At 41.7% G+C, this 42,586-nt stretch carries 46 protein-coding genes (1 of these 46 only partly in view); 6 read left to right on the plus strand and 40 right to left on the minus strand.

The features are described from left to right. The 6 genes from ACG3M1_RS22605 to ACG3M1_RS22630 form a co-directional block, all read right to left on the minus strand. On the minus strand, nucleotides 1–609 hold the 5' portion of the coding sequence (locus tag ACG3M1_RS22605) for an HAD family hydrolase (protein WP_021421026.1). The gene continues 39 nt to the left of window position 1, outside the view; the window shows 609 of its 648 coding nt (coding positions 1–609); it begins with the start codon at nucleotides 607–609; the stop codon falls past the left edge of the window. 45 nt (nucleotides 610–654) lie between these two features. Then, nucleotides 655–969: an FtsB family cell division protein gene (locus ACG3M1_RS22610; protein WP_002606636.1), complete on the minus strand. Its 315-nt coding sequence runs from the start codon at nucleotides 967–969 to the stop codon at nucleotides 655–657. Between the two features lie 338 nt (nucleotides 970–1,307). Continuing rightward, nucleotides 1,308–1,901: a KpsF/GutQ family sugar-phosphate isomerase gene (locus ACG3M1_RS22615; RefSeq protein WP_009270051.1), complete on the minus strand. Its 594-nt coding sequence runs from the start codon at nucleotides 1,899–1,901 to the stop codon at nucleotides 1,308–1,310. Next, nucleotides 1,898–3,073: a MalY/PatB family protein gene (locus ACG3M1_RS22620; RefSeq protein WP_002606638.1), complete on the minus strand. Its 1,176-nt coding sequence runs from the start codon at nucleotides 3,071–3,073 to the stop codon at nucleotides 1,898–1,900. Before ACG3M1_RS22620 ends, ACG3M1_RS22615 begins: the two co-directional genes overlap by 4 nt. Further along, nucleotides 3,070–4,644: a PTS transporter subunit EIIC gene (locus ACG3M1_RS22625; RefSeq protein WP_008816085.1), complete on the minus strand. Its 1,575-nt coding sequence runs from the start codon at nucleotides 4,642–4,644 to the stop codon at nucleotides 3,070–3,072. The genes ACG3M1_RS22620 and ACG3M1_RS22625 overlap by 4 nt, the downstream gene beginning before the upstream one ends. Before the next feature lie 157 nt (nucleotides 4,645–4,801). Further along, on the minus strand, nucleotides 4,802–5,635 hold the full coding sequence (locus ACG3M1_RS22630) for a PRD domain-containing protein (RefSeq protein WP_002606640.1): 834 nt from the start codon (nucleotides 5,633–5,635) through the stop codon (nucleotides 4,802–4,804). Between the two features lie 501 nt (nucleotides 5,636–6,136). On the opposite strand from ACG3M1_RS22630, the gene ACG3M1_RS22635 reads away from it, so the two are divergent. After that, nucleotides 6,137–6,607 carry a PTS sugar transporter subunit IIA gene (locus ACG3M1_RS22635; RefSeq protein ID WP_008816084.1) on the plus strand — a complete coding sequence of 157 codons (471 nt, stop codon included), beginning with the start codon at nucleotides 6,137–6,139 and terminating at the stop codon, nucleotides 6,605–6,607. 79 nt (nucleotides 6,608–6,686) lie between these two features. On the opposite strand, the gene ACG3M1_RS22640 is transcribed toward ACG3M1_RS22635, so the two are convergent. From ACG3M1_RS22640 to ACG3M1_RS22660, 5 genes are all read right to left on the minus strand, one after another. Beyond that, nucleotides 6,687–7,028, minus strand: coding sequence for an FtsB family cell division protein (locus tag ACG3M1_RS22640; protein ID WP_009270055.1), 342 nt, complete (start codon nucleotides 7,026–7,028; stop codon nucleotides 6,687–6,689). Next, nucleotides 6,958–7,422 carry a spore cortex biosynthesis protein YabQ gene (gene yabQ, locus ACG3M1_RS22645; protein WP_002606643.1) on the minus strand — a complete coding sequence of 155 codons (465 nt, stop codon included), beginning with the start codon at nucleotides 7,420–7,422 and terminating at the stop codon, nucleotides 6,958–6,960. Before yabQ ends, ACG3M1_RS22640 begins: the two co-directional genes overlap by 71 nt. Beyond that, the gene (gene yabP, locus ACG3M1_RS22650) at nucleotides 7,422–7,724 is read right to left on the minus strand and encodes a sporulation protein YabP (protein ID WP_008816082.1); all 303 of its coding nucleotides are present in this window, start codon (nucleotides 7,722–7,724) and stop codon (nucleotides 7,422–7,424) included. Before yabP ends, yabQ begins: the two co-directional genes overlap by 1 nt. 89 nt (nucleotides 7,725–7,813) lie before the next feature. Further along, entirely contained in the window at nucleotides 7,814–8,104 is a 291-nt protein-coding gene (locus ACG3M1_RS22655) for an RNA-binding S4 domain-containing protein (protein ID WP_002606645.1), read from the minus strand. Between the two features lie 29 nt (nucleotides 8,105–8,133). After that, nucleotides 8,134–8,628, minus strand: coding sequence for an AbrB/MazE/SpoVT family DNA-binding domain-containing protein (locus ACG3M1_RS22660; protein WP_002606646.1), 495 nt, complete (start codon nucleotides 8,626–8,628; stop codon nucleotides 8,134–8,136). Between the two features lie 252 nt (nucleotides 8,629–8,880). On the opposite strand from ACG3M1_RS22660, the gene ACG3M1_RS22665 reads away from it, so the two are divergent. Beyond that, nucleotides 8,881–9,123 (plus strand): helix-turn-helix domain-containing protein, encoded by a 243-nt coding sequence (locus tag ACG3M1_RS22665; RefSeq protein ID WP_002606647.1) that lies wholly within the window; start codon nucleotides 8,881–8,883, stop codon nucleotides 9,121–9,123. Between the two features lie 78 nt (nucleotides 9,124–9,201). Here the strand turns inward: ACG3M1_RS22665 and metK are convergent, their stop codons facing one another. The 18 genes from metK to ACG3M1_RS22755 form a co-directional block, all read right to left on the minus strand. Then, nucleotides 9,202–10,377 (minus strand): methionine adenosyltransferase, encoded by a 1,176-nt coding sequence (metK, locus tag ACG3M1_RS22670; RefSeq protein ID WP_009270056.1) that lies wholly within the window; start codon nucleotides 10,375–10,377, stop codon nucleotides 9,202–9,204. Between the two features lie 288 nt (nucleotides 10,378–10,665). After that, nucleotides 10,666–11,034: a hypothetical protein gene (locus ACG3M1_RS22675; RefSeq protein ID WP_009270057.1), complete on the minus strand. Its 369-nt coding sequence runs from the start codon at nucleotides 11,032–11,034 to the stop codon at nucleotides 10,666–10,668. An 8-nt stretch (nucleotides 11,035–11,042) separates the two neighbouring features. Then, entirely contained in the window at nucleotides 11,043–11,366 is a 324-nt protein-coding gene (locus tag ACG3M1_RS22680) for a hypothetical protein (protein ID WP_009270058.1), read from the minus strand. Between the two features lie 14 nt (nucleotides 11,367–11,380). Then, a complete protein-coding gene (gene mfd, locus ACG3M1_RS22685; RefSeq protein ID WP_009270059.1) occupies nucleotides 11,381–14,836 on the minus strand; it encodes a transcription-repair coupling factor in 3,456 nt (1,151 codons plus the stop codon). A 10-nt stretch (nucleotides 14,837–14,846) separates the two neighbouring features. Continuing rightward, nucleotides 14,847–15,407 carry an aminoacyl-tRNA hydrolase gene (gene pth / locus ACG3M1_RS22690; protein WP_009270060.1) on the minus strand — a complete coding sequence of 187 codons (561 nt, stop codon included), beginning with the start codon at nucleotides 15,405–15,407 and terminating at the stop codon, nucleotides 14,847–14,849. A gap of 195 nt (nucleotides 15,408–15,602) precedes the next feature. Then, complete coding sequence (locus ACG3M1_RS22695; protein WP_009270061.1) at nucleotides 15,603–15,767, minus strand: hypothetical protein; 165 nt, start codon at nucleotides 15,765–15,767, stop codon at nucleotides 15,603–15,605. 40 nt (nucleotides 15,768–15,807) lie between these two features. Next, nucleotides 15,808–17,163, minus strand: a complete 1,356-nt coding sequence (locus ACG3M1_RS22700; RefSeq protein ID WP_009270062.1) for a hypothetical protein — start codon at nucleotides 17,161–17,163, stop codon at nucleotides 15,808–15,810. Nucleotides 17,164–17,590: 427 nt separating this feature from the next. Beyond that, nucleotides 17,591–18,397 (minus strand): HAD-IIA family hydrolase, encoded by an 807-nt coding sequence (locus ACG3M1_RS22705; protein ID WP_002606654.1) that lies wholly within the window; start codon nucleotides 18,395–18,397, stop codon nucleotides 17,591–17,593. A gap of 16 nt (nucleotides 18,398–18,413) precedes the next feature. After that, complete coding sequence (locus ACG3M1_RS22710; RefSeq protein ID WP_009270063.1) at nucleotides 18,414–19,775, minus strand: sn-glycerol-1-phosphate dehydrogenase; 1,362 nt, start codon at nucleotides 19,773–19,775, stop codon at nucleotides 18,414–18,416. A gap of 9 nt (nucleotides 19,776–19,784) precedes the next feature. Further along, a complete protein-coding gene (locus tag ACG3M1_RS22715) occupies nucleotides 19,785–20,639 on the minus strand; it encodes a class II fructose-bisphosphate aldolase (RefSeq protein ID WP_009270064.1) in 855 nt (284 codons plus the stop codon). 102 nt (nucleotides 20,640–20,741) lie between these two features. Then, nucleotides 20,742–21,785: a zinc-dependent alcohol dehydrogenase gene (locus tag ACG3M1_RS22720; protein ID WP_395814651.1), complete on the minus strand. Its 1,044-nt coding sequence runs from the start codon at nucleotides 21,783–21,785 to the stop codon at nucleotides 20,742–20,744. Between the two features lie 127 nt (nucleotides 21,786–21,912). Then, entirely contained in the window at nucleotides 21,913–22,752 is an 840-nt protein-coding gene (locus ACG3M1_RS22725; protein ID WP_002606658.1) for a PTS system mannose/fructose/sorbose family transporter subunit IID, read from the minus strand. Nucleotide 22,753: 1 nt separating this feature from the next. Next, nucleotides 22,754–23,539 carry a PTS mannose/fructose/sorbose/N-acetylgalactosamine transporter subunit IIC gene (locus ACG3M1_RS22730; RefSeq protein ID WP_002606659.1) on the minus strand — a complete coding sequence of 262 codons (786 nt, stop codon included), beginning with the start codon at nucleotides 23,537–23,539 and terminating at the stop codon, nucleotides 22,754–22,756. Between the two features lie 46 nt (nucleotides 23,540–23,585). Beyond that, nucleotides 23,586–24,065 carry a PTS system mannose/fructose/N-acetylgalactosamine-transporter subunit IIB gene (locus ACG3M1_RS22735; protein WP_395814654.1) on the minus strand — a complete coding sequence of 160 codons (480 nt, stop codon included), beginning with the start codon at nucleotides 24,063–24,065 and terminating at the stop codon, nucleotides 23,586–23,588. Further along, a complete protein-coding gene (locus ACG3M1_RS22740) occupies nucleotides 24,047–24,487 on the minus strand; it encodes a PTS sugar transporter subunit IIA (RefSeq protein WP_002606661.1) in 441 nt (146 codons plus the stop codon). Before ACG3M1_RS22740 ends, ACG3M1_RS22735 begins: the two co-directional genes overlap by 19 nt. Nucleotides 24,488–24,668: 181 nt before the next feature. Beyond that, nucleotides 24,669–26,126: a xylulokinase gene (locus ACG3M1_RS22745; RefSeq protein ID WP_257374863.1), complete on the minus strand. Its 1,458-nt coding sequence runs from the start codon at nucleotides 26,124–26,126 to the stop codon at nucleotides 24,669–24,671. Between the two features lie 15 nt (nucleotides 26,127–26,141). Continuing rightward, nucleotides 26,142–26,987, minus strand: a complete 846-nt coding sequence (locus tag ACG3M1_RS22750; protein WP_009270068.1) for a class II aldolase — start codon at nucleotides 26,985–26,987, stop codon at nucleotides 26,142–26,144. A 13-nt stretch (nucleotides 26,988–27,000) separates the two neighbouring features. Beyond that, nucleotides 27,001–28,044, minus strand: a complete 1,044-nt coding sequence (locus ACG3M1_RS22755) for a zinc-dependent alcohol dehydrogenase (protein ID WP_009270069.1) — start codon at nucleotides 28,042–28,044, stop codon at nucleotides 27,001–27,003. 300 nt (nucleotides 28,045–28,344) lie between these two features. Between ACG3M1_RS22755 and ACG3M1_RS22760 the strand changes: the two genes are divergently transcribed. Genes ACG3M1_RS22760 through ACG3M1_RS22775 form a run of 4 tightly spaced genes read left to right on the plus strand, consistent with a single transcriptional unit; the run spans nucleotide 28,345 to nucleotide 32,106 of the window. Further along, on the plus strand, nucleotides 28,345–30,261 hold the full coding sequence (locus tag ACG3M1_RS22760; protein WP_002606665.1) for a BglG family transcription antiterminator: 1,917 nt from the start codon (nucleotides 28,345–28,347) through the stop codon (nucleotides 30,259–30,261). 12 nt (nucleotides 30,262–30,273) lie between these two features. Then, nucleotides 30,274–30,942, plus strand: coding sequence for a hypothetical protein (locus ACG3M1_RS22765; RefSeq protein WP_009270070.1), 669 nt, complete (start codon nucleotides 30,274–30,276; stop codon nucleotides 30,940–30,942). Between the two features lie 2 nt (nucleotides 30,943–30,944). Next, on the plus strand, nucleotides 30,945–31,658 hold the full coding sequence (locus tag ACG3M1_RS22770) for a ribulose-phosphate 3-epimerase (RefSeq protein ID WP_224727362.1): 714 nt from the start codon (nucleotides 30,945–30,947) through the stop codon (nucleotides 31,656–31,658). Then, nucleotides 31,639–32,106, plus strand: coding sequence for a hypothetical protein (locus tag ACG3M1_RS22775; RefSeq protein WP_009270072.1), 468 nt, complete (start codon nucleotides 31,639–31,641; stop codon nucleotides 32,104–32,106). The genes ACG3M1_RS22770 and ACG3M1_RS22775 overlap by 20 nt, the downstream gene beginning before the upstream one ends. A gap of 461 nt (nucleotides 32,107–32,567) precedes the next feature. On the opposite strand, the gene hydF is transcribed toward ACG3M1_RS22775, so the two are convergent. The 11 genes from hydF to ACG3M1_RS22830 form a co-directional block, all read right to left on the minus strand. Continuing rightward, complete coding sequence (gene hydF, locus ACG3M1_RS22780; protein WP_040014075.1) at nucleotides 32,568–33,758, minus strand: [FeFe] hydrogenase H-cluster maturation GTPase HydF; 1,191 nt, start codon at nucleotides 33,756–33,758, stop codon at nucleotides 32,568–32,570. Nucleotide 33,759: 1 nt separating this feature from the next. Then, nucleotides 33,760–35,178 carry a [FeFe] hydrogenase H-cluster radical SAM maturase HydG gene (gene hydG, locus ACG3M1_RS22785; RefSeq protein ID WP_009270074.1) on the minus strand — a complete coding sequence of 473 codons (1,419 nt, stop codon included), beginning with the start codon at nucleotides 35,176–35,178 and terminating at the stop codon, nucleotides 33,760–33,762. Next, nucleotides 35,157–36,245 carry a [FeFe] hydrogenase H-cluster radical SAM maturase HydE gene (gene hydE, locus ACG3M1_RS22790; protein ID WP_009270075.1) on the minus strand — a complete coding sequence of 363 codons (1,089 nt, stop codon included), beginning with the start codon at nucleotides 36,243–36,245 and terminating at the stop codon, nucleotides 35,157–35,159. The genes hydG and hydE overlap by 22 nt, the downstream gene beginning before the upstream one ends. Beyond that, complete coding sequence (locus ACG3M1_RS22795) at nucleotides 36,238–36,501, minus strand: TM1266 family iron-only hydrogenase system putative regulator (protein ID WP_002606672.1); 264 nt, start codon at nucleotides 36,499–36,501, stop codon at nucleotides 36,238–36,240. The genes hydE and ACG3M1_RS22795 overlap by 8 nt, the downstream gene beginning before the upstream one ends. A 388-nt stretch (nucleotides 36,502–36,889) precedes the next feature. After that, the gene (locus ACG3M1_RS22800) at nucleotides 36,890–38,353 is read right to left on the minus strand and encodes a diguanylate cyclase domain-containing protein (protein ID WP_009270076.1); all 1,464 of its coding nucleotides are present in this window, start codon (nucleotides 38,351–38,353) and stop codon (nucleotides 36,890–36,892) included. Between the two features lie 14 nt (nucleotides 38,354–38,367). Further along, nucleotides 38,368–38,991: a hypothetical protein gene (locus tag ACG3M1_RS22805; RefSeq protein ID WP_009270077.1), complete on the minus strand. Its 624-nt coding sequence runs from the start codon at nucleotides 38,989–38,991 to the stop codon at nucleotides 38,368–38,370. Between the two features lie 93 nt (nucleotides 38,992–39,084). Then, the gene (locus ACG3M1_RS22810) at nucleotides 39,085–39,699 is read right to left on the minus strand and encodes a protein jag (protein WP_002606674.1); all 615 of its coding nucleotides are present in this window, start codon (nucleotides 39,697–39,699) and stop codon (nucleotides 39,085–39,087) included. A 12-nt stretch (nucleotides 39,700–39,711) separates the two neighbouring features. Next, on the minus strand, nucleotides 39,712–40,707 hold the full coding sequence (locus ACG3M1_RS22815; protein WP_002606675.1) for a YidC/Oxa1 family membrane protein insertase: 996 nt from the start codon (nucleotides 40,705–40,707) through the stop codon (nucleotides 39,712–39,714). Nucleotides 40,708–40,738: 31 nt separating this feature from the next. Next, complete coding sequence (gene rnpA / locus ACG3M1_RS22820) at nucleotides 40,739–41,065, minus strand: ribonuclease P protein component (RefSeq protein ID WP_002606676.1); 327 nt, start codon at nucleotides 41,063–41,065, stop codon at nucleotides 40,739–40,741. Nucleotides 41,066–41,253: 188 nt separating this feature from the next. Then, a complete protein-coding gene (gene rpmH, locus ACG3M1_RS22825) occupies nucleotides 41,254–41,388 on the minus strand; it encodes a 50S ribosomal protein L34 (protein WP_009274359.1) in 135 nt (44 codons plus the stop codon). Nucleotides 41,389–41,502: 114 nt separating this feature from the next. Next, nucleotides 41,503–41,886, minus strand: a complete 384-nt coding sequence (locus ACG3M1_RS22830) for a hypothetical protein (RefSeq protein ID WP_002606677.1) — start codon at nucleotides 41,884–41,886, stop codon at nucleotides 41,503–41,505. Nucleotides 41,887–42,586 lie beyond the last annotated feature (700 nt).

The following is a 42,586-nucleotide window of genomic DNA, read 5'->3' on the forward strand; positions in this document are numbered from 1 at the left end:
ATAATTGCACATTGCCTTTATTTCCTTAGTAGGCTGTACTTTATCCGGAATCATAACCACTGTGGTACCTGCACCAAACGCTGCCCGAACACCGTTTAGGCTGTCCTCCACTACAAGGCATTCCTGCGGTGAAAGATTCAGCTGCTGTGCAGTCTTTAGATATACATCAGGAGCCGGTTTTCCGTGTGTAATCATTTCATCACTGATGATAGCTTCAAAATAATGCTGAATACCCGCATTGTTCAAATTAAATTCCACATCCTCCGCTGAAGCACTGGTTGCCATTGCAATCGTATACCCTTTTGCCTTCACGGTATCCAGAAGTCCCTTTACATCCCCCATGAGTGGTACACCATTTTTCAGCTTCTCTTCTTTTTTGAACTGTGTATGAAGACTACATGCTTCTTCCTGCGGCCAGTCCTTGGGCATATAGGAATCAAATACAACCTGCTGATCCTTTCTCGTTCTTCCAATTAGAGATAAAATAAATTCATCGCTTGTAGGAAGCTGAAGGGTTTCTCCCACCCTTTTCCATGCCTTCATGGAAATGGTTTCTGTATCAAAGAGTGTACCATCCATATCAAAAATTATCGCTTTCCAGTTTCTCATAGCTTTTCCTCCACATCAAAAAGCCCTATAGCTGTCTATAGGGACTTAATCATCATCGTCATTATTTTTAGCCGGCAGCTTGAACACCTGTTCTCCAGGCTTGCTGACCATGTACTTACCTCTGGCAAACCGCTTCACATATTCAGGATTTTCCAGATTCTGCTTTTCCTTGGAAAGATCATCCTTTTGATTTTCCAGAGAGTTGATCATCTCTTCAGAAGAAGTGATTTCATCCTTCAGCTTCATTGTCATCATCAAATCAGAGCTTGCGGCATAAATCAGGAAGCATGCAATGAAGATAGCAGCAAGACTCAAAAACGTCTTAAGCTTATTTCTTTTTTTCTTTTTATCCTTTGCCATGCACATCCTCCTTATTCGCTGTAACCATATTATAAGCAGAGAACAGTATTTTGACAAGGCTTTTTTCCTGCTTTATAATCTGGGTTTAAATAGTTTTATATAAAGTTTCATAAAGACTGCATTTAGAGATATACTATCTGCAGCAGATGGCTTTCATACCTTATTCAGCATGATTTTTTGCATAAGCTTTAGATGAGCAGAAATTTACCCCTTTCATAACGTTTTATATACTCCGGGTCCTTCAGCTTTCCTTTTTTCGACAGCTCTTTTTCCGATGCTGCTCGTCTTGATTTACCATTGCTTATCGGGGTATCCTGATGGAAATCCATATGTATAGTTTATATGCAAGATTTGTCATCAAGCCGTTTTCCAAGACTTCCGCCGGGATGAAATTTATGGAAATCCGATGGATTGAATCCGCGTTTTTTGGAAATGGCACAGGCAATTGCATCACCAAGTACCAAAACCAGAGTTGTGGATGAAGTTGGTGCAAGATTGTATGCATCTGCCTCCGTCACCTTTGGATAAATCAGAGTAAGGTCACATGCTTTTGCCAGTATAGAATCCCTATTCGCACAGCAGGCCACTGTCATACAGCCTATGCTGTGCAGCGGAGTTAAAACCTGTATGACCTCCTGTGTAGTTCCACTGTTGGATATGAGAATTACGATATCCTTTTCCTCTATCATTCCAAGATCCCCATGAACACTCTCTGTAGCATGAACAAAGAATGAAGGTATACCAAGCGAAGCAAATGTTGCGGCAAGTTTTGCCCCTATATGCGCTGATTTTCCAACACCGCAGAATACCACCTTTCCCTTACATTCCTCTATTGCGGCCATTACTCTTTCACATTCCTGCAGAGACATAGCTGATAATGCATCCAGTGCTGTTTTTTCCCTTTCTATTGCTTCTATAAGATATTTTTTCATTTTAACCTCTCAATAGCGTCATATGTCTTTTTCAAACGACACAGACCATCCTCTACCTTGCTTCTCGAACAACCTACATGAAATCGAAGATGCTGTTTAGCTCCGTAGACAGTCCCGGACATGATAGCGACTTTCCCTTCATGAATGAGAAACTGCTGCATTTGAGCATCCGAAATACCAAGTTCATGAAAATCAATCCATGCGAAATAGCAGCCTTCGGGTATCTGAAATTTCAGCTTCGGCATATGCTTCTGTATATAGCTCTCTGTGTACTTAAGATTATCATATAAATAAGAGCATAAATCATCTACCCATTCCGCACAGTGTCGATATGCTTCTATGGTAGAAAGCACCCCCAGTATAGCTGGGGAATTAACAAACTCCGTATACCTCGTCATTGTTTCAAATGCCTCATAAATTTTGAAATCCGGAAGTATCACATAGGAACCTTGCAGGGAAGGTATATTGAATGTCTTGGATGGAGAGGAACAAATGAAACAACGACAGTCAGAAGCAAGCTTCAGTACAGGAATCCCTTTTTCCTTATACGTGATATCCATATGAATATCATCGCTGATTACTGTAATATCATATTTCTCGCAAAGCTGTAAAAGCTTTTGCAGTTCCTGTTTTTTCCATACTCTGCCTACAGGATTATGCGGGTTGCAAAGCAACAGAATGCGTGCTTCCTTGCATTTTTCTTCCACATCCTCAAAATCAATTTGATAATACCCTGCATTCTCCAGCAGTTCACTGCTAATCAGTCTGCGCTGATTATTTTCAATAACCTTATAGAAGGAATCATAGGCCGGTGTGAATACTAAAACACCGTCCCGAGGCTCACTGCATAGCTGTAGCAGCTTTGCTATGGAATACATAACGCTGGGACTGTAACAAATCCAATCTTTGCTAATCATACAGTCATAGCGGCTCGCATACCAGTGAACAATTGCGGATAGATAGTCCTCATTTTTCCAGCGGCTGTAGCCGTATATCGGGTGCTCAATCCGCTTTTTCAACGTATATACAAGGCTCTTTGGACATGCAATATCCATATCCGATATGGTGAACGGGAGAAGATTGTCTGTTCCGAAACGATCTTCGATATAATCCCATTGTGTACAAAAGGTTCCTCTTCGATCTATGACCGTATCAAATTCTGAGCCGCTCATGCCTGCTGCATCTCCATCGCTTTGTTTATTTGCTTACGTAAAGCATAAACCTGTGTACCCACAATCACCTGAATTGTATGCTCATCCAAATGCACAACAGCAATACCGCCTGCATTCTTAATTGCATCTTCATCAATCAGATTAACATCGTTTAATTCCAGACGCAGTCTTGTAACACAGTTATCAATGGAAACAATATTGTCCTTTCCACCCAGTGCTTTCAGCATCTGAATACCTTTATAGGATGAAAGTGCCGCAAAGTCATCCATATCCTCTGTATCCTCTTCACTGATAGCCATAACCTCTTCTCTCCCGGGTGTTTTGATATCGAATCGCTGGATAGACCATTTGAATATAAAGTAATACAGTGCAAAATAGAATGCCGCAAACGCAATAGCAATCGGCCAGCCAGTTCTGGTACCACGCAAGACACCAAATGTAATGAACTGAATCAAATCACCGGTATAACCCATGAGCACGCCAAGATACGGCAGAACCATATTGGCAATACCATTTAATACAGTATGAACAAAAAATAGCGGAGGACATGCGAACAGGAATAAGAATTCAATAGGCTCAGAGATACCGCCAATCACGACAGTTAAAGCGCCGGTTATCAGCAGACCTTTGATTTTCTTTCTATTCTGCGGCTTTGCGCAGCGATACATTGCCAACGCCGCACCACACAGTCCGTATTGAATCATCAGCTTGCCTTGTTCCATTTTGCCTGCCAAATCTAATGGAATATCCATATTATTAGCTACATAAGCAAGAAACATATTAACCGTTCCCATATATTCCTGACCATTGATAATAGCAGTTCCGCCAATTGGTGTAAAGCGGAAGGTACTCGTTACCAGATGATTCAAACCAAACGGAATTGTTACACGTTCAGCTACCGCATAGGAGAAATAACCAATCGGTCCGGAGGTGGATATCCATTCCCCAATCATCTTAAAGAAATTGTAAAATGGCTGCCAGAATAAAGGTACCGCTACCATGCCGAAAATTCCCATGATCACCAACATGGCAATCGGTGCCAGACGTGGCCCGCTGTAAAAACCTAGCGCCTCCGGTATTTTTACCTTTGATATTTTCGGATATAGCCAGAATACCATAAGTCCAGCAATAATACCGCCAAGAACGCTTGTATTATACGTCTGAATTCCCAGAATCATCCCCTGCCCTGCTTCTGTCATTTTATCTGCAGCAGCCAGTTGATCCGTAATTGTCAGATAGAAGTTTGTACCGATATGCATAGCCATAAAACTAACTAGACCGGTAAATGCACCAAACTCTTTTTCCTCCTTCAGTAGTCCTAAAGGAATCGCCATCGCAAACAATACCCCCAGATTATTAAAGGCAAACAAGCCCAGTGTTGTCATAAAGCTGAAAATTTTCTGCAGCACAGGATTACCCAGCAATGGAACCGCCTCTATCAGACTTGAATTTGTGAATGCCGATCCGATTCCCAGCAGCATACCGCACACACTCAGTAAAGCAATTGGAAACATAAAGGTTTTTCCCAGCATTTGAAAGAACTGCCAAAGACTTTTTTTCTTATTTTCCATACATTTTCTCCTTTTTATACATAACTATTTTTCTAATTCATGCAGCTGATTCGCCTATATCATAAGTAGGACTTTATTCTTCCTGCTTACTGCACGAAAAAAAGACCCATATCTGCACCCTCGTCCAGATGATCAGGTCTTGCCTTTCGTAACAATCCTAATTTAATATTTTCAGTATATGTACCATGATGTAGAACAGCTCCTGTCTGCCCAGCTCATAGTCATAATTATGCTTCACAAAACTTTTTATTCTTTCTAAACATGATTTCATTTCAGGATTCATTTCCAGCATCATACGATACATTTTATCATTGAAATCCTGTTTTATATGCGTGCGGTCAACTGTAAAAATCCGCTGTCCCAGATACTTCAGATGCATTGCAAGACGTGTTTGATCGAAGTCCTTCTCCTTCCAGTCAATATGCATCGTAACCTCAATAATATGTAGAATCTGTTTACTGAAGGTCAATATTTCTTCCGCACTGTTTTTGTGATCCTGACTTCTGGAATTGATGATATGCATGGCGATGAAGCCTGCTTCATCGAGAGGAAGGTGAACCCCTGTCTTCAAGGCGATATATTTCAATGCCCACACACCGATCTGATACTCCTTATGATACAGTGTTTTGATTTCCGGCAACAACAGATTAGGAAGATGTATCCCTTGTTTTTCACGTTCAATAGCAAATGCTATATGATCCGTCAATAACAGCACCATCTGATTGTTTAAACCACCCTTGAATTCCTTAGATGCTTTTTTGAAGATGATTTCAGAAAATTCGAAGTATTCAACCGGTATATTTTCCAGCATCTGATAAAATCTTGTTCTTTGTGTATTCTCAATCAGATACCTTTTTTCGATTTTTCTTTCATCAATCTGATCTCCAACCGCCTTGTGAAATCCGATACCCGGACCGGTTACTATCATTTCAGTTTTATCCTGGGAAATCGTGGCCACGGTGTTGTTATTAAAAATTTTTGCAATTTTCATACTACTCTCCCTTTCGATAAAAAAAGGCCATCCCTGTCAGTCCCCCGACATCAATGGTCTTGCCTTTGCAGTAACAATCCTGTATCTGTCTTCATTATAAAGCGTTTTCAATATTTGTCAATACGTATTTTTTATTTCCATATTTTTCTATATACTCGATTATATGAATAAGCGGTTTGCTATTGCAACGCAGAAAGCATAGGAAAACAAGCTTAATTTATAAAGTGTTACTTCGTGTATTACAGTATAATTTTAGTATCATGATGACTATATGTGCTTACAGAAGAATAAGAAGTTTTTACATAGCAAGCATAAGGTTACTTATCCCTTGATTAAACAAGTGCCACATATACTATTTAAGATACCTTTTTCAAAAGATAGTTGACAAAAGGGCTGCTTGCTTTTATCATGAATATGTATTATTTAACATGTGACTGTTAAATCAGGCATGGGTCTCTGCGTGAGCTCATGTCTTTTTTTAGCAGCAGGAGGTAAATGAAAATGTTCACATTTAGAAGAAAAAAACAAAGGGAGCTTTACGCTCCTGTAAATGGATGCGGTATTGCTCTGGATGATGTCAGGGATGAAGTGTTTTCAAAAAGACTTATGGGGGATGGCTGTGCATTCCTTCCAGAGACAACGAGCGTATGTTCACCGATAGACGGTGATTTAATTCTTGTCGCAGATACGCTTCATGCTTTTGGTGTGAGAAGCAGAGAAGGAATTGAACTGCTGATTCATATCGGTCTGGATACCGTGAAGCTTCAGGGAAAAGGATTTCAGGCATTACAGTCTGTCGGTACAAGCATAAAGGCAGGTACACCGGTGATATCATTTGATTCTTCCTATCTGCATGATGCTACCCTCGATATGACAACGATGCTGATAGTTACGGATTGTGCAAATCTGAAAATCAAAGAGATTACAAAGGGGTATGTCAATACAACTGATCCCGTAATCATTATGGAATGATAATCATATATCGTTTTACCGATTCTTTTCTACTGGCATAAAAAAACTCTGCTTGTTCTTCAGAAAGAATTAAGCAGAGTTATTCGCCATTTGTATCTTCGCTGCTGCCACCGGGAAGTTTAAAAACCTGTTCACCCTTTTTTATGACAAGAAATTTACCCCTTGCATAACGTTTTACATACTCCGGGTCCTTCAGCTTTTCCTTCTGTGCAGACAGCTCTTTTTTCTGTGAAGACAGCTTATTGATTTCACTGTTGTTTGCCGAGATTTCCTGCTTCAGATTCAGCATGACAATAACATCCGTGCTTGCTGCATAAATCAGATAACATGAAACCCCTATTGCGAGAAGACTAATCAGGATTTTCATCGGATGCTTTTTTCTTTTTCTTTTTTTTACGGCTGCTTTTTTTTCGTTTTGCATTCGCTTTCCTCCTCTTCCTGATTTTGCCTGGTAATCTAATTATAGCAATAATTTTCGATTTGGCAACGAGAAGTTTCACTTTAAACGGATGCAGCAGCCTGCGGATGGCTGTGAAAAGCTGCAGAAACACGCTGAGATACCATGTAAAATAGATAAAAGCACCTAGAATAAAAAAACAGATGAGATAGATATTCGTTATACCGCCATTGATCTTATACAATCCAATAAACATAAGGGATGTAAACAGAATATGATACAGGATCTCTACGATTCCTTTTAAAATCGGAAAACGGAGATACTTTACAAAGCTGATTAAAAAACTGAAGCCGAAAGCATATACCCATCCCATCAGAAAATGATAGAGTATTGCCTGAATCTGTGTAGGCAGCAGCATTATTTAAAGATTTTTGAAATCACTGATTCCTTTCCGTTTCCCTTTTTATTGGATACATAGGATAGAGCTTCAATGACACCGCGTATTACAACATCCCCGCGTTCTGTATCCAGCTTGCCCAAGGTCAGATCCTTTCCCTGAATCACCATCCATCCCTGTGCGGTCTCCAGCAAAAACTCACTGGAATCAAAGCTGTCAATCTGTTTGACGCCGGTCAGCTCCATCACCTTGCGGTCCTTAATAATTACGTTATGATATGGGTTCGTTTCAAAACGAAGCGGATTGCTAATGTTATCTTCCATACAAACTCCTCCTTATTTCTAGTTCATTACAATCTATGTCTGGAGAGCGGGGAATAGAACAGCAGCACAAAACAAAAAATATCCCGGCCTCAGTCTTCTGCCAGAATATCTTTTACTTCTTCTTTCTTAATCAGCTTTTCTTCCACAACCTCAAACATCAGGGAAGCATCATTTTTATTTGCCTGCTTCTGTATCATGGTTACATTAACAGTCAGCTCACGGTATCCGAAAATAACCTTGATGGTATCTCCCACTTTTACATCTGTAGAAGGCTTTGCAATTTTTCCGTTTACATAGACACGTTCCTGATCCGCCAGCTCCTTTGATACGGTACGACGTTTCAGAATACGCGCTGTTTTCAGATATTTATCAAGACGCATATACTCACCTCTACAAATAAGTTTATCATTTATTGCTGCTGTTGGCGAGATAAAAGTTGTACAAATGCCTCGACTGCATAAAGCTCGGACTTTTCCAGCTCCTTCTTATCAAATACGATAATAAAGGAACCATACCAGTCTCCAAATGCGGTGACCGGATAAATCAGACCCTTATAACGCTGTGCACTGTCCTCATAGATACGCTCATTATCAAAATCCTTCAAACGATGTGTTTGTGCAATCATAAGAAAATGATCATGTATCTTATGATCTGTTTTCACCATACATTCATCCTTCACAAAAAATACAGTATTCTGATATATGGCACGCAGGGTATCGCACATAATCATGATTTCTTCCATATGCTTGGACATGACATCAAATTTCTGAATTACAATTCTGTCATTATCGATAAAGAATTCAATGGAATCTCCTTCTTTCATGCGGTACTGCTTTCTAATTTCTTTTGGTATAACCAGTCTTCCAAGGTCGTCAAGACGTCTTACAATTCCTGTTGCTTTCATTTATAGACACTCCTTTTCTTTCAATAGTATGGACATATGACAATCGCTTTATACCTGACGGCAAAGAGGAAAGACATTTCCTCTGATTGAAATTTCATTCAAATTCAGACATAAATTGCATATAAATTATCATAAATGAAGGTATTTTTTTACAAAACTAATTGTTATAACAAATATAACTATATTAAATTAACCTTTTATACATAAAAACATTTAGAATGTAGTTGTCAATAGAAATAGGAGTGATCTGACATGACAATGGGACAAGTATGTTGTGAGCGGATTCATGATCTGTGCGACGAGAGAAAAATTTCTCTGAACAAACTCAGTATCATGTGCGGAATGACGCAGTCAACGCTGAGCAACATCACATCAGGCAGAAGCAAGAATCCAACCGTTTCCACGATCAAAAAAATCTGTGACGGTCTGGATATCACGCTTGTGGAATTTTTTGATACAGACGTATTCAAAAACCTGGATCAGGAAATTAAATAAGCTGTTTGTCAGCCTGAAAAAAAACTGTTATGGGAACTATTCATGCAATCCCATAACAGCTTTTTTATTTACCTGTTTTTATTTTACATATGCCTTCAGGCGTTCAGCCGGTTCAGTGCTTTCCCACTTCACCTGCAGATCATCACGGCCAAAGTGACCATAGGCTGCCAGATTTCTGTAAATCGGCTTACGAAGCTCCAGTGTCCTGATAATTGCAGTAGGACGCAGATCGAATTCCTTCCTTACGATTTCTGCGATTTCTTCATCCGGAAGAACTCCGGTTCCAAAGGTATCCGCAAGGACGCTGACAGGCTGTGCCACACCGATGGCATAGGCAAGCTGTATTTCACATTTGCGAGCAAGACCTGCCGCAACAATATTCTTGGCAACATAGCGTGCCGCATATGCCGCACTGCGGTCAACCTTGGTAGGATCCTTTCCGGAGAAAGCTCCTCCGCCATGACGGGCCATACCGCCGTATGTATCGACAATTATCTTTCTTCCTGTCAGACCGCTGTCTCCCTGCGGCCCGCCGATTACAAAGCGTCCTGTCGGATTTATGTATACTTTTGTTTCAGCATCCATCATATCCGCATCTACAATCACATCAATGACATGCTTCTTTAAATCCTCGCGAATCGTGTCCAGAGAAACCGTATCGGAATGCTGTGTGGAGATAACAATCGTATCGACACGCTTTGGACGGTCATTCTCATATTCAACGGTTACCTGTGTCTTCCCATCCGGACGAAGATAGTCCAGTGTGCCGTCTTTTCTTACCTCTGTCAAACGGCGTGCAAGACGGTGTGCAAGGGATATTGGCATCGGCATATATTCCGGTGTTTCATCACAGGCGTAGCCAAACATCATTCCCTGATCTCCTGCACCATTGTTTTCCTCCCCACCCTCTTTGGTTTCCAGCGAGTGATCAACACCAAGTGCAATATCCTTGGACTGCTCATCAATGGAGGTCAGAACCGAACAGGTGGTTCCGTCAAAGCCGTATTTTGCTCTGTCATATCCGATTTCCAGAACTACATTTCGTGCAATGCTTGGGATATCGACATAACAGCTGGTAGAAATTTCTCCCATGATCATGACCATACCGGTTGTACAGCAGGTTTCACAGGCAACTCTCGCATCCGGATCCTGTGCCAGAATCGCATCAAGAACAGCATCACTGATCTGATCACAGATTTTATCAGGATGTCCTTCCGTCACAGATTCGGAAGTAAAAAACTGTTTATTTAACATAATCGTTTCCTTTCTTTTCACTAATTACCATCATTCTTATTTTACATCTTTCCCTATTGCTAAACAAGCACAACATGGGGAAGTTACTTTTCGCATTTGTACAATGCCTGATATGACAGCCCTTTTAAAGGTGTAGCACGAAAGAGTCTGCAGGGATATGGAAGCAGGTATCCTTCTATATCTTCTTATAGCCTTTCAGCAATTTACTTCAGCTTTAGAAATTCAGGTGATTGCTTTGATGCAGCTATACGCCGTGTTTTATGCAGTGTTGTCTCTGTCGATAACCGGTTATATTCCTGCTCCTGAATATCCTGAGATGTACGATAGCGCTGTTTCATGTCTGTTTTCAAATCCATCTATTGTATAAGACAGCTTCAGCTCTTCAAAATGGATATCCCCCCGCTTGTTATCTGTTTTATTTATATACTCACTGAATTTCTCATTATTCGTCAGCTCTACTGTATATACCGTGGTTGCATCCTGCTCCTGCTTCTGATAGCGGAAGTAATCCTTCGCCTCTTTTCTATATTTCTGAAAAAGCAGAGAGGATAGAAAATTTTCTTTATCCTTGGATGTCACAGGTGTTTCCTGCATTTTCTCATAGGTATTGTCAACGTTCACAATATATACATGCAGCACGTCATTCTTCAACTGCAAAACAGTATCTATCCTGCCAGATTCACCGGTATCCTGTGGATGCGCACCTGATACTGCTTCAGCTCTTTATTATGAAATGCAATATTCATCTGTATGGCATCTGTATCATGATTGCGTTTTTCATCCATTATTATTTCATCTTTAAAGTATCGCTGTGTACTGCTTATCCTTTGGCTATCTTCAATATGTAAACCGTTTGTATCTTTCAGCATATCAATTTTCGCAAGAATTTCCAATCGTATATTTTCTTCCTTTGCATGATCCTTCTGCATAATGCAGCCGCAAAGGACAGCGGCAGCACATAGTAAAATTCCTATACCTCTACAGTTCATATCCTACCTTATTTTCAGGAAGCTGTTTGTTCCTCCCCCATTGGCTCTGTGCGTTCCAGCACCTCAATCACGGTATAGAGCCAGTCCTTAAGCTTTGGCAGCTTCATGGTAATCTTGCCGTTCGTATAGCGTATCGTTATATTTTTTGATATGGTTGTCATCATTTCGAATAATGCAACACCGTCAATGCTGTTTGACCATGCACTAGTAAACGCCAGCTCAACCGCCTTTGGCAGTTCACGGAAGGCATCCACATGCGGCTCATTGATACAGATATCCAGCCGCTTCTTTTCAAATAACAGCTGTACAGCCTTCGGCAGCTTTCCGTAATTATCCTTGATTTCATCCATCATGGCAAGCAGCTCCTTTTTGGTATGAATATCCTCCATACGCTGGTACAATGTGATTTTTTCATAATCCTCGGTTGCAAAGCTGCTTGGAATGTATGCGTCAACCTTGACATTCGCCTTCGTCATTTCCGGTTTCACCTCCGGCTTGATGCCCTTTTTCTCCATGATGGCACTGTTTAGCATTTCGATATACATATCAATACCGACCGTATCAATAAAGCCGGCCTGCTGCGGCCCCAGCATATCTCCGGCACCACGTATGGTCAGATCGCGCATGGCAATTTTATAACCGCTGCCCAGCTGCGTGAATTCCTTGATGGATTTTAAGCGCTTCATGGCAATCTCACTTAATTGCTTTTGCGGGGAATACATCAGATACGCATAGGCAAGACGATCGCTTCTGCCGACTCTTCCCTTGATCTGATACAGCTGACTCAATCCGAAGTGGTCAGCATCTTCAATCAAAATCGTGTTGGCATTGGGAATATCAATACCGGTTTCAATGATGGTCGTACAGACAAGCACCTGATATTTATTATCTGTAAACTGCAGCATGACATCCTCGATATCCTCCCGTGTCATCTGCCCGTGCGCAACACCGATTTCCACCTCCGGCATGGCATCCCGAAGCTTTCTGGCCACATTATAAATTTCCTTTACATTATTGTACAGATAGAACACCTGTCCGTTTCTGGCAAGCTCACGCTGTATGATTTCCTTCACCATCTGAAAGTTCTTTTCGATAACATAGGTCTGTACCGGCATACGGTTCATCGGCGGGGTTTCCAGCTGCGACAGGGAACGGATACCAATCAGCGACATCTGCAGGGTACGCGGAATCGGGGTTGCACTTAACGATAAGACATCCACACTGTTTTTCAGCTCCTTGATTTTTTCCTTATGCTCCACACCAAAGCGCTGTTCCTCGTCAATGACAAGCAGTCCCAAATCCTTAAATACGATATCCTTGGAAAGCAGACGGTGTGTTCCTATCAGGATATCCACGTTTCCTTCCTTCAGATCATGGATGATATGCTTTTGATCCGAGGGCTTGATAAACCGATTTACAACGGCAATATTCACAGGAAAATTGCGGAACCTCTTCATAAAGGTTTTATAATGCTGAAGGGATAAGATCGTCGTCGGACACAGGAATGCCACCTGCCGGCCCTCCGCAACTGCCTTAAATGCTGCACGGGCCGCAACCTCTGTCTTACCAAAGCCTACATCTCCGCATAGCAGACGATCCATCGGCTTCGCAGATTCCATGTCCTGCTTGATTTCCTGTACCGCTCTTGCCTGATCCGGGGTCAGCTCATATTCAAAATCCTCTTCAAACTGTTTCTGCAAAGGGGTGTCCTTTGCGAATGCATGTCCGATATTCTCATCTCTGGATGCATACAGCTTCACCAGACGATCCGCCAGCTCTGCAATCTTTGCGCTGACCTTTTTCTTTGTCTTCTCCCATTCTCCGCTGCCCAGCTTATTCAGCTTCGGACTTGCACCTTCCTTGGATACAAATTTCCGGATAAGCTTAAACTGTTCAAGCGGTACAAGCAGAACATCATCTCCCTTATAGGCGATATGCAGAAAATCCTTATGTACACCATCTATTTTCTTATTCACAATTCCCAGATATTTACCGATACCATGCTGGTTGTGTACTACATAATCTCCGACATTCAGCTCCTGATAATCATGCAGAACCTCCGCCTCTTTGAATTTATTGCTGTAGCGGGCTGCTTTTTTGACACTGTGAAACAGTTCCTTTCCGGTATAGACACAGATTTGTTCCTTCAGGCAGGTAAAGCCTTCGGGAAGACTGGCATTCAGAAACTGGATTCCCGGTTCCAGCGTATCCGTGGACGTTACATTGCGCCAGGATATATTTGCTTCCTCCAGCAGCCCTTTCACCTGTTCCTGCTCCTTGTGGTTCAAGCAGAGCAGAACCCTTCGTTCTCTTGCCTGATGCTGTACCTCCTGCATGGTACGCTCTAGATTGATATCTCCCAGTGACATGGTCATGATCTGTGAGGTTATCGGTTTTTTATAATCGACAAACTGATGAAATTCCATATAGCTGTGCTTTTTGATGGAGCTGTACAAATCTGTGAACACATCAAAGCTGTGCAGACTGATTCCCTCCTGAAAAAGCTCCTGAAGATAGGAAACCATTTCCTCGTGCATATGCTTGACGCTGTCCTGCACTTCCTCTGCGCTGGACAGAATGATCTGTGCGTCCGGGGCATAATCAAAGACCGTGCTTCTGTTTTTCAAAAAGGCATAATATTTATAGAACCGGCTTTCCATCATGTGATTGCTGATGAGATCCAGATCTTCATTCACATGCTCCTGCAGCAGCTTCTGCATAGCGATATCGTGCTGGGACAGCTGATTTTTCAGCGCCTTATTCGCCTGCTCCACCAGTTCGGCAACCTGTGCATCTGTAAACAGCAGATCACTGGCCGGGATAATCATGGCTTCCTGTACGATTTCAATTGTCCGCTGTGTCGCAATATCAAAGAAGCGGATGCTTTCCACGATATTATCGAAAAACTCTATACGCAGCGGATGGTCATAATTCATGGAATACACATCAATGATTCCACCGCGTGCCGCATAGCACAGTGGCTGATCAACACGGCTGACATGCGTATAGCCTGCTTCAAAGAGAAGCTGCTTCAAATCCTCATATTCAATTTCCTGATCCTGCTTTAACGTAATACAGTGATTTTTGAATACCTCAGGAGAGGGTAGAAAGCGAATGGCTGCAGCTGTATTTAAAACCGCCACAAAAGCATCCTGCTGCTGCAGCTTTGCCATTGCCTCCATCTGTATCGCTTTGTTTTCCGGTGAAGCTGCGATTGCTTCTACGCGTAGTGATTCCTCCAATGAGAAAAGCAGCACTTCATCCCCAAGGAGGGCCTGCAGGCGCTCGTAAAGCTTCTGTGCTGTATAGGCGTTATTCTTGATAATCAACAGCTTCTGCGGTTTTTGGCGGTAATCTGCCGCAAGTAGAAGAGCCTCCTCCATATACGAAAGATTACCCAGAACACTCTCTTTTTTCTGAATACTCAAAACCGCTTCATTCTGCTGAAGCTCCTTTAATAGAATTTCCATATGTATTTCCCTATTTTCTGTTGAAGTGGCTCATGGTATCCATAAAGGAATGAGAACAGCTGTAAATAGCTGCATCTCTGGCCAGTTCAACTGCCTGTCTGTAATCTTCCAGTTCTTCCCTGCGTATCTTGCCGAGCACCCAGTCAATTACCGGTATACGTGCATCCTTGCCTATACCGACACGAATTCTGTCAAATTCCTGTGTTCCGATATGGCGGATGATATTTTTCATTCCATTTTGTCCGCCGGCACTTCCCTGTGCTCGCAGACGTATTTTTCCTACCGGCAGATCAAGATCATCATAGATCACAAGCAAATCCTGTGCTGACAGCTTATAAAAATCCATAGCTGCACGAACCGCTTCCCCCGATAAATTCATAAAGGTCTGCGGCTTCATTAAAACAACCGCCTCACCACTGATTCTCGTATTTGCAATCAGTGCCTTAAACTTTTTCTGTGTAACATCAACACGGCATTCCTCTGCAATGGCATCCAGTACGCAGAAGCCGGAGTTATGACGCGTCATTTCATATTCCTTACCGGGATTTCCCAGTCCTACAATCAGTTTCATGCAATCACCTCTGTTTCGCTTTCTATATTATACCAAAAAAGCAGAGAATTACATCCTAAAAAGCCTGTTTTCGTACAGGCTTGCTTTTTGCTTGTATTCATTCGGATATGTGCGTCTGTATGAATGCTGTTTTTTTATATACCTGCTTGAAAAGATCAGTCAAAATGCAGCATATATGCGCTGTGATGTTCCGCTTTATATTTTTTTATTTTCCTTACAGCTTGCTTCCGTCTCTTGATTTCTTTTTGAACTCTTCTGCTTTTGTTTTTTTGGACCTGTTTCCTGCTCGTTTGCATCATTCTTTACAAAAAAATCCTTTTGTAATATAAAATCCGGCCGCTTTAATTTTTTATCTGCCATGAAAATCTCCTTTCTCTTACTACTTCAACAAAATCCACCCTTAAAATTGAAGCTCATACAGCTTTTCTGATATCCCTGTTTTTAAATTCTTTCTGTAGTAAACAGAGGACTGCAGCCTGTATCCTGTTCTCCACCCTATGGATACAGATTCATCGGGTACACTGTAATTCACGCTGAAATAAACGACATCTTTTTGCACATCTACATTGCGGATATCAACATATTCATCTACAGTAGAACGCCTGTAATAGTCCTCACCATTGACGACTAGCTTCTCTCTGGCATTGTTTCTATAAATCCAGATATTCCCGTTATCATCCTGAAAGGGCTGATTTATTCTTCCATACTTCATGATTTCCCCGGATTCATATACCGTAAAGTTAATGGGAGCTTCCCCCAAGACCTTGAAATTTGAACCATCTTTTTTTACCTTGGCAAGCACGCCGCCCTGGTATACAGACGCTGAGCCTCCATATGTCCCGCAGGAGAAATAAACCTTATCTTTCACGACCTGAACACAGTTAATATATAAATTTGTACTTGTCTGTATTATCTGGTTTACATCTTCTTTCCTTACATCTGCCAGTCTGCAACGCTCTGTAGCATCAAGCTTCACGCTTGCAAGCACTATATGCTCGTCTGTATCCTTCGGATGCTCTGTGAAATAAACGGTATCATCATCTGTATATAAATATTGTGCGTCCGTCTCCAGCAGCAGTATATCCTCAGTTTCTGTATCCATAACATGAATTTCAGTTTCTTCACTGTTGGTGAGAACAAGATATTTATCATACACTGCATGTACTTCGTAGTCACCATAGGCGTGCTCGTCTTTTCCCTGCATATTTAATGAAAACAGTTCCCGTTCCTTATTCTCTTTGCTGTTATTTCGATACAGATACATACGCTCATTCACAATCCAAAGGTTACCATAGCCGTTTCCCTGATATATCACAGTTCTTTTACCATTTGCATCCGTTTTTACCAGCTGATTGGCATCACATGTTACATAGTCGTAATTTGCAAATAGAGCAGCTGTTTTCAGACTATTCGTTGTATACTCCCACGCATAGGTTTCATTCGCATATGTTGGATGTGCAGAACCGGAATCATCAAATCCTGTCAGTATTTTTTTGTGCATTTGAAAGGTCTGCATGCGAACTGTGCCCTCCCCGTTATAAAGATAGCTGTATTCCTTTGGTACATATTTACATAGCGCTTCACCTATATGATAAAGCTGTTTATAAATCGATTCCTTGCCATCTTCCTGTATTTTCCTGTCCGTTACGGAGTCATTGCCTATCTGTTTTGTACAACCGAATACATTAGCTGTAAAAAGAATTACTAACAGAAAATAAAAATACTTTTTTACTTTGTTACCTTGGTATCGTATCATACTGGCATCTTCTTTCTATCTTATTCTGTCACAAACAGTGTTTCAACCTCATCCGGACATAGTTCAGGATTATGCCTGTGCTTATTGAAAAAAATCTAACTTATCTCATAAGGTATTGATGTTTTGTTAGCTTCTCACGACTTTACTCATGACTTTACTCATGACTTTACTCACGACTTTACTCACGACTTTATTATACTTCTATATCAAAGATAATCAATCAAAGAAACAGATATTTATAAAAAAGGTTCTATCTCGATTACGGGGGACTTAAAACAGGGAGAATTCAACACTGATATATTTATCAATAAAAGTCGAATTCTTCCTTTTGCATACACCCTAAAGTGAGAAAGTCCATAAAAAAAGAGCAAAGCCTTTTTCATTTTACATTTCTGTGCTTTACTCTTTATTACTTTTTAAGATATTCCTACAGCAGCTTTGCCAGCTCTCCGATATGTTCAATAACGATATCCGGCTTTACATCACTTGTATCAATGTCCTCAGCCTTTGTTTCTCCACTCAATACAAGAATACTGGTAACCTCGCTGCCATCCGCTACCTTGATATCCGTATACAGACGATCACCGATAATAGCAATCTGATCCGGTGAACATCCGGTTTCCTCGACGATATAGTCCAGTGTCTTCCCACTTGGTTTTCCGAAGAACTCAGGATATTTTCCGGTACTTGCTTCTATCAGCTTTGCCATACTTCCGCAATCAGGAATAAAGGTATCATGCTCCATTGGACAGTTTAAATCCGGATTGATTCCGTAATACAATGCGCCTTCTCTGATAAAGGTGCATGCCTTGGAGAGTTTTTCATAGGTCAGTGTTGTATCAAAGCCCAGAATCACGATATCCGGTTTTTCTTCATCCAGTATCCAGCCGTGTGCTTCAAACTCTTTGCGCAATGCAGGTGTCCCTACCACATACACACGCCTGCCGTCATGATGTTTTTTTAACCAGCGAAGAATTACATGGGTTGATACCATCATCTGTTTTTTATCGATATCAATTCCCATACCATGCAGCTTATCTATATACGCAGCTAAATCTCTGGAGGAATTGTTGGTAAAGAAATAATACTCTCTTTCGGTAGCCTTCACCGTATTGAGAAAATCATGTGTGTATGGAAATAAATTCTTCCCCAGATAGATCGTTCCATCCATATCCAGAATAAAGACGCGGATTGCTTCCATCTTCTTCTGAATCATTTTTTTATCTGTTATCATATAACTCCCCTTACCTCTAATTATTCCGATAATACGCTACAAATGCGGTACTATAATCTTCCAGCAGCCCAAGGTCCCACAGCAGCTGTAAAAGACCGTAACGCACACGTACTTCCTTTGCCAGTATCACACCATCCCTAGTCATTGCTTCATCGATACCAACCTGCATTGGACGATATGGTGCCTCTACTGATTTCAGAATCGCTGTCACCTCTTCCGGCTGCGGCAGCTCCTGTTCAATGACTGCCTGAATATCCGGCCATTTTTCTTCCATGATATCAATACGTTTTAAAGCTGCTTCTATATCATTCTTACCGGCTTTTTCCTCCAAAGCAAGAACTCCGGGTGCGGCTGCTTCAAAGCGGTCAAGCACCATTGCTTCCCAGGCAGCTTTATCAAATGCCTTTACACGCTTCCTACATGCCGCAAAATCGATACCGTCCCGGGCAAGCTTCTTCCACATGGCGATTACTCCCGGTGTTGCCAGCCCCACCTTAGTTCCATGGAATACCGGTGCATGATGAGCAAATAAAAATTTCATTTCCCAGTAATGAGAAACATGATGCTCACTGCCGGATGCCGGACGTGAATTGCCGACGAATCCCATAGCCATACCGGTTTCAATCAATGCCTCTGTAATTGCCTTTACCGCCGCTTTATCGCGTGTCATTACTCCATCTGCGTGCGCTACAACCTCCTTGATAGATTTATAAACCATATCAACAATTGTCTGACAGTAATATTCCCCGTTGATCATATGTGCAATTTTCCAGTCAACCAGACAGTTATACTTTCCTACAATATCGCCAAGACCTGCCTTAATCATATCCAGCGGTGCATTTGCCAGTACGTCCAGATCACCAAAAATTGCAGTCGGCACATGACAGTCATAGGTTGTTTTAAGATTATCAGTAATCAGTGCGGCGCCAACAGAAGCAAAGCCGTCCATACTCGGAGCGGTTGCCGCAATTCCATAGTTCAGTGAAAGCTTATAGGAAATGAATTTGCACAAGTCGTTTAAAGTTCCGGACCCGACGCCTAAAATGTAATCATATTGACGCTTCATATTCACCAGAATACGAAATACAGAGGCTTCATTCGGAACAACATCCGCTTCAAGGATGACACGATCGCTGGCGATTCCATTAGCGTTTAAATAAGCCTCAAGCTCTTCCCCATATACACGGCAGGTATTTTCGTCCTCAATCATATAGACTGTATGATATGCATGCTCCTGCAAATACTTCAGGATATCCTCCTTCACATGATCACAAACACGGACATGCTCCAGACGGGTGGTATGCTGCTTTCCGCAATCACATGTAAACGCATGACCAAGGTAATCATTGATTTCAAATGTTGCTACCTTCATTTTCATAAGATCACCCTAATCCATATTCACAAAACAGCGCATTGCAGACTCTATATCCTTCTGCATAGCATCCTGTCCTGCTTTGGCGGCATCATGAAAATATTTCACGGGAGATGCAGCATTTACGCCTTCTCCTCCTGCTTTGTCCATATACGTAAAGTAATTGATTTTACGAACACCGTTTGCGATAACCTTCTTGTAATCCGCATGACTTACACCACTTCCTCCATGCATGACAATGGGTACACCAGCTGCCTCCTTTAATTCCTTTACCAGATCAAAGTCAAGCTTCGGCTCTGAAAAATATTCGCCGTGCACCGTTCCGAATGAACATGCCAGACAGTCCACTCCCGTCTTCTCGACAAAATCCTTCGCCTCTGCAGGATCTGTGTAATTCCTGCGATCTGATGCACGGTTTTCTGTAACACCTTCATTATTTAAGGTAATCCCTGCCATTTTACCGATTTCAGCCTCTATGGACACTCCATATTTACGAGCTAAGGCAACAGCTTCCTTTGTCTGCCTGATATTCTCTTCATAGGTCAGTGCGGAACCGTCAAACATGACAGAGGTGAATCCCATTTTCAGAGATTTTTCAATGTAATCCAGATTTACACCATGATCCAGATGAACGACCACTGGCACCTTTGCGCGCTGTGCCATCAGTACCATAACAGGTCCGATCGTATCCAGATTCATGACATTATTCTCCTCATGCGTCTGTGCAAACGCAAGAATCACCGGCATATTCAGTTTCTCTGCTGTATCCAGTACAGCCAGTATATTTTCAAAATTCACGATATTGAAAGCACCGATGGCGATTTTCTTCTCATCGGCAAGCTTCCATACCTCATTCAGATTTGCTAACATAAATTTTCTCCTCCTTTATGATTCAGCTGCTTTTTCATCAAGCTTATACAATACGCATTCCTACGGTCTGTAAAAGAGATATTCTCAGGGTGTTTGACGCTATTATTCTGAGAAACGCAGCATAACTTTATAGGTATCCGGACGGCTTGCACATTCCATTGCTTCCACAACATCCTCATAATCGTACACAGCCTCAATCAACGGCTTCACATCAATGATTCCTTTGGAAATACAGTCAATTGCCTGTGCAAAGGTCTCAATGGTTCCATTCTGGGTACCGGTTACCACAATCTCCTGAGAGTGAAGACGTCCCGCATCCACAAGAATCGGCTCGTTGGGATGAATGGAGCTGAACATATTGCACAACCCGCTTTTTGCAGTCATCTGAATTGCCTGTGCTGCTACAGAAGGAATTGCTGTCGTATTCTCAACAACATTTGCCCCTCGGCCGTTTGTCAGCTTTTTAACCTGCTCAACAGGATCGAATTCCAGCGGATCAATTACATTATCAGCACCCAGCTTCAATCCAAATGCGCGCCGCTTTGCGTCCGTTTCACTCAAGATAATGCGTGCCCCCTGTCGCTTCGCACACAGTACATGCAGCAGTCCCATAATACCGCCTCCGATAACGACAACATCATCTCCCATTTTGATATGGGAACGATTGATACTGTTAATAACACATGCCAGCGGTTCTGTGAATGCGGCTTCATCATCCGGTGTTTCCTTAGGATACACATACAGATGGCGTGCCTTTACCACTGCATATTCTGAAAAGCCATAAAAGCCCGAAAAGCCGTTTTCATTGAAATAAGCAGTTCCCTTTGTGAAATTACTGCATATATTTTCATGATGATGCTTACAGTCCGGACAGACCCCGCAATCATCAATAATATAGTTGATAACCTTATCACCTATATGAAACAGACTGGGATCCACACCTGTTCCTATATGTTCTATTACCGCACTGTATTCATGTCCGCCAATACGCGGATATGACCATTTACAGCCCTGATAATCTCTGACATCATTTACGCAGATTCCGGATGTCAAAACACGAACCAGTACCTCATCCTCTTTCATTTCCGGTACCGGTATGTCCTTGATTTGATAATTTTTAGGTCCTTCTAATACACAGGCTTTCATAATTGTCAGTCCTCCTATTTTCGCTTACCGATTATAAAGTTACATATCGCACACAGAAACAATTCCTGTCTGCTTTTTATAAAAGCAGGGACCAGTAAACAAGAACTGGTCCCTTTCATGTTGGTTGCTAAGCTAAGATTCCAGTTAATCCGCCAATGATACCGATGATTACAATCAGAATAATAATCTTGATGGAAGTCCATCTTTTCTTCATCAGCCAGTAAACTAACATCGTGAATCCAAATGGCAGAATGCCCGGCATGACAGCATCAAACAGCTGCGTCTGCACATTGAATTTTGACCCCGATGTGACAAGCTCCAGACCACAGGAAACTTTTACATAATTGGCGATCAGGCCACCCATAACCATACAGCCCATGACCTGTGCTCCCAGCAGCAGCTTGTCGAGCAGACCCTTTTCCAGAAAATCCATGATAGCCTCGGAGCCCTGCTGGTAACCGAAGAAGAAGTTTGCGAAGCTGAAGATATAACTGATGGCAAGCATCAGAATCAGATATACGATTGCCCCCCAGACGGTACCTGTCAGCGTGATATCAATACAGATTGCCAGAAGGATCGGAATCAGTACCCCCTGATAAATCGTATCTCCAATACCTGCCAGAGGTCCCATTAGGGATGTTTTTAAGGATGTGATAAATTCACCCGGAATCGGTTCTCCCAGTGATTTCTGTTCCTCCAGTGCGATTGCCATCCCCAGAATACAGGAACCGAATTCGATATGGACATTGAAGAATTCCATTTCACGCTCCATGACCTCTTTCCGTTTTGCGGCTCCGTCCGGATCATCCTTATATAAATCATCAATCACCGGTACAAAGGTGTGCCCGCAGGCCATACCCATCATTCGTTCATAGTTATAGCAGCACTGAACCCAGGTTTCCCAGTTAAAGGCTGCACGGTATAAGTGTTTCTTCGGGATGACGTGTCTTGCTTTTTGTTCTGCCATTTTAGAAATCCTCCTCTAACTCAGATTCTTCAGCGATGTTACCTTTTCCGCTGCCCTCTCTGTAGCGAACCTGTACATAAACCAATGCGCATAATAAGGACAATACACCAAGCGGCAGCAGTGCAAGTCCGGAATAGACAGCGACAACAAATCCGATGAACAGAAATACACGGCTTTCCCCTTTAAAGATATACTGCAGTGTGATTGCGATACCCAAGGCAGGCATCAGACCGCCGATGATCTGGAAAATTTTCAAAGGTGTTCCGGCAAGCATCGTGATGAAGCCCTGAATATAGGTGGCTCCGAAATATGCAGCCAGAGAGCAAGGAACGATACAGATAACCGCAGCCATAATCTGCGGCAGCAGTACGTTGGCAATCCAGATTTTATTGTATTGTTCTTTTTCAACAAATCTGTCACCGATGTGAACGAAGATGGAGTCAAAGGTCATACGGCAATACCATACCAGTGTCCCCAGAAGACCGATTGGAACAGCCAGTGCAAGAGCTGTATCGGCATCCAGATTACCGGTTATGGCAAATGCAGCCCCCAGTGTTCCTGCCAGTGCCATATCGGCAGGCATGGACCCTCCGGCTGAAATGAATCCTAAATAAACGAGGTTGATGGATGCTCCAACCATAGCTCCCGTTAATGCGTCCCCAAGGATGATGCCCGCAATCCATCCGCAGACCAGCGGTCTTTGTACCGTCCATAATCCGACAAACGGCAGGTTTGCTTCACCAATCCAATACAGGACCCCCAATAGAATCGCTTGTACTATTGACATAAATTTCTCTCCTCTCTGTTAGTTTTTATGTCCAGCAGAATCTGTCTTATAACAGGTTTGATATATCGACTACCTTCTGCTCAGGTACTAACTGATAATATACATTTACACCCTTCTTGTTTTTCATGCGGCGAATGGAATCCACCTCATCCGGACTCGCAGAAACATTGTTGATGAACGGCTTGCGGTCTCCACGGATACCCATACCGCCAAGGCATACCTCTTTGATTTCCACGCCGCCATCCAGCAGCTGTTCAAAAACGATCGGTGTTTTTGTCAGAACGATAACGCGTTCATTTCCCGGATCCGGCTTCTGAAGTGCCTTAGTTGCGCCTTCAACAGATAATACGGCAACCTTGGTCCCCTGTGGTGCCAGAGCCATCAGTACCCGTTTGTTGAATTTATCCGCAGCAACAGTATCGTCTACAATGACAATTCTGTTTGCACTCAGACTCGGTGTCCAGGCTGTTACGACCTCACCATGAATCAAACGATCATCCACACGTGCTAAAACGATGTTTCGCATTTTTCATCCTCCTCATTATCAAGCATGTCTGCTAAGTATTTTTTTACATCCTGTACGGTACTGCCTGCCAGCTTCATAGCCTCGTCACATATTTCCGCAGCGCTTTTTCCATTTCCTCTCATCAGTAGGATTTCCATCAGCAGGGGAACATTGATTCCTGTTAAATGGTATACATCATATGTGTTCATCAGCTGTACAACCGCATTGAACGGACTTCCGTAAAACAAATCCGTAAGCACAAGGATTTCTTCTCCCTCATCTGCTTTTGTAAATTCCTTCTCAATATTTTCTTTCAGGATATCCACTCCCTGATGAGGATACAGACCGACATATGACAGATTCTGCTGTTCGCCTAATACCATTTCCATTGTCTCAAATAATCCCTTGGAAAAAGAACCATGAGATACTAAGATAACCTTCATAATACCTTCCTTTCTCTATTCATTTCCAACAGGTGAAAGCACTGCTCTGGAAGCGGTTCCACCATCTGGTTATATTCTATACGATTTCCTGCAACGTTTTTTATTATGTTATGCGTAATCATTACGTAACCGATTTTTTTACGGAGTTCATATTGATTATGCAATTTTATAATTTTTTAATTCACTCCTGCATAATATTCTTCAGTGCACTGTACATACGCTTATATTTTTTATATTGCCGATCGTATGCGTCAGTGAGTACTTTTTCCGCAGCATACACCTTCCCCTGTCCGATACAGGCTTCCTTTTCCGATACACCGTCTGCCAGCGCAGCCAGAAGAGCCGCTCCATATCCCGGGGTTGCACTTTCGGTAACGACCTTTAGCTCTGTATGGAGAATATTCGCCATAATCTGCATCCAGACAGGACTTCTTGTACCCCCGCCATTGATTTGTATGCGGGAAGGCCATTGTGCAAGCTTCATACTTTCAAGAACCTCGCGGATAGCGTAGCTTACCCCCTCGAAAACAGCCTGTGTCATATCCTCCCGTCTTGTTTCAAAACTCAGTCCGATAAATGCTCCCCTTACGCAAAGATCATGATACATAAGTTTATCCCCTGTGATGTGCGGGAAAAACAATACACTGTTCTTTCCGAAGCGATCAGATGAAATAAGCTGCTGATCCACAGCCATATCATCTGTCTTCACGATATTTTCCACCCACCATTTATGAGTTCCCCCTGCTGAACGAACCGTTCCCTGTACGATATTGACAAACTGTGTATGATCCGCATTGAATAGAACATTCTTACCTTTTCCTTCGAAGTCCATATCCCTTTTCGGCATAATTACAACTCCGGATGTTCCCAGCGAAATAACCGGTTCCTTCCGGTTCAATATCCCCATAGCCACTGCATTTGCCGGATTATCTCCCGTTCCGGCAATGACACGGATGTCATGATTCACCTTCAGCTGTTCACAAAGTGTCTGTTGAAGTGTCCCGACCACATCGCAGCTGGCATACAGCGGTCCCAGACAGCTTTCTTCAATACCAAGCCTATCCAGCATATACACTGACCATTTCTTTGTGGCAATATCATATAATGAGCTTGTGGATGCTTCACAGTAATCCATACTGTACTGCCCTGTTAATTTATATACGATATATGCATACGGTGTCATGATTTTATGAATACGCGCAAAGCTTTGCGGCTCATGCTCTTTGATCCAGAGTGTATTCACTGCCGGACTTCCCGGTGACAATATTTCAGCGATATGGCGTGTTTCCTCCCTTTGTGAGCATTCCGTACGCAGTTCCTCAACCATACCGGCCGTTCGTAAATCTGTCCACATGATGGCATTGCGCACAGCTTCTCCGTTTTTATCCAGAAATACAGTCGTATGCATCTGTCCCGTAACACCGATTACGGAAACCTCCTGCGGATTACATCTGGCAAAGATATCATGCAGTCCCTTCATTACAGCCTGCATCCATACGTCTGGATCAATTTCCCGCCAGCCCTCCTGCGGCTGCAGGATTGTATAACCATAGCTGTTTTCGTATACGATTGACCGACGGGCATCCATCAGTGTAGTTTTTAATGCGGATGTACCTATATCAAGTCCTATATAATACACAGAATCAATCCCTTCCTATGATTCCTTCAGTCCGTTGATGATCAAAACGAGATCAGCAGCTGTTTTGCTGACATTCTCCACTGCCTTTGCACTGAGACCATACAGATTAGCTTCGTTATGATTCTTTTCATAAGCCTCTCCAAATGTCTGAATGAATGCCCTGCGCAGATCCGAACCGTAATTCACCTTGATCATGTTATAGTCCCGCATCTGTTTTACCTGATCAAACGGAATACCGGAGCCGCCATGCAGCACAAGCGGAACAGGTGATACTTCCGCGATCCTTTTCAGCAGTGCAAGATCAATCTTCGCCACAGCATCAAGACCATGTACATTTCCGATGGAAACGGCCAGAATATCACACCCGGAGCGCTCCACAAATTCTTTTACCAGTGCAGGATCCGTTTTACAGTCTGCCTCATTTACATCATCATCCTCTTTTCCCATGATAGCTCCCAGCTCTGCTTCCACCGGAACATGATAGAAATGACAGTATTCCACTGTTTTCTTTACCTCTTTTATATTTTCTTCGAAATTCAGATGGGAGGCATCCACCATGATGGAGGTAAAGCCCGCATCCACACATGCCTTAACATCATCAAAGCTTTTTCCATGATCCAGATGCAGCCCGACTGGTGTATCTGTCCCCTTTAAAAACTCTCTCATCATATAAGCAATCACTTCCGGATTTGATAAATGCAGGTTGTTGGAGGATATCTGTACCATACCCGGGAGGTGAACAGCATTCAATCCCTTTATAATCGCCTTTGTCATTTCCAGATTCGTCGTGTTGAATGCCGGCAGAAGAAGCTTTTTTTCCTTTGCGTATGCTAGCAGATCAAAACCATTTACAATTTTCATATTCGTTCCTCCCTTATTCTGAAAATTTCACTAATACCTTAAAGGTTTCCGGACGCATGGCAGCTTCCAGCGCTTCCTTAATATCAGTATAGTCATACACCTTTTCAATCAGCGGTTTTACATCTATGATTCCTTTGGCAATGCAGTCTACCGCCTGTGCAAAGGAGCGTACCGTCGGACTGACCGTACCGGTAATCCGGATTTCCTGAGAATGCAGACGCCCCGCATCCACAAGAATCGGTTCATTGGGATGAATCGAGCTGAACATGTTAACAAGACCGCTCTTGGCACACATATCGATTGCCTGTTTGGCTACTGCGGGTATCGCCGTAGTATTGTATACAACATTTGCACCGCGTCCGTTTGTCAGCTGCTTTATCTTCTCCACAGGATCACTTTCCACAGGGTCAATCACTGCATCTGCCCCAAGTTCAAGTGCAAGCTTTCGGCGATCTGCACTTGTCTCGCTGACAATGACGCTTGCGCCCTGCCGCTTTGCACACAGAACATGAAGCAGTCCCATGACTCCGCCACCGATAATCACAACATCATCCCCCATGCGTATTCCGGTTTTATTGATGCTGTTGATCACACAGGCAAGCGGTTCTGTAAATGCTGCCAGTTCATCCGGCGTATCATTTGGTACCATATGCAGATGACGTGCTTTTACCGCAATGTATTCGGAAAACCCGAAGTATCCGGAAATACCTCCTTCGTTATAAAAGGTTTTTCCGCTTTCCGCTGAATCACAGATATTTTCATGTTCGTGCTTACAGTTGTAGCAGACACCGCATTCGTCTATAATGTAATTCACCACTTTTTGACCAATATGGAATATTCCGTTATCAACATCTTTTCCAAGCTTTTCAATCACCCCGGCATATTCATGCCCGCCAATACGCGGATACGTATATCTGGAGCCTTTGTAATCCCGGACATCATTTGTACAAATTCCAGCGACAGTAACTCTCAGTAACACTTCATCGTCTTTTGGTTCAGGAATGGGAAGTTCTTTGATACGAACATCATACGGTTTCTCTAACACACAAGCTTTCATATTTCCTCCTTTTTCTCGGCAGGCATTTTTTATAATTCAAAAAGCCTTACCGTCTGTCTTACAATTCCATTATAAATAAATTCAAATGCGTAGGTTTCGGATAATTGCGGAGTAATTATGAAGTCATCCACAGGGTATTCTTGCGTATCAATTACGCAAAAGACAATTTTTTTCGTAATTGATAATACGGTATGATGTACTTGCTTGCATAGGGTGGGGACTATGTTTCAATTTGTTTTGAATACACAAGGAAAGGAGAAGTGAAATCCTTTAGACAGTTTGGGTTTCATAGTGATAAGAATGCTAACAAAAAGACAATCCAGTATTTTTTTAGAGCTTTGCGAAAAAGTTGGTGAATACTATAAAGCAAACTATTTTTCGGATAAATTTAACATCAGTCTTCGTACCATCCAAAATGATATCAAGGCAATAAAAGAGGACACTGCTTCTTTATCTGATATATTCATAATTGATTCCAGAGTACCCTTCGGTACCAGAATTAAGATTCTGGACCGAGAGCGTTTTGCTCACTATCTCAATGATCTGAAAATGCAGTCGGATGAATACAATATCAATTACAGAGATGATCGTATTTATAAGCTGTTAAACTTTCTGCTGAGCCAGAGAAAAAGCATTTCCCTGACAAAATGTGCAGATTATATCTATGTGTCAAAATCCACACTGACCAGTGATTTAAAAGAGCTGGAAAAAACATTGTCCAAATTCTCCTTACGTCTGATTCAGACAAAGGGTTATATATGGATAGACGGGCTGGAACGGGATAAGCGCATCTGTCTGATGGATGTCAGCTATGCATACCATCCCATGATACCAAGCAAGCTGATATCCGATACGGAGGCTGTTCATGTGGAATTCATAAGAAAGACTTTGATGAAGGAGCTGCTGGAGAAACAGTATCCGATTTCCGATGTCGAGTTTCAGAATATTATTATCTGGCTGAATATATCCATACGGAGAATCACCAACTTCTTTTATCTGAATGATGAGGATATTGACGGCGAGGGTACCTATGACACGGAAATCAAAATCGCAGGGAATATCTTTGAGCGGATTGAAACAAAATATCTGATCCGAGTACCACAGACAGAAATCAATTTTCTAGCAATGTATATTAACAATCACAGTAATTTCAGCAATACTGATTATATATCAGAGGATCTGAATACATTTATTCTGCATGCGCTGCAGAGAATACATGAATCCTATCCGACGGATTTCACACATGATGTAAACCTGCGTATTTCACTGGCTTTGCATTGTGTTCCCCTGATATCCAGAGCACGCAACAATGTACAGATCAAGAATGAAATGCTGGATTATATCAAGCAGAGCTTTCCCTATGCATTTGATATTGCCACATATTTCTCCTACCTGTTATCAGAGCGCTATACATGTAAAATCAAAGAAAGCGAAACCGCCTTTCTTGCCATCTATTTTAATAAAAGCATCAATGAGTATTCCGTCTTAAAGGGCAACAAACGAGTATGTATCATAACGAATCTGAAGCGTTCTGAATATTTCCTTCTGGAACAGTTTCTGTATGATAAATTTCAGAAATATATCGTATCCATCACCTTCGTTTCCTCGAATGAATTGGATGATCTCGATTTGGATGCATACGATTTGTTCTTCTCAACCGAGGATAACAGGGCGACTGAATCCGGACTGGCGACAAAAATTGCATTCTTTCCCGATTCCAATGAGCTGGAGAAAATCAAGGTACGTATAGAAGGCTTTAAAAATGTTGAGGATATCATGAAGCTGTTTGATCCCAAGCTGTTTTTTGTAAAAGATTTCACAGAAAAGGAAGAAATTCAAACGTGTCTTGTCCATGCGGCATCTGACTTGTATAAGCTGGACAATCTCGCTGAGGAAATCGAACTGCGGGAGGAATTTGGTTCCACCTACTTCGGCAATGGAATCGCAATCCTTCATCCCATGCATCTGCTGACGGATGATTCCTTTATCGGCGAAATCATCCTCAAAAAGCCGGCTGTCTGGGATACTGAAGGGAATCATGTGAATCTGATTTTTCTGGTATGTATTCAGAAAAATAATCTGGAAGCCTTTCGTGCCTGGGATTATCTTTCTCCCTTACTGTTCAATAATGAATTCAAACAGGAAATACTGTCTGTTGAGGATTACGATGATTTCAAACGGATATGTGAAGAAAATCTGAAATCGCATATATTATAGGAGGAGCATCATATGACATTTACATTTCTGATTACCGCTGTTGTTCTTATCATACTGCTGATTATTCCGCAGATAATGAAACGAGTCGTATATAAAAAATTGACAGGATATCTGTCAGAAAGAGATTATGAACGATTTGAAAAGCTGCTGGACGGATTCGCCTGTACATTTTCCTTCAAGCCCTACAATCGAGAGTACATGCGGTTAAATTCCTATTTCATGCAGGGTGATAAAAGGAAAATTGAGGCACAGCTCGATACTATTTTCAGTAAAATGAAAATGAGGGATCAGCAAAAGGCAGCCGCTGCCAGACAGGGATTTTATTTCTATATGGAAAATCAGAAGTTTAAGAAAGCAGAAAGCATGCTGCATATCTGTCGAAAGGCTGATAAAAATACCGCAGAGCTTCATACGATGGAAATGATGTACAGTATTCTCGCACTGAAAAAGAGTGAGTATATAGAGGAAATCAGAGAGCGGCTGGAACCGATGAAGAAAATGCCGGATGCCTTTACCAATGATGCAAAGCGTGTACGTATCGGTATTTTTGAATATCTGCTCGGTCTGCAGTATACGTATCTCTGTAATAAAAAATTAAGCAAAACCTATTTGACCTCCGCACTGAAAAACTGCCGGAATACACCCTATGAGTATGAAATCAAAAAGCTGTTGAAGGCATGACCATGAAGCTGACAACAACAGAATTCAGTTTTAATGCATCCTTGTCCTGTATTGATCTTGGACATATTGCTGAGAGTATGGAGGAAATCAATCAATCTCGTATTAAAAGTCTTCACTATGATATGGTGGATGGCCAGTTTAATGAATGCTTCATTTTCGGCGATCTCATGCTGAAGGTATTTCGCAGCTATACTAAATTGCCGATTACGGTGCATCTGGCCTGTAGAAACCCGATTCCATATATTAAGCCCTGTATAGCAAACGGAGCAGATTATATTGCGATTCATTATGAGGCGGATATCGATATAGAAAAAGCTTTTCAAACAGTACGTGATTTTGGAGCAAAGCCTGTCCTTGCCTTTCGCTGTGATACACCGGTACCAGAAGATTTCATTAAAGTCTCTGAGCATGCGGAGTGGATTTTGAAACTATGTGTCCAACCCGGTTTTTCAGGACAGACCTTTCAAGAGGAGGCAGTTCGCCATATAGAAAAAATGCATCAGCTGCTTATGACAGCAGGGCTTGACAGGGTGATCGAAGTTGATGGAAATATTCATACAGGGACCATACAGAAATGTGCAAAGGCGGGCGCAACGATGTTTACAGGAGGAACCTCCGGCTTATGTAATCATAAGCATTCCATTGATGAAAGCATCGTGCTTCTCGAACAGGCCATCATTGCAGGAGGAAATTCAAATGGCATTGACTATGAATGAGGAAAGCAAAAATACGGAATTAAAAAAGCTGCTTTGTGAGCAGGAGAAGTACAGGGCAACAACTTGGGGAAATATCGTATCCACAACACCGAGGCTGTTATCCTATGCTGTTGATGCAGATAAACGTCCGAATATCGGATTCCGTAATATATACTGCTATGTGGGTTTAACGAAAACGAATCTTCATATTGTTACACTGCATTCTCTGGATGTGACAAGGGCTACCGGATATTTCCGTATTCCATTACAGGATATACAAGGAGCCACTGTGAGAAAGGGTGTATTTAAAAGCAGTGTTATTCTGAGCTTCGGAAACGAAAAATTCAAAATTTTTTGGTTTAATGAAGCCACCGGTACCGATATGAAGAAGCAGAGGGCAGCTGTACGAAGAATCTGTGATTATTTCATTGATATTTCGAAACAGGAAAACATCAGGGGTTCTGTATAGGTTCTAACTCATATCGGAGTATATACAGAAATGAAAAAAATCCAATTTTTACCTGATTGAAAGTAAATACAAGGTATAGAGAATTCAGCATGATTGTATAGATCAATAATTTGAATTCTCTTTTTTGTAATCACCCCATCAATTCCACGATTCAGATTTTCTTTCCTCTTTGCTTTTTTTAGCTTTTTCTATAACCGAAAAAGAGCCTCTGCATACTGCTGTATTTATCTTCTCCTATGAGGTATCTTTCGTCTATGAAAACTCTATAGTATTCGTTGTTTCCCAGTCCTGCAGATTCGGTTTCAGTTATAAAAAGGAAGGCATAAGCCATATGATGTTTTTAAAAAGGAACGTATAACAAAAAGCTGCTCCATAAGTCAGTACTTATGAAACAGCTGTGTTACTCTTTCATTGTAATGAATCAAGTAAATGAGTTGAGCATTCACTTTTTATTTTGCTTATCAATATATAATATGCTCCAGTATCCCTTTCATATATGCGATAGCAATTCCGTAATTCGTCATCGGTATTCCTTCCTTTTTTGCCTGTTCCACTCTGAATTGAACATATTTTTTATTAAACATGCAGGCACCGCAATGAATGATGAAATCATAGTCCTGCAGTTCTTTCGGAAAGTCCGTACCGCAAACAATAGTCACCTGCAAGCCGTCTCCATATTTTTTCTTCAGCATAGCAGGAATCTTAACCCTGCCGATATCCTCCGCAAGTGGGGCATGTGTACAGGCTTCGGCAATTAGAACTCTGCTGTTTACAGTCAGCTGATCAATAGCCTTTGCACTTTTTATGAAATATTGGATGTCCCCTTTGTATTTTGCGAATAGTACGGAGAATGAGGTCAACAGACTTTCCTCCGGCTTTTTTTCATATACAAGCGGAAACACCTGTGAGTCTGTGATAATCAGCTTCGGCGGCTTTGACAAAGCTGAAAGAGCCGCATCTATCGTATCGCTTGTACAGCTTTGAATAATACATTTGTGATCCAGCAGATCGCGAATTGTCTGTACCTGCGGCAGGATCAATCTTCCCTTTGGAGCCTGTATATCCTGCGGCATAACAAGCAGAACAAGATCATTTTCCTGTACCAGATGTCCGGTGATCGTTTCTTCCGTAAAATCAGAGGGAAGCAGACGAATCAGAGCCTGACGAACATCATCCGTCACCAGCTCCTTCACATTTGCAATAAGTACGTCACTACCTGTTTTCTTCTCAATCTGTGTAACCACATCCGCATATGCTTTCTCATCTTCAGCATCCTGATTCCATATGCAAAGAACAGGAATCTGTTTTTCTTTTAACTTCTTATACCATGTCATTTCCCAGGAAATATCCATGTCACGGAATACCAGAATTGCCATATCTGTTTTCTGAGTGACTTCCACTGTTTTTTCAACACGCAGATTCCCCAGTTCCCCTTCATCATCAAAGCCTGCAGTGTCATAAAATACCACCGGTCCAAGACCATGAAGCTCCATCGCTTTTATTACAGGATCCGTGGTTGTCCCCGCCACAGGAGAAACGGTAGAGACCTTCTGCTTCGTAATGGCATTTAACAGTGTGGACTTCCCGCTGTTTCGTTTTCCAAATATGCCAATGTGCAGCCGTACTGCATTGGGTGTGTCCTGAAGACTCATATTAAAACCGGAAATCCCGTTTTCCATTATCAATGGAATGCAGATAGGAGGCACAGGTTTCTCTTGCTTTCTCATTTGGAATATGTAACAGCTCCCGATCTATTATGGCACTGCCAAGCTTTTTTGTATCCTCTTCTGCATAATCATCCAGATACTCCCGCAGTGTCAATAATGCGTTTGGATGACAGCAGTTCGCAATCTGTCCGGATTTCACCAGACTCATAAAGCGGTCCCCTGTTCTTCCTTCCCGATAGCATGCCGTACAGAAGCTCGGTATATAGCCCAGCTTCAACAACCAGTTAACCACCTCATCCAGGGTACGGTTATCACTCACATCAAACTGCGCACTGTTTTCCTCTTCCTTTTCCGGTACTGCATAGCCGCCGACACTGGTGGAAGAAGCTCCGGATATCTGAGAAATACCGAGATCAAGAACCTTTTCTCTTGTTTTCTGTGATTCTCTTGTAGAGATAATCATACCGGTATATGGTACAGCTATTCGCAATACAGCAACAATTTTTGTAAATATCTCATCACTGATGGCATTTGAAAATTCATTCGGATTTATATCGTCAGCAGGACAGATACGTGGAACACTGATTGTATGCGGACCAACGCCGTGAACCGCCTCCAGATGCTCAGCATGCATTAAAAGTCCTACAAAGTCATAACGATACATATTCAATCCAAACAATACCCCACAGCCGACATCATCAATACCGCCCTCCATGGCACGATCCATTGCCTCCGTGTGGTAGGCATAGTTTGATTTCGGTCCGTTTGGATGCAGCTGTTCATATGATTGCTTGTTGTAGGTTTCCTGAAACAGGATATACGTACCAATTCCTGCTTCCTTCAGCTTTCGGTAATTATCCACAGTTGTTGCCGCGATATTTACATTCACTCGGCGAATAGCTCCATTCTTATGCTTGATGCCATAAATCGTTTTAATACTCTCAAGCACATATTCAATCGGTGAGTGAACAGGATCCTCTCCTGTTTCCAGAGCAAGTCGCTTGTGTCCCATATCCTGCAGGGCAATAACCTCCTGCCTTATTTCTTCCTGCGTCAGCTTTTTCCTTCGAATATGCTTGTTCTTATAATGATAGGGACAGTATACACAGCCGTTAACACAGTAGTTGGAAAGATACAGCGGAGCAAACATAACAATGCGATTGCCATACAGCTTCTGCTTGATCTGTTTTGCCAGCGTAAACATCTTTTCATTTTCCTCAGGAAGATCACATTCCAATAACACCGCAGCCTCTCTGTGTGTAAGCCCCTTACAATCTGCGGCTCGCTCAATCAGGGAGCTGATCAATTCCTTATTGTGTTTGTTTTCCTGTGCAAAGCACAGTGTTTCTTTGATTTCCTCATCGTCAATAAATTCCGTTGCTTTCAGTGAATGTTTATTGTACATATACGTTTTTCCTCTAACTTTCTTATACTGTCGCCGCGATCTGTTACGAGTTCATATCCAATACGCTTCATACGATTGGAAAGACATACTCTGCATTCGGCTGCTTCATCACCGGTACAGATTTTATCATCATACAGCATGTATTTCTTTCTCACAGCTATCGGACTGAGATTGGGCATCACAACGTTGGCACCTGCTAAAATCCCCTGTTCTCTTCCCTGTGGATCAATCGTACCCAGAGCTGTAGTCGCCGGAAGAAGTACATCCGGCAGGATCAGACGGATAATGGAAAGCAGTGTCAGTGTCAGCGTGAAGCTGCCGGCCGGTTCATTGTGAAACGGTGTATCATGATGCGGAAGAAAAGGCCCGATTCCCACCATTTCCGGCTGAAGCTCCTTCATGAAATGCAAATCCTCTACAATATGCTTCAGCGTCTGTGAGGGAGAACCGACCATGATTCCGCAGCCGGTCTGAAAACCGATCGCCTTCAAATCTCTTAAGCACTGCTTGCGATGCTCACTGGTAAGCTCTTTTGGATGCAGACAACGATAATGCTGTGCATTGCTTGTTTCATGACGCAGCAGGTAACGATCTGCACCTGCATCATAATAGCGCTGATAGCTCTCCTTCTCTTTTTCTCCAAGTGATAAGGTGATAGCACAATCCGGATACCGCCGTTTTATATCAGTTATGATTTCAATCAGAAGCTCATCCGTATAATATCCATCCTCCCCGGACTGCAGGACAAAGGTACGAAATCCAAGATTATAGCCTTCATCACAGCAGGTAAGGATATCCTCTTTTTTCAGACGGTATCTTTGCGCATGGGAATTGCTGCGGCGGATACCGCAGTAATAGCAGTCATTGCGACAGTAGTTGCTAAACTCTATCAATCCACGGGTATACACCTTATTTCCATAGTATCTGTGCGCTGTTTTTCTTGCATACTCCGCAAGCAGATTTCTTATTTCATTCTCACCATGATGTATAAGTACCTCAAGAAATTCTTCATCTCTTAGCCAGCCTTCCATATATAGCTTTTCGATCAGAAAAGAAACATTATCCATCTATATTCTCCATCACATTGGAATACAGTGCCTTTGTACTGACACCCTCTAATTTCCCCAGTTTACCGGATAATGCAGAAATGACAGGCTGAGGTGCATCTATGATAATACTGATAACAGAAATCCCTCTTTTCTGATACGGCACTCCCATACGACCAAGAATATATTGTGCATATTCATGAAGTATGGAATTGATTTTTTCAGCAGACTCCGTATTTTCGACAATGATACCGATAACAGCAACTCTAGTTTCCATAACATCCTCCTCCATTAAAAAAATTCTTGTCCTATGAAAAAACAAGAATACAGTAAAAAACTATTTGCATTCCCGTCTTTTTCCTCAGGCTGTTCCTTTAGAAGCAGATCGTCAGCGATCGATGTTTGATGTTTACGGTCAGTACCACTTTCCGCTCACTTCAACATCTTGATTATAACACCTTGTTTATTTGTTCACAAGTAATATAGTACTATGTACTTAAAAAACTAAAATAATTTCCAATACATAAAGAAAAGAAGAAGACATTGCTGCGTACTCCCTCTTCCTATTCTTACATTGGATGAAATGCGTCTGTTTTTCGTTCAATCAGAACTGCAAATTGTTTAGACTCCATGTTTTTATTGTATTTCTCAGATTTATCTTATCCCTATTTTTCAATTGCAATCAGGTAGGTCGCAAATGCATAGGAAAGATTACGAATCAGCGATAAATCATCTTCATTCCATTCATGAATTCTTCGATCATTCATACCAAGTACACCAATCATTCTATGATCATACAAAATCTGATGCTGCAGTGTTGCCTGAATTTGATATTGTTCATACGCATTTATATAACGGATATCATTTACGTTAATCTGATTCTGATAGTAAAGGTGTCTGTCATCAAAAGCCTTTAGGTATGCTGGATCCGTCTGAATATGAACATGCTTGGATGCCTTATTCCTTTCCAGGTCATATATATAAACTCTGCCCATGGAATATGCTTCATTTTCAAAGCGAAGCAGAAATATATTTTTCACATTCATGGAACGGCAGATAAATTCCATCGTCTGTGCCAGCAGCTCATCCCGTTTATCGAATACATTCAGCATTTCAAATACCTTTGGCAGAATATCATTGACGGTGACCTCATGGCGGTCCTTGCGCTTTTCTTTTTTCTGCATGATCTGACTGAAATAGTCATTTTTATAGACAACAAACTGGTCACGCCCATTTGCCTTAGCTTCATAAAGAGCATGATCTGCTTTCATAAAGATATCTTCAAAATCCTTTTCTGTATCCACAATACAAATTCCCATACTGACAGTAAGCTGCTTCTGCAGCTTACTGATATTCAGATTGCGTATATTATCTATAATACGTAAAGCATTCTTTTCAATATCCTCAATACATGAGATATGATTCAGATACATACAAAATTCATCACCGCCGATTCTGCCGACTAGATCTTCCTCTCTTAGATTATTCTGAAGATTAGCTGCGACCTTCATGATTACCTGATCACCCACAAGATGTCCACAGGTATCATTGATAATTTTGAAATTATCAATATCCAGTATAAAGAAAGCACCCTTTTCGTCTGCTCTTTTACCACGAATCGCCTCCAGCACATGGTTGCGAAAGGCAGTTTTATTCAATACCTCGGTAAAGGGATCCAGTTTGTTGCTGCGAAGAAGCTCTTCATTTCGCTGCAGGATAATATGCTGTTCGTAGAGTGCGTTTTCCAAATCCATTTTATTCATCATACTTTGCAGATTATTGCGTTTTTCCTGCTCTCTGGCCTTTCGGTTGAGACGATAGGCTTCCAGCAGATGGAGAAATAGTTCCTCTTTGGAGCAAAATTGCATTGCCAGCTCCACCTTGATATCTGCTAGTCTTGCGGAATTGATAGAGTTTGGATGATGAGATTCCATTTTTTCAAGATTGCGATATAGCAGATATGCCTGATCCTTTAATTTTAATGAAATGCAGATGTGAATACAATCCATATAGTTTCTCACTGTATTTTTATAATCAGATGTATGGGGAGCAGCCTCCAGAAAGTCATATAATCTTTGCTTTAATTTCGCTATATCCTTTCTGTGCCACAATTCGAATATGCTGATCATGATTCTATTCTCTGTCAGTACCACATGGTCATTGTCTTTGAAATAGCGTAAGAATGTTTCATACCAGGAGCTGCCTCTGCTGCGCGGTTCATTTTCATATATACCATCAGAATATTCGTTAATATAATACCGTCATTCAGTGAAAATTCAAGATGCATTTTTCTTCGTTCCTGAAATGCCCGTATGAAGTATTCAATTCCTCTTTGTTCACAATCGATATCATGGAACAAAGTTCCCAGATTGTTAATAATCGCATAATGATATTCGAATTCCGGATGATCCATTGTGAGATAATAAGCCTTTAGAAGAAAATGCAGGGAGGTGAGAAAATCCCCCAGATCAGAATAAACGATTCCCTGTAGATTATGTATGTATGCAAGAATTTTCAGATATTCATTTTTTTCACAGTATTCCTCACTTTGAAAGCAGTGCTGAAGACATTCTTTGTAATTTCCTCTTGAAAATTCATAATATGCCTGAAAATACAATGCAGCTGCAATGTAGTAGGGATCCTGATGAAGCTGCGCAATTTCCAGTAGCCGGGAAGCCTTTTGAAGAATCTCCTCCGGTCTCCCCTGTTTGCGCAGTATAAGAAGCTGTTCTTCAAGCTCTGTAGCTTCTTTTTTATAAACTTCCATGCTCATCCTCTTTTCTTTAATTAAAAAAACTCACATTCGACAAATTTCGCATATGGAAAGGGAGCCATGCTGTCTTGCATGACTCCCTGTTTTTTATGCATTATCTTCGCTGTAAACGATTTTCAGACGCCGCTGATTACCTTCACCTTCACTGACGGTAGCAATATGCTTCATATTGGCTAAATAGTTGTGAATAGCCTTTCTTTCATCGGCCGGCATAGGATCCAGTGTTGCATCAGTTTTTGTCCTCTGTACGCTTTTCGCAACTCGAAGAGCCAATGAACAAACTTTCTGATATTTCTCTTCCTTATATCCGTTGATATCAATCAGTACACCAATCCGGCGCTTAAACTCACTGGAAGAAGCAGATTTCAGAACAGTATTGACTGCCTGTAATGTCTGTCCGTTCTTTCCAATCAGAATAGCGTTGTTCTCAGCGTCCAGATTAACACGGAAATATTCACCGTCATCCACCACATCAATGGACACTTCCATATGAATACCTTCGAAATAGGTCTGCAGATATGCTTTCATGAATTCACGAATATCATTTCTACAGTAAGCCGTTATGGTTGTTTTGCTGCCAAGACCCAGAAAGCCTGAGGTTTCTTCTGTAACATTATAAGTGAGCTCTTCTACGCTTACTCCCTTATCCTCGGCAGCCTGCTTCAATACATCTTCCAGATTTTTGCCAGTATACGATTTCATCCTGTTATCCTCCTAATCTTTGATAAAGAATTTGTGGATTACAATATTTTGGATAACTCTTGCAAGAGAGTTTACCAGCCAGTAGAAGGACATACCCAGCGGCCAGTTGATTGCAAAGATGGCAATCATACCGGTACTCATGTACATCATCATGTTCATGGAGCCCATCATACCATTTCCGCCCTTTTTCTTAGGCTCTGCATATTTTTTCTCTTTGACATGCATCTTTTTCTTTCTGTGTTCCTGCAGCCACTGCGGCATTTTGAAGGACAACAGCTGGAAGGCTACCATCAGAACAAAGATGACAACATACCAGTAATTACCTAAGTTAAACCCTTCGATCGGCGTCTTAGCCAGGTTGATTCCCTGGAAGGAACCGGTTACCACGCTGTACGCGCGCATCGTCGCCTGATACATACCCAGAATTACCGGGAACTGTATAAACGTTACCAGCAGTGTTCCAAACGGATTGATTTTGTATTTGCTGTAGAGCGCCTGCATTTCCTGCGCCTGCTGCATCTTGGAGCGGTCATCGGTTTTGCCTGCATATTTCGCCTGAATCTTATTCATTTCCGGCTGAATGGACTGCATACGCTGTGATGCTACCTGTGATTTGATTGAGAACAGGAAGATCAGCAGCTGAATCAGGAAGGTCGCTGCAATGATACCGATACCTGCATCACTGAAATCTGCTACAAAGTTAATCAGGAATGCAATCGGCCATACGATCAGCCCGTTGAACCATCCCTCGTCCATTGCATCCGAGAATGTTGTTTTTTCGATTGTAATCAAATCATCTGCTTTATAATCCTTATACTTCTTTTGAAGTTCTTTGTCGTCTGGAATGTCAACATCTCCGCGTTTCACCTGAACGTCATTGTTCGTGTAAATGGAATTGACATATGTCTTACCATTCTGCCCACGCGGAACACTACATCCGGTCAGTGTCACGACCATCAGCATAACGACCAGAAGAAACTTCTTTTTGTTTCTAAAAAAATCTTTCATCTTTTTGTCTCCTCGCTAAGTTTGCCTACCTTTATATTTTAACTTTTTTAACCAATCTTTCCAAGAGTTTTTTGTTGTTTATATAATTTTCTTCATGATATTTTACGCGAACGAGTATAATCGTATCAAATTTCTCTTCAAAACTGTAAATATCCTGTACCATCATGCGTACCTGACGCTTGATTTTATTACGTACAACTGCTTTTCCCATTTTCTTACCAACGGAAATTCCTACTCTTGCATGATCTTCTTTTCGCGGCTTCACATAAATAGCAAAGGAAGGACAGGTGTAAAATTTTTTGTAATTCATAATCTCGGCGAATTCCTGGCTTTTTTTCACACGATATTCCTTTTTCATGCAGTTCTTCCTTTCTGTCTTCCGCTTCCCTGATGCCGTTTTCTGCCTGCTATACGCTTTCACAGCATCATACGCTTAATCATAGCCTAAATCAGGGGAAAAAGCAATAACGTACAGCAGGAAAGCACCTGAAACAGAGGAAGCCTTCACTTTGACAAGGCGAAAAAAAATCACCACAGGGTGATTTTTTATGCTGATAACACTTTTCTACCTTTGGCACGACGACGCGCTAATACTTTACGTCCTCCTACTGTAGCCATACGGGCTCTGAATCCATGAGTTTTCTGGTGTTTTCTTTTGCTCGGTTGATATGTTCTTTTCACAAGAGCCACCTCCACTTCTTCTTTATCATTTTATACAAATTGAGCATTGCTTTAAAATTATACATAAAAACTCTGTCAAAGTCAATAATTCATTAAAAATATTTGAAAATACGTTTATTTGTCAATCCATGCCATTTTTCGACAGAAGGCATGTGTAAAAATAGGGAACAGCAGCACGATAAAAGCAGAAACCACTATAAATATAAAGATACTTGCATAAAAAAATAAAACGGTGGAGATCAGTGCCTGAAGCAGCAGCATGATGCCGTAAACAATTCTGGTTTCCACACGCAGGCTCATAACTGCGTACAGGAAGATAATTCTTGCCGCTACAACCACAGCGAGAATTCCGAAGAAAACGGATAGGGAAGAAAGCTTATCCGCAATCAAAACAAATGAAAGCAGTGCCAGAAACAGCTCCAGCAGCAGACTCATCTGATAGGTAGAGGCAAGACGGTGCTGAATCATGCGTTTTGTACTTTTTTCAAACCAGTTCATATCATCACATCCTATATAATCATCTCATCTATTATATAGGAAGTTGAAAAAGAACACAATTCACTTCGCAAATTGTCCTGTATATTATCATTCAGAGGGTTTTCAACAAAACACTCCGTTTACGGTGGAAAACTTGGCTTTCAACTCCAATTCATAATATGAAGCAGAGGATATCAGCTGTTTATCCCGATGCAAGAGATTTTCCACGATTCTTCCACAAGAATACATATCATAGTTTTCCACCATATGTGGAAACTGTAGAAAAGCTTCTCATAACCTTTATTTATCATACTTTTCATGTGTATACAATGATGGAAAAGCATCTGTTGATATCCATTGTTTTCCACTTTTCCACAAAATACAGGATTCCACACTTCCTGTTTCCCCATTTTTTCCATATGGAAAGCTGTGGAAAGTGGAGAAACTCCTTTATTTATCCTGTTTAAAGCATGTTTTCCTGTGGATAACCTATGTGTGTAAACGGAATCCACCGGAAATCCTTCAGAAAACGTGTCCTGTCCGGTGGAAAACTGAATCAGTATTCTCCTTCACTTTCCATAAACAAATTATTTCCATTTTTTCTACATGACAGCAGCACTTTTTTACATATGCTGTGATTCCCTTTATCTTAATCAGAATAGCCGTGGTATTTTTCCACAATCTATAGTAAAATATAAGGTGCATGAAAAAGGAGTCGTTT

The sequence above is a fragment of the Clostridium sp. 10cd* genome (assembly GCF_044336395.1).
Taxonomy (GTDB): domain Bacteria; phylum Bacillota_I; class Bacilli_A; order Erysipelotrichales; family Erysipelotrichaceae; genus Clostridium_AQ; species Clostridium_AQ innocuum.

Bases quoted from the DNA above. Each gene is read 5' to 3' on its own strand.
- ACG3M1_RS22610 (WP_002606636.1), bottom strand. From the start codon at position 969: ATGGCAAAGGATAAAAAGAAAAAAAGAAATAAGCTTAAGACGTTTTTG.
- ACG3M1_RS22615 (WP_009270051.1), bottom strand. From the start codon at position 1,901: ATGAAAAAATATCTTATAGAAGCAATAGAAAGGGAAAAAACAGCACTG.
- ACG3M1_RS22620 (WP_002606638.1), bottom strand. From the start codon at position 3,073: ATGAGCGGCTCAGAATTTGATACGGTCATAGATCGAAGAGGAACCTTT.
- ACG3M1_RS22625 (WP_008816085.1), bottom strand. From the start codon at position 4,644: ATGGAAAATAAGAAAAAAAGTCTTTGGCAGTTCTTTCAAATGCTGGGA.
- ACG3M1_RS22630 (WP_002606640.1), bottom strand. From the start codon at position 5,635: ATGAAAATTGCAAAAATTTTTAATAACAACACCGTGGCCACGATTTCC.
- ACG3M1_RS22635 (WP_008816084.1), top strand. From the start codon at position 6,137: ATGTTCACATTTAGAAGAAAAAAACAAAGGGAGCTTTACGCTCCTGTA.
- ACG3M1_RS22640 (WP_009270055.1), bottom strand. From the start codon at position 7,028: ATGCAAAACGAAAAAAAAGCAGCCGTAAAAAAAAGAAAAAGAAAAAAG.
- yabQ (WP_002606643.1), bottom strand. From the start codon at position 7,422: ATGCTGCTGCCTACACAGATTCAGGCAATACTCTATCATTTTCTGATG.
- yabP (WP_008816082.1), bottom strand. From the start codon at position 7,724: ATGGAAGATAACATTAGCAATCCGCTTCGTTTTGAAACGAACCCATAT.
- ACG3M1_RS22655 (WP_002606645.1), bottom strand. From the start codon at position 8,104: ATGCGTCTTGATAAATATCTGAAAACAGCGCGTATTCTGAAACGTCGT.
- ACG3M1_RS22660 (WP_002606646.1), bottom strand. From the start codon at position 8,628: ATGAAAGCAACAGGAATTGTAAGACGTCTTGACGACCTTGGAAGACTG.
- ACG3M1_RS22665 (WP_002606647.1), top strand. From the start codon at position 8,881: ATGACAATGGGACAAGTATGTTGTGAGCGGATTCATGATCTGTGCGAC.
- metK (WP_009270056.1), bottom strand. From the start codon at position 10,377: ATGTTAAATAAACAGTTTTTTACTTCCGAATCTGTGACGGAAGGACAT.
- ACG3M1_RS22680 (WP_009270058.1), bottom strand. From the start codon at position 11,366: ATGAACTGTAGAGGTATAGGAATTTTACTATGTGCTGCCGCTGTCCTT.
- mfd (WP_009270059.1), bottom strand. From the start codon at position 14,836: ATGGAAATTCTATTAAAGGAGCTTCAGCAGAATGAAGCGGTTTTGAGT.
- pth (WP_009270060.1), bottom strand. From the start codon at position 15,407: ATGAAACTGATTGTAGGACTGGGAAATCCCGGTAAGGAATATGAAATG.
- ACG3M1_RS22695 (WP_009270061.1), bottom strand. From the start codon at position 15,767: ATGGCAGATAAAAAATTAAAGCGGCCGGATTTTATATTACAAAAGGAT.
- ACG3M1_RS22700 (WP_009270062.1), bottom strand. From the start codon at position 17,163: ATGATACGATACCAAGGTAACAAAGTAAAAAAGTATTTTTATTTTCTG.
- ACG3M1_RS22705 (WP_002606654.1), bottom strand. From the start codon at position 18,397: ATGATAACAGATAAAAAAATGATTCAGAAGAAGATGGAAGCAATCCGC.
- ACG3M1_RS22710 (WP_009270063.1), bottom strand. From the start codon at position 19,775: ATGAAAATGAAGGTAGCAACATTTGAAATCAATGATTACCTTGGTCAT.
- ACG3M1_RS22715 (WP_009270064.1), bottom strand. From the start codon at position 20,639: ATGTTAGCAAATCTGAATGAGGTATGGAAGCTTGCCGATGAGAAGAAA.
- ACG3M1_RS22720 (WP_395814651.1), bottom strand. From the start codon at position 21,785: ATGAAAGCCTGTGTATTAGAAGGACCTAAAAATTATCAAATCAAGGAC.
- ACG3M1_RS22725 (WP_002606658.1), bottom strand. From the start codon at position 22,752: ATGGCAGAACAAAAAGCAAGACACGTCATCCCGAAGAAACACTTATAC.
- ACG3M1_RS22730 (WP_002606659.1), bottom strand. From the start codon at position 23,539: ATGTCAATAGTACAAGCGATTCTATTGGGGGTCCTGTATTGGATTGGT.
- ACG3M1_RS22735 (WP_395814654.1), bottom strand. From the start codon at position 24,065: ATGCGAAACATCGTTTTAGCACGTGTGGATGATCGTTTGATTCATGGT.
- ACG3M1_RS22740 (WP_002606661.1), bottom strand. From the start codon at position 24,487: ATGAAGGTTATCTTAGTATCTCATGGTTCTTTTTCCAAGGGATTATTT.
- ACG3M1_RS22750 (WP_009270068.1), bottom strand. From the start codon at position 26,987: ATGAAAATTGTAAATGGTTTTGATCTGCTAGCATACGCAAAGGAAAAA.
- ACG3M1_RS22755 (WP_009270069.1), bottom strand. From the start codon at position 28,044: ATGAAAGCTTGTGTGTTAGAGAAACCGTATGATGTTCGTATCAAAGAA.
- ACG3M1_RS22760 (WP_002606665.1), top strand. From the start codon at position 28,345: ATGCTAACAAAAAGACAATCCAGTATTTTTTTAGAGCTTTGCGAAAAA.
- ACG3M1_RS22765 (WP_009270070.1), top strand. From the start codon at position 30,274: ATGACATTTACATTTCTGATTACCGCTGTTGTTCTTATCATACTGCTG.
- ACG3M1_RS22770 (WP_224727362.1), top strand. From the start codon at position 30,945: ATGAAGCTGACAACAACAGAATTCAGTTTTAATGCATCCTTGTCCTGT.
- ACG3M1_RS22775 (WP_009270072.1), top strand. From the start codon at position 31,639: ATGGCATTGACTATGAATGAGGAAAGCAAAAATACGGAATTAAAAAAG.
- hydF (WP_040014075.1), bottom strand. From the start codon at position 33,758: ATGAGTCTTCAGGACACACCCAATGCAGTACGGCTGCACATTGGCATA.
- hydG (WP_009270074.1), bottom strand. From the start codon at position 35,178: ATGTACAATAAACATTCACTGAAAGCAACGGAATTTATTGACGATGAG.
- hydE (WP_009270075.1), bottom strand. From the start codon at position 36,245: ATGGATAATGTTTCTTTTCTGATCGAAAAGCTATATATGGAAGGCTGG.
- ACG3M1_RS22795 (WP_002606672.1), bottom strand. From the start codon at position 36,501: ATGGAAACTAGAGTTGCTGTTATCGGTATCATTGTCGAAAATACGGAG.
- ACG3M1_RS22800 (WP_009270076.1), bottom strand. From the start codon at position 38,353: ATGATCAGCATATTCGAATTGTGGCACAGAAAGGATATAGCGAAATTA.
- ACG3M1_RS22805 (WP_009270077.1), bottom strand. From the start codon at position 38,991: ATGGAAGTTTATAAAAAAGAAGCTACAGAGCTTGAAGAACAGCTTCTT.
- ACG3M1_RS22810 (WP_002606674.1), bottom strand. From the start codon at position 39,699: ATGAAATCGTATACTGGCAAAAATCTGGAAGATGTATTGAAGCAGGCT.
- ACG3M1_RS22815 (WP_002606675.1), bottom strand. From the start codon at position 40,707: ATGAAAGATTTTTTTAGAAACAAAAAGAAGTTTCTTCTGGTCGTTATG.
- rnpA (WP_002606676.1), bottom strand. From the start codon at position 41,065: ATGAAAAAGGAATATCGTGTGAAAAAAAGCCAGGAATTCGCCGAGATT.
- ACG3M1_RS22830 (WP_002606677.1), bottom strand. From the start codon at position 41,886: ATGAACTGGTTTGAAAAAAGTACAAAACGCATGATTCAGCACCGTCTT.